Source organism: Victivallis lenta (genome assembly GCF_009695545.1).
GTDB classification, from domain to species: Bacteria; Verrucomicrobiota; Lentisphaeria; order Victivallales; family Victivallaceae; genus Victivallis; species Victivallis lenta.
Genome location: NZ_VUNS01000001.1, coordinates 346,030 through 403,700 on the forward strand (window position 1 = coordinate 346,030; position 57,671 = coordinate 403,700).

Here is a 57,671-nt window from a genome sequence, read left to right on the forward strand (position 1 = left end):
CTGGCGGCACTGCAGAATATTGAATCCGCTGCTGTAAAAGAAACCTGAAATCTCGGCCAGCAGCCCTTTCCGGTCCGCGGTCTGAATCAGAAAAACGACTTCCCGCATGGCAAACGGCTCCTTCGGATAAAAATATTGATAAAAAAACATTCACCCTAAAAATAGCACGTCCGGGGCGATTTTTCCAGCAAAATCCCCGGGAATCCGGAATTATGGGTTGAAACTGCCGCCGGAGCCGCTTACAGTAATGGATATGCCAACTGAAATCAAGGAGCACAGGCGATGGATACAGAATTGTTTGCGGCGAATCCCGAGCTTGGCCGGACCTCTCCGGACTATGTGATCTACGTTCCGAAGGGGACGGATGAACGGATTCCGGATACCGGCAACGAGCACTTTCTCGTCTTCCGCCGAAAGGACGGCACCTTCGCCGCAGTCTGGACCCAATCCGGCCACGAAGGACAGTACAACCAGCACATCGTGTTCGCGGAATCCGACGCCTCGGCCCGGAGCTGGAGCGCGCCGCGCATCATCGCCGGAGAGAAGTTCGACCCGGAAACCGGCAGAGACATGTGCAGCTGGGGATATCCGCTGGTCAGCCGGTCGGGACGCATCTACGTGCTGTACAGCAAGCATATCGGCGTCAACGACGTATTCACGCATACGACCGGCAGACTGGCCGGCATTTACAGCGACGACAACGGGAAAAGCTGGTCGGCCGAAGCATACCCGGACTTTCCGCGCTCCGAATACGACAGCCCCGATCCGGCGATGCCGGGAAACTGCATCACCTGGCAGAAGCCGCTGCGGTTCGGCGACGGCCGTTATCTGGCCGGAATCACGCGCTGGATCAGCCCGGCGCGCGCAACTCCGTCGGACGGGAACTGGATTCACGCGCCGAGCGTGGTCGATTTCCTGCGGTTCGAGAATCTCGACGACGACCCGGAAATTCCGGACCTGAAGCTGACGCTGCTGACCGCCGGGAAATCGCTGCGCTTCCCGATTCCGGACGATCCGCGCGGAAATTCGCTGATTCAGGAGCCGACGCTGAACGAGCTGCCGGACGGCCGCCTCTTCGCCGTCATGCGGACCGTGGCCGGAACGGCGGCCTGGAGCGTCAGCGCGGACGGCGGCGAAAGCTGGAGCGAACCGGAGACGCTGCGCTACGGCGACGGCCTTCCACCTGTCGAACAGCCGCTGAGCCCGTGCCCGTGCTACACGCTGTCGGAAGGGGAATACGTGCTTTTCTATCACAATCACAACGGACACTACGGGCCGTGGACCGCGCATGCGACCGAAACGCGCCGGCCGATCTGCATGGCATACGGCAAATTCGATCCCGAAGGCAGGCAGCCGGTCCGTTTTTCAGCTCCGCTTTCGTGGATCGACAGCGACAACATCGAACTGAACCACCGCTGCGACCTGGCGATGTATTCGAGCTTCGAGTACGTCGACGGCAGGCTGGTGCTGTTTTTTCCGGACCGCAAGCATTTTCTGGTCGGCAAGGTCATCGACCGGGCACGGCTGGCAAATGCGGTGTTTCCGAAAAAACGCGCCTGATTCCCGCGGCACAGGCGAACGGCAGGAGCGATGTTTCCCTTAGAGCTTATTCCTAAAATAAGCCAAATCGGCATGATGCCGATTCTTTATTTAGGAGTAAGCTCTTATTTCGGTTCACTTACATGCGGGAGCGCGAGCTCAATCGCGGGGCACCCCGGCCGGTCAGGAAAATCGGGTTGGTCCGCGGCAGCTCGAACGGGTCAGCAGCATTTCCGCCGGCAGACGTCAGCGCTCGCGCCGAAGCGCTTCGAGCACGGCACGCAGCCGCCCGTTCTCCGGATCAAGCCGGATGCCCGCCGGATCGTCGGAGTGTTCGAGCGACCAGCCGTCCCACTCCCGGAAGGCGTGGTAACTCCAATCCCATCCGTACTCTTCGAAGAGTTCGAGCGAGTCGCGAAGATACCGGTCGGCGCCGGGAGCCCAGCGGATTGCGCTGAATTCGCCGACATAAATGCGTGCGCCCGTTTTCAGCTGGAACTCCCGCGTACCGGCGAGCATCCGGCGCAAATACCGTTTGTCCCAATTGCGGTTCGCATCGGGATAGCGCAGGAACGTCCCGGCTCTCCGGTCCAGCTGATGGGTGAATTCGTTCGGCCGGTAGAAGTGGATGGTGTAGACGATGTTCTTCTCGGGATAAACCGGCAGAAATTCAAGGCCGCCGTGGGAACCGTAATGTCCGGTGACGATAACCTGCGTATCCGGGTCAATCTCGCGGACCGCCCGGACCAGTCGCCCCTGATACTCCGCAAACATCTCCAGCCCCGGTTCGGAACTGGCGGTATTCGGTTCATTCAGCAAATCGTATCCCCAGAGCATGGGCTTTCCTTTGCAGTGGCGGGCCAGGCCGCGCCAGATTTCAACGACGGTATCGCGTCCGTCGGCGGTTTGCAGGATGGAACTTGCCAGATGGAGGTCCACGACAATCCATATTCCATATTTTTCACCCATTTCGAAGAGGCGGTCGAGCACGGAATACTGTTCCCGGACCCAGGCGGCATAGGAAGCCGGATCGCCCTTGCCCTGCGGCTGGTTGAGCTGCCAGCGCAGCAGGTTGACCTTCCAATCGGCCAGTGTCCGAAATGCGTCCTCATCCATCCTGTCGATGCTGAAGGGCGACATCACTCCCCGGCCGCGCGGCGGCAGGACGGCATCGTAGCGGGCTTTGGGAACCGGAGAAAGCGTCAATATGGAAACCGGCGCCTCTTCCGTGAAAAAACGTACGTTCCGGAACTCCGCATACCCGGAAGAGGTTTCCAGCCCGAGCGTCAGTTTGCAATCCTTCGCGTCGGCCGGATAAGCGTACCGCCAGTAGGCGCGCCGCCGGTCATGCCTTCCCCACCGCTCCGCCTGCGGAAAGCCGTCCCACTGCGGATAGACTCTCCTGCCTTCTCCGTTCAGGAAGGAGGCCATGAATTTGACGCCGTTCCAGGGAGCACCGACAGGATACGTGACGTTTCGATATGCGATTTCAGCCTCAAAAGTGACATACTTGCCCGCCAGCTTCCCGGCCGGCAGCGGAACGGTGACGGCGCCGCTCCTGCCGGCCGGAGCGTCCAGAACCAGCGTCCAGACACCGTCTGCGCCTTTTTTCAAAGAAGCGCAGGGACTTTTCCGGACCGCCTCGCGGATTTCAGGACGGGTGAAATCGCACTCCCAGACGGGTGCGGCCGCGGCCGGGAGCAGGCAGGCTCCGGCAAGGAGAAAAAGCAACAGTCTGTAATACATGTTCGACGTTCCTTACGGCATGGTATTGATCAGGCAGGCTTCGTCGGCGCGGGTCCAGGAAACATGTTCATTGCGGGTGGCGCTGCCGACATGCCCGTCCCAGTAAGCGACATTGCACCGGTTGGCATGGCGCGGCTCGGCACTGTGGTCGAAACTGGTGCTTTCGGGCAGCCCCCAGACCCACATGCCTGCCCAGGAGAATTGCGCATAAGCCGACGAGAAGCCGTCGACCATCATCACCCGGCGGGAATGACGGGTCATGAGTTTGGCAAAATTCCCGTCCGGCCCGCCGTTGGGGAGTCCCCGGAAATGGTTCAGTGAATAAATTGAGCGCCTCGCCTCGCTGTTCAGGCCGATGGTTGGACAGAGAGTGACGCCGCTCCCGGTCCATCCCGTGCCGGATTCTTTTTGCGCAAGATAGCCGCCGCGCACAAGCGTCCACCACCAGGCGCGGTTTTCATTTGCGTCTCCCCCATATGACCAGAGAGTGTTGATCGCCGCCCAGCCGGTGTCGTCCACATAAAGCTGCTGGCATTGGGCAAGCTGTTTCAGGTTGGCGGAACAGGTGGAGCTCCGCGCCTTTTCACGCGCCTGATTCAGCGCAGGCAGCAGCATTGACGCCAGGATGGCGATGATCGCGATCACAACTAAAAGTTCAATCAGTGTAAAACGCTTCTGTTTCATTTTTTCTCCCTGTACCTGTGTCATGTGGAATCGGATGCCTCGAATGAATTTCAGACAAAGTGTTTCTGTTTCGCTTCCTCCTGGATGTGTGTTATGTAAAACCGGATGCCGCGGGAGCGATGGGATTCAAGGCGGCGGCAGGAATACCGGGGCGTCCTCCGGGGTCCTGATGCGGCATACATCGCAGGGAATCCGGCAAAACCGGGGCTGCGGCTCCTCCCCGCGCAGACGGGAAATCAACTGCCCTGCCAGCGCCTCTGCATGCGCCTCTTCCGGATGGGTGAACAGGATGCCGCGAAAATCCGGACCCGGCAGGGAGTGCCGGTTGACGATCAGCCTGCAGCGCCCGGGCGGAATCCGGTTGTCATTAAGCGTCTTCCACGCCCGAACGGAGCTGTAGCCGTGGGCGTAAACCGCGTCCGGCACGTCGCCGGCGGCGACATCCCGCCCGAACTGTTCGAGCCCCGGCTGTTCGGGGAAACGGTAGTAGAGCCGGAATTCCGGTTCCGCGCCGGCTTCACGGTAAGCGCGGACAATCCCGTCCTTCACCAGATCGGTGACTTCGTGGCTCAACAGAATCGCAATTGAACGGCATCCTTCGTCCAAAAGCATCCGGCCGATCCGGCATCCGGTTTCTTCGAAGTCGTATCCGGCCCCCGGAATTCCGGGCAGCTCCTGTTCGCCCGTCACCACCGGAATACCCGCTTCCGCAAGGCGCTCACACGGTTCCGCCGCCCACTCAGGCGGTGAGATCCAGACTCCTCCGGAAAGGCCCGTCCGCAGGAAGCTCTCTGAAATTTCACCGGCATTGAACGGCCCGGAGACATAACTGACATTGCATTGGCGCTGCGTCAGTTCCAGCCCGGTCCGCGCCAGCATGCTCCAGGCATAATGTTCATAGAAAAACCGCTGCCCGTCGCCGCAGAGCAGACCGATCAGAGGAGAAGCGTGTTCCGTTTCGGGAAAAATGTATTCGATCGCAGGATTGGTGAAGGTGCCGACCCCGCGCTTGCCGATGATGATTCCGTCTTCGGTCAACGCCTTAAGCTCCAGCGTCACCGTGCTGCGGGCCACGCCGAACATCTTTGCAAGTTCCACGGAGGTTGGAATCCGGAACGCCTTGCCCGGATTGCGATAACGCAGGCTGACGATATAATGGCGGATTCTGACTCCCTCCCGCGCAGCGGTACCATCGGGCTGCAGTGACATCGTGATCCCTTTATTTTACAATCAGACATTATCGGACATTTGACTATATTATACCAGACTCCGTCTCAAAAAGCAAGAAGCATTCCGGAAAAATTTACTGTTTTGTTCGATTTGCAGGAATTTTCAATAAAAACACGGTTTCCCCAAGTTTCGTTCTTGACTTTTCCGTGCTTCCGGCCCATGATAATTCCGTACAAGTAATTCATACAGGTACGTCATCATTATGGAACAGAAAATTCCGGTTTTCAAAGAGACCGCCGGTACTCTTTCTGCGCAGATCAGGGAACGCAACTTCGCGCCTGGTACGGCGCAGCCGTCGGAGAACGAGCTTTGCCGCCGATACAGCATCAGTTGTTTCCCGGTACAAAAAGCGCTGAGCCTTCTGGAAGCCGACGACCTGATCGTGCGCCAGCCCGGCATCAGGTCAATCGTGCGTGAATATTCCGGCGGACGCCCGCGCTGTATCCGGAGAAGTCCGGCATCTGCCGCTCCCCGTCCGTCCGCAGCGAACTGCGTTTCCCGTTCCGGGACACGGCAGAGATGACACCCCGGTCAAAGTTCCCGCCCCCTCCCGCCGTCTCCGGCGGAAAAACCGGGCGGCGGAGCCGTCGAAGCGCGGACGATGAGCCGCCCCGGAACGACGATCTGCCGCAGCTTGCCGCACCCCTCGAGTTCAAGCTCGAGCCGCCCGGCGGCCGCGGCGGCGAGACCGCGGTAGTCGTAAGCCAGCGCGGTCAGCGGAGGAGTCAGGTGGGCGGTCATCTCGGCCGACTCGTAGGCGACGAGCGAAATATCCTCCGGAATCCGTTTCCCGCAGTTCCGGATCGCGTCGATGACCTTCGGAGCGCCGTCGATGAAAATCGCGATGAAACCGGTAAAACCCTCCCCGACAAGTTCACGAATCCGCAGCTCGAGCCTCTCCCAGTCCGGCGCATGGCAGTAACGCACACTGTCGCGGATTCCATACTCCGAAGCCACGCGCAGAAACTCGTCGTAACCGCGGTTCGTCTCCTGTTCCGATGCGTTCTCCCCGATCAGCCGCAGCCGGGCGATCTTCCGATGTCCGAGGGAGATCAGGTGCTCCATGGCAAGGCGCGACTCGCCGTTCGAATCCGGGAACACCGAGCAGACCCGGTCCAGCATCCAGCCGTAGCTGTTGATGACCACCAGCGGAATGCGGTGCCGCTCGTGCCAGGTGCGGGAGAGTTCGCTGGCCGCAAGCCCGATCGCCCCGTCGAACAACCGGTCGTCCAGGAATTCCAGATGCTCGTGCGGCACGATCACCATGCGCCACCCCTTCTGCCGCGCCACGGCCAGCAGCTCGTTCACGAGGCTCGAAGAAAACTCGTCCATGCGCCCGGCCAGCACGGCGACCGTCCGGCGGTGGACCGCCGTGCAGTTCCGGTAGTTCTTCTCGCGCGCGAGTTCGAGAATCCGCCGCCGCAGCTCCGGCGCGACGTCCGGCTTCCCGGCCAGCGCCCGCGACACCTGCGAAACCGAAACTCCGGCCGCCGCGGCCAGGTCTTTCATCAAGGTCCGTCTCATCCTGCGTTCCCTCCATTCGGCATACCATACACCGGGAACGGCGGCGCCGCAAACCCGTTTGCGGTTATTTGCGGTGCAAAATCCGCTTTCGCGCCTTGTTTCCGGGACCGGGCCGAGGTATAATGAAGCCGTGACGGGAAACGCATTCCGTGTCAGCACCAGAAAACATTCAGGGAGAAAAAGACATGTTCCACACGAAAGTACCGGGCAAAAGCTTCATGAACCGCGAAGAGTACCGCGACAAGGTGCTCGGCTGCTGGACCGGCAAGAACATCGGCGGCACCCTCGGCGCTCCGATGGAGGGAAAACGCGACATCTTCGACGTGACGTTCTACACGCAGGACCTGAAGGGGCATCCCGCCCCGAACGACGACCTCGACCTTCAGCTCGTCTGGCTGCGCGCCATCGAGGACAACGGCCTCTACCGGGTTGACGAGCGCATTCTCGGCGAATACTGGCTCCGCTTCATCACCGGACCGTGGAACGAATACGGCATCGGCAAGTTCAACATGATCAACGGTCTTTTCCCGCCGCTCTCGGGGCTCTGCAACAACGGCCAGTGGAAGAACAGCAACGGCGCGTGGATCCGCTCCGAAATCTGGGCGTGCCTGTTTCCGGGCGAACCGGACGAGGTCGCGCCGTTCGCCTGGTGCGACGCCTGCGTCGATCACGCCGGCGACGGCATCTACGCCGAAATCTTCACCGCAGCGCTCGAAGCGGCCGCCTTCGTCGAAAGCGACATCGGCAAACTGATCGAGATCGCGCTCGCGCGGATTCCGGCCGACTGCCGCGTCGCCCGCAGCGTCAGGATCGCGGTGGACGAATTCGCCGCCGGTCACGACTGGAAAACCGCCCGCAGCCGGATCGTCGAAGACAGCGCGGACCTCGGCTGGTTCCAGGCCCCGGCCAACGTCGCCTTCACCGTGGTCGGACTGCTCTGGGGCCGGGGAGATTTCGGCAGATCGATCTGCACCGCGGTCAACTGCGGCGACGATACCGACTGCACCGGCGCGACCTGCGGCGCGGTGCTCGGCATCCTCCTCGGCCGTTCCGGCATCCCGAAGGAATGGATCGAACCGATCGGGGAAGGAATCAAGACGGTGGCGGTGAACCCGTTCCAGCTCGACGTCCCCGAAACGCTCGGCGATCTGACCGACCGCGTCATCTGCTGCAAGATCGAGGCCGACTTCGAGAATCCGACCCTCATGCGGCTGACCGATGGAGAGACGGCCGTTGACGGCGAATTGCAGAAACGCCTCGCCGACGGCGGCGAAACCGCGAAGCGCGTGCTCGCCAGGTCATCCGGAGAACTCTCGTTCCCGCTGCCGTACGGCAAATTCAAAGTCGAGTACGAAAAGAGCCCGGTCATGCAGCCGGGAGAGAGCCAGAAGCTCCGGCTGACCTTCTACGGCTGCCCGTTCGACTGCCGCGCTTTCACGGCGGAGTGGCAGCTGCCGGAGGGGTGGACGATGTCGCCGGGTCCGCAGCAGGTTCTCATGACCCGCAACGGCGCCGGCCATTCGATCGAAGTCGAACTGACCGCCGGCGAATTCGCCGACGTCATGACCTATCTCCCGGTCGAACTGCGGATGTCGGACCGGAACTTCCCGAGCTGGATCGCCGTGCCGTTCCAGCAGACCGGGGCGGTGAAAAGCGAGTGGCCCGACGCGGTCGACCAGCCCGCCTGGGACGCCCTGAACCGCCGCGCCGCGCGCCGCGCCGTCATGCTCGGGCGCGACTGACTCCCGCGAAACACGCCGGACCGGAATCCCTCCGGCCCGGCGGACAACGATCGCAAGCGGATCCTGTTCGAAGCGTTCCGGAAAAACGAAAGGCTCTGACTCAGGCCAGCGCGAGCAGCGCAATCCCGGCAGCCGTCAGAAACACACCGCTCCACTGACCGGGCGACAGGCCCGTCGTGAAGCAGGCCGCCATCGCCAGCTGGATCAGCAGGAACGAACCGCCCGTGCAGACCGCCGCCGCCAGATTCGGGTGAAGCTCGCGGTAAATGCGCATCAAAAACAGGATGCTCGTTATGCCGATCAGGTTTCCGCCCGCAAACCCGAACCAGTAACGGCCGCCGCCGGCGCTGCCCCATTTGAAGAGCAGCGCCGCCGCGACCTGAAACAGCAGAAACAGGGTGATGCTAACGGCGATCCGCATCTTTCCTCCGGTAGAAGACGAGGCGGCTTGAACGTTTTTCCGGAAGCGACAGTGTGATTCCGTCTTCCATCAATTGTTTTCCGGCAGCGGTGAAGGGTTCGAAGCCGCCGTCCGCATCCTCGACGCAATATTCCGCGGCGGGTTCAAGTCCGCGCAGCCGGACGTCGGCGGAGCGGTAGAAGCTTCGCTCCCCCCGGAACGCCTCGAGGATGCCGCGCCCGAGATCGGGCCGGTCGAACTGCATGAGCGTCCACGCCCCGATTCCGGCATGAAATGCGTCGAGGCAGTAATAATCTCCGGAGAAGCACTCCTTCGCGCGCAGGTATTCGGCGAGCCGTTCCTTCAGCCACGCATGCGGCCACGCCGGGTCCGGCGGCCGGCAAGCATACATGAAGTAATGCACCACAAGCCCCGGCCCCATCGAAGCGCGGAAGTTATAGGTGTCGCCGCCCGCCTGATTCTGCACGCCGAAGCTGAAAGCGGGCAGATAGTGAGAAAGCCCGGCCACATGGGTCAGCTGCCACTCCGGGTCGAAGCCGTCCGCGCACTGCATATCGCTGGCCCAGAGCGGAATGCTGTAACGCAGCGCCTCGAATTCAAGCCTCCGCCCGCCGGAGGCGCAGTTATCGATCACCAGCTGCGGAAACTTCTTTCGCAGCGACCGCCAGAGCCGCCGGAGCCCGGCAACGTAACGAATCTCGTTCGCGCCGCGGCGGTCCGGAGCGTCATTCTCGCGCCACGGGCCGAGCGGTGAAATGTTGAAGTCGATCCTAAGCCAGTCGAGCGCATTCTCCTCTATCAACTCCGACAGCGTATCGAAACACCACTGCCACGCCTCCGGGCGGCCGAGATTCAAAAGCAGGTTCTCGCCGGTCTCCGAAGAGGCCAGAAAATACTCCGGATGCTCACGGTAAATCCGGGTGTTCTTCACGGCCCGTTCCGGCTCGATCCAGAGCATCTGCTTCATTCCGGCGGCATGGCTCGCGGCGGAGATGTTCCGCAGCTTCTCCGGCAGGATCGCCGGATTGAACTTCCAGTCGCCGGTCGTACTGCTCTAGGTCGAATCGAATTCATCGGGACTGTACGATCCGGGCGGCCCGTACCAGCCCGCATCGATCCAGTGCAGTTCGAACGGCATTTTCCGCGCCGCGATATTCGCAATCCGGGTCAGGTGCTCCGCTTCGGTCATGCCGCCCCAGTTCGAGCTGCTGAGCGGCACCTCCACGATTTTCCCTCCGATGCGCGGCTGAATCTTTTCGCGCAGGAACCGGCGCCAGAGATTCACGCCGCGTTCCGTGCCGCCGGACTCGTTCCAGACCAGCGCGACCGACGGCAGCTCGATCCGTTCGCCGGGCTCAAGCACCATATCGATCTCTTCGATTCCGGCCCGGATATCCACAACGGCGGCCGAAGGCTGCGGCACGAGCTCCGCACTCCACTGACCGGACCAGCCGATGGCGATGCGCAGATTGCAAACGCCGTCGGTCAGGTCGAAACAGGGCAGCCAGTCAACCGACGGGCGGCCTCCAACCGCTCCGAAACGGATCGTTTTCTCCGCCCCGTCAAGGGACTCCTCCACGGGCGTAAACGAATCGCGGAAGGCTTCCCTGAAACCGCAGTCAGGCAGCTGAAAACTGCCGTGCCGCCGCAGCAGCCGCAGCGTTTCCGGCATGCCGACGGACAATTGCAGCGAATCGACCCCGGAGAGGCGCCGGGAACGGTCCGCCGCCGGATTCTCAAAGGCGACCCGGTACTCCAGCACCGGCAGCTCATGGAACAGTTTCATGGTCACCGTGAGCCGCAGCCCGGAATCCGCACCGCCCGACACTGCGGAGAAAAGCGTATGGTCGCCGCGCTCTTCACTGCGGCGTTCAATCCCGTACCGGCGGTAAAACTCCGCAGCGTCGAGCCCGCCGAAGCGGAAGCCGACCGGAAGCGATCCCGCGCCGAAACCGAATTCGCGTGTGCCGAGCCGCATCACGCAGCCGGAAACCGTCTCGACTTCCGGCGCGCACCAGTCGACATTCGCAAGGTCGATTCCCGCCGGCGACTCGACGATGAGCTCAAACTCCGCTGCCCCGTTCAGCTCCGCTTCAAACGCGACTCCGCCGTCGGCATAACGGACGGCGGGTGAAATGGAGACGCATTTCCCGCCGATTTCGACCGAAAAGAACGCCGGAGCGATCCGAGCGCGCCCGGAATCCGTGGCGGCGTTCCGTTCGATCCCGACGACCGCGCGGAAGCGGCGCAGCGGTTCCGTCGAAGCGATCCGTATCCGGCTCGGCGAGTGGGTTCCGAAGCCGTACGCATACTCCGTCTCCCCGACCTTCAGCGGACCGGTGCGGACCAGATTCACACCGCGCGCCAGCGTGCCCCACCCCTGTTCGATCAATTCGCAGCGGCAGGGTGTGCCGCAGCCTTCCGCCAGTTTCCGCAAAAATCCGATGTCCATACTTTTTCCCATGACAGCCTCCGTGTTGCTGCCATTAATGATACCGCACATTTGCATTTTCCGGAATGCAGGATATTGTTATCTTTATGTAAAAAATCACTTTTTTTCAACTGAAACCGGGAGAAATTCATGGAACAAATCGAAAATGTGCCTCTGGATTTCGAGTTTCTGGACGGCGGCGTCACACCGGTGAACCGCGGTAACGACACCGGCCGGCGGCGCTTTCCGTTTCACGTGCTGGTCTGCAACGACGGCATGTCGAGCCGGGCGGAACGCGAAACCCGCGTCACCGCAGTAAGCGACGGCGAGGGTTACCTGATCCGCAAAAACGAACTGCACCGGCTGCGGACCCGTGAAGGAGAACACCCTGTTTCCGTCTGGTGTCACTTTCGGATCACGCTGCTGCACGGGATGGATTTTCTCGATTTCTTCGAACTGCCGGAAAAGTTCACGCCGCCGGAAAGCACACGCATCCGGGAGGCGTGCCGCAATCTCTTGGCCGGGCCTCCGGCTTCCGCGCTCCGGCAGATGCTGTTCCGCAAGAGCGCGGGGCTGCGGCTCGTGGAAGCGGTTACCGCGGCCTGCCGGGAACGCGAGGATACGCCGGAGAGGCTCGGACAACTCCGGCGGCTCGTTCCGGCGCTCGACTTCATGAGCCGCAACCTTGCCGGGAAGTGTCGGCTTGAAGAGGCCGCCGCTCGCGCGAACCTGTCGGAATCGCGCTTTACCGTGTTGTTCAAGCAGACCATGACCAGTTCGCCGGGCGCCTACTGGCAGTCGCTGAGATTGCGCCGGGCGCACGAACTGCTGAGCGCGGGTTCGACGCCGGCGGAAACCGCCGCCGCCCTCGGTTTCTGCGACGTCTTCCACTTCAGCCGCAGTTTCAAACGCCACTTCGGAGTGACTCCGGCGGAATACCTGCGCCGCCGCCGCGAACGCCTCTCGCCGTTTTAATACGGAAAACAGGGAGCACGGGCGACCGGGTTCAGGGCCTTCGGCCCCCGCGAGGTTCCAAGGGGCGCGAAGCCCCCCTGGCGGAGTTTGAGGCTGCGCCTCAAGCCGATCCGGGCGAAGCTCCAGCCCAGAAGACCGCAACGCAACAAGCGCTGCACGGCCGACATACGGAAGGGGAGCGCAAGCGACCGGGTTCAGGGCCCTCGGCCCTGGCGAGGTTCCAAGGGGCGCGAAGCCCCCTGGCGGAGTTTGAGGCTGCGCCCCAAGCCGATCCGGGCGAAGCTCCAGCTCAGAAGACCGCAACGCAGTTGCGGCGCTTCGCACGGCCTGAGCGACGCGGCAAAAGCCGCGGAGCGACCAAAAGGTCTATCGCACCGTCACCCCGGCAAGCATGGATTGACCGGAGCCGCCGACATGGTTGAAATGCGAAGCAACATTGATTGGTGAGTTTGCACGCCCCTTCCGGGGCGCGGTCTTTATGCGCATTCGCGCAACAGACCGTGCGGGCTCCCCGTCCGAATCTCCGATTCGGTTTGTGAGCTGGTCGTTCCGCCCGCAGCTTGTCTCCGACGGCCAAGGCGCTTCACCCTTGGAACCCGACCGGCAAGGTGCCGGTGCCGTCGGCGGCTTCGCCGCCTTTATGCGGCCTTCCATCTACCCTTCCCCGTCGGCCGGCTTCTGGTGGCGGCTGCGGAACTCGGTCGGGCTCATCTTGCAGATCCGCCGGAAAGCCAGGCTCAGGTTCTTGCCCGACTCGAAACCGGATTCGGCCGCGAAGCTTCCCCGGCTCAGCAGTCCGCATGGTGTCCGGCACAATCATGACAGCCTCCTCCCGCGTTGATCCGTTCGACAGCGTTTCCTCCGTCAATATACCCCGTCCGAAACGCTTCGGCAACCGGAACCGTCAAAAAAACGGCTGAAATTCGCAGATAAACGCCATTTTTTGATCAGACTGTTCAGCAGTTCCGCCAGAAACGGTTCACAGCAGCCAGAGCGACCCGGATTTCCGGCAGATACGGGTGCCAGAGCTTCTCGTATTCGAGCGTGACCAGAGCGGTGTAATCGACCTCTTCAAGCAGTTCGAGCAGTTCCGGAACCGCCAGATCCCCCTCGCCCGGAACGGTGGCGACGAGCTTGCCGTCCGAATCGAGTCTGCTGTCCTTCACGTGGATATCGACCACATGCCCGGCCAGCAGCTCCCAGCTGTCCCGGAAAGTTTCGCCGGCAAAACGGCAGGTGTGATGCGCATCCCAGATGACCGGCAGCTCCCCGTCGACCCGGTCGAGCAGCCGGCGGCAGCGCGCTGCGGACGAATAGCCGTCGTGCGTCTCCAGCGCAAGCTTCGCCTTCAGGTTCTGCCCGCGAAACCAGGCGAGGTTTTCGAGCGCGACCGTGAGCTTTTCGGAATCGAGTTCCTCGGCAAAATCGAATCCGCCGAACACCCGCAGATACGGAACCCCTGCCTCGTCGGCCAGGCGGCCAAGCGCCGCCAGCTCCTCGTAATTGTTCCTGCGGGACGAAATGCCGAACGAACTGCCGAAAACGCGAATCCGCCCTTCCCCGGCCAGACGCTTCAGCTGCGCGCGCTTCTCCGGTTCCTCAAACACCTTCGGCAGATCGATCGAACCGTCGACCGAACGAAGCTCCAGCATCCGGAAATCATACTCGTCAGCCAGTGCAACCGCTTCGCCCAACGAACACTCCGGGCACCCGAGCGTCGAAAATCCCCACTTGAAATCACGCATTTCCGCTTCTCCTTCCCGCCAGACAAAACCTCAAAGAACTAAGAACTTATCAACTGACAAGCTCTCAATCGAACAGCAAACAGCGCCGCACAACCGCCGCCATTTTCCCGTGACCGTAATTCGACAGATGCAATCCGTCCACCGTTGACCCGCCCCCCGACAGCACCGCGGCGAAACGGCGGCGCGGAATCAGCGTCACTCCATATTTCGCCGCCAGCTCCCGCTGTGCCCGCAGATACGAGCTTCGGAACGGCGGCAGCGGCAGTTCGAACATCAGAACCGGCACATCGAACGACGCCGCAACGCCGAGCAGCCCGTCGAGCTTCCGCCGGAATTCGGCTCCCGGCACGCCGCCGAGCAGGTCGTTGCCGCCGAGCTCAATCACCAGTACATCACCGGGACAGAACCGGAACTGTTCGAGGGTCCGGCGCGACGTCGAGACCCGGCTGCCCGGCACGGCGCGATTCTCGATCCGCCCCGGGTGCTCCTCATCGAGCAGCACGCTCCAGACCCGCTCGCCCGCAAAACCGATCCCCGAGCTGATCGAGTCGGCCAGAATCCGGACGCGCCCCCGGACCGCAACCGGCTCTCCGTCCAGCCAGTACGGGAGTTCAAACACCGCCGCAGCCAGAATAACGGCCCCGAACACCCCTTGCACAATCCGGCGCTTTCCGTACCGGAACTGCAGCGCCGCCATCGTACCGGCCGTGGCCAGGAGCAGAAGCCACCAGAGCCAGCCGGGAACCGGTGTGGATGACAATGCGATCTGGAGAATGCCGAGCACGGCCGCCGTCTGCGCCAGATGGAGCCGCCACCCCTTCCCCGCTCCGATCCCCGACAGACAGGAGACCAGCAAAGTGATCACGCCGCCCCAGAAGATCCAGCCGGAACCGATGTAAATCAACAGCGGATGCATCGAACGCACCTCCTTCGTCAGCGCTGTTCCCAGACCACCCGGAGAAGCACAAGCCAGACTGCAAGAAACAGAAATGCCGAAAAAATTCCGACCACGATTTTCGTCCGCTTCGCCGTCCGCACCGCCCGGCTGAAAAAGGCATACCAGTCGAGAATACCGGTCAGATAGAGAACCATCACACAGACAACCAGCATCTGCAGCGGCCGGCTCACCCCTTCGAGCGCGATCGCCGCACCTGCCGGAATACAGCCGATCAGAAACAGAAGCAGAGGTATGAGAAAGCGCTTCACGGCTTCTCCGGCTCCGGGCGGGTGATGATCACGGCGACGCCGCTGAACGCGGACTCCGCCCGCCGGGCCAGCTCCTCCCCGCCGAGGAAAACCGCCGTCGAAAGCCAGTCGGCCAGCAGAGCCGACGGCGCGATCACCGTAACCGACCCGCCGTCCTGCGTCGGCAGCCCGGTCACCGGATTCATGATGTGTCCGTACCGCCTGCCGCCGATCGTGACGAACCGCTCGTAATCCCCGCTGGTCGAAAGCGATACATCGCAGAGCTCGAGAACATCGTCAAGCAGCTCGCTCCGCTTCTGCGGATTCCGGATGCCGACCCGGTAGGCCTCCTGTCCCGGCGGCGGCTTCGGCAGCAGCCGCAGATTTCCGCCGAGGTCGATCACACCGCGCCGAATGCCGGCCTTCCCGGCCTCCTCCGCCGCCCGGTCGACCGCGTAGCCCTTCGCAATTCCGCCGAGATCGAAGCTCATGCCCGGAACCGTGAATTTCACACTGCGGGCGGCGTCGTCAAAGGAGGCTTTGTCGAGACCGACCTTCGCCTGCGCCTCGGCAATCTCCTGCCGCGACGGCAGCGTATCGCCGCGTTTGCGGTAAAATCCCCAGAGATCCATAAGCGGCTTCGCCGTGATATCGAAGGCGCCGTCCGAAAACAGATACGCCTTCCGCGCCTCGAGCAGCAGATACCAGAGCTCGGGGGAACAGACGAACGGCTCCTCCGCCGCCTTCGCATTCAGGCGCGAGAGCTCGCTGCCGGAGTCGTACAGATTGCAGAGCTCCACCACCCGGTCGAACGCGGCGCCGGCCCGGTCCGCCGCTTCGCGGGCGGCCTCGGGCGGGCCGTAGAAGGTGAACTTCGCAACCGTACCCATTACCGGAAACGTCCGCTCGAACTTCGCATTCCGCTCCGCCGTCCGGTCCGCCAGCCGCACGACCAGCAGAACGAGCACCGTAAGCAGCACCAGGCCAAGCGCGATTCCGTAACGGGTGCGGTTCGTCATAACGTCACGCCCTCTCCACCGAGATACGGCAGCTTTCGCCGTTCACATCGGCTTCCGCGCCGTTTTCCGCCGGACCGGTTTCGAAGGCGACCGCCAGCGTTTCTTCACAGATGTACGCCCGGTTCGCCTCGAGAGCCGCTTCCCGCTTCTCCGGCACCAAGCAGACGACCCGGATCCGGTCGGTCACATCGAATCCCTTCTCCTTGCGGAGATTCTGGATTTTGCTGACAAGTTCGCGCGCAAAGCCTTCCCCCTCAAGCTCCGGCGTCAGCTCGGTCGCCAGCGCGATCGTGATGCCGTTCTCGCTCGCGGCGACCAGGCCCGGCTTCTCTTCGCGCTGAACGACGAGATCCTCCGCCGTGATTTCGGCTTCGGTGCCGTCCGCCAGCACAAGCTTGTACGGCTTCCCGGCGAGGACGTCGCCGATTTCGCGGCCGGTCAACGCCTGGATCTTCGCGGCGGCCTCCTTCATGTTTTTGCCGAGGCGGCTGCCGAGCACCTTGAAGTTCGCCTTGGCGGAGCGCCTGACCAGCGCCTCTTCGTCGTCGCTGAACTCGACGCTCTTCACGTTCAGCTCCTCGGCGACGATCCAGGCGGTCTCCTCGAGCATTTTGCGCGACGCGGCATCCGGGGAGGCCAGCACCGCCTTCGCAAGCGGCTGGCGCACCTTCAGGTTGTTCGCGGTGCGCAGGAAGCGGCCGGACGACACCGCCGTCATGGTCAGCTCCATCTGCTTTTCGAGATATTCGTCACGGCAGTCGTTCGGCTCCGGATAGTCGCAGAGGTGAACCGACTCCGGCATCTCCTTCGTCCGGAGCGTACGGTAGATCGCCTCGGTCGTGAACGGGATGAACGGCGCGGCGGTCTTCGCAAAGGTCAGCAGCACATAGTGCAGCGTCCGGTACGCCTCGCGCTTGTCGGCGTCGTCGCTCGATTTCCAGAACCGGCGGCGGCTGCGGCGGATATACCAGTTGGTCAGGTCGTCGATGAACCGGCTGAACCGGTTCGCGGCCTTCTGCAGGTTGTACGCATCGAGCTCGCCGCGGATCTCCTCGACCATCTGCGAGGCCGACGACAGAATCCAGCGGTCCAGCACGTTCGACGCCTTCGCGGGCGGCTGCACCTCCCCGGCGGGCGGTTCGTAGCCGTCCACATTCGCATAGGTCGTGAAAAACGACAGCGCGTTCCACATCGGGATCATCACGCCGCGCAGGATCTCCTTCACGCCCGCCTCCGAAAACTTCAGGTCCTCGGCGCGCACGACCTGGCTGCCGAGCATGAAGAGCCGCAGCGCATCCGCGCCGTAGGTATTCACCACAACCATCGGGTCCGGATAGTTCTTGAGGCGCTTCGACATCTTCTGGCCGTTTTCAGCCAGGATCAGCCCGTTCACCAGAACGTTCTTGAACGGCGGCCGGTCGAACAGCGCCGACGCGAGCACGACCAGCGTGTAGAACCAGCCGCGGGTCTGGTCGAGCCCCTCCGCGATGAAGTCGGCCGGAAAGTGCTCCTCGAACTGCTTCTTGTTTTCGAACGGATAGTGCATGCGCGCATACGGCATCGAACCGGATTCAAACCAGCAGTCGAACACCTCTTCGACCCGCTTCAGCGGGGATTTTCCGGTCGGCGACGGGATTTCGAGCTTATCGATGAAATGCTTGTGCAGATCCTCGATTTTCCGCCCGGTCAGCTTCTCAAGCTCCGCGACGCTGCCCGGCACGATGACCTCGCCTTCCGGATTGCGCCAGATCGGCAGCGGCGTCCCCCAGAAGCGGTTGCGGCTGATCGCCCAGTCGCGGGCATTCTCGAGCCACTTGCCGAACCGCCCGTCACGCAGATGCGCCGGGACCCAGTTGATCGACTGGTTGTTTTTGACCATCCTGTCGCGCAGCTGCTCGGCCCGGACGAACCAGGTCGAAATCGTGCGGTAGATCAGCGGGCCGTCATCGCGCCAGCAGTGCGGATAGCTGTGCCGGATCTGGTCGCGGCGGACGAGCTTACCCTCATCCTTCAGCCGCTGGATGATCTCCTTGTCGGTCTCCTTGACCGCGCGGCCGGCGTAGTCCGGAATTTCGTCCGTGAAGCGGCACTCCGCATCGATCGGGCAGACCTCCGGAAGCCCCGCCGCCTTGCAGAGCGCATTGTCGTCCTCGCCGAAGCCCGGCGCGCAGTGCACGATGCCGGTGCCGTCGCTGATACTGACGAAATCACCGCAGAGCACCTGAAACGCCCCCTGCGCGTCCAGCTCCGCGAAATAGTTGAAAAGCGGCTCGTAGCGCCGCCCGGCCAGGTCGGCGCCTTTGCCGCGCCAGACGATCTCCGGCGTCTCCCTGTAATACGCGCCGAGACGGTTTTCGGCCAGATAGAAAAACTCGTCGCCGTCCTTGACCTTCACATAATCGACCTCCGGACCGACCGCGAGCGCAAGGTTCGACGGCAGCGTCCACGGCGTCGTGGTCCACGCGAGGATGTAGCTGTTCTCCTCATCGCGCAGCTTGAAGCGGATCGTGATCGCCGGGTCGACGACCTCCTTGTACCCCTGATTCGTCTCGAAGTTCGACAGCGGCGTCGCGCAGCGCGGACAGTACGGCAGGATCTTGTAGCCTTCATACACCAGCCCCTTGTCCCACAAAGCCTTGAACACCCACCAGACCGACTCCATGAAATTGCGGTCCATGGTGCGGTAGCCGCGGCGGAAATCGACCCAGCGGCCCATGCGGGTCACGACCGTCTCCCACTCCGACGTGTAGCGCAGCACGATCGAACGGCACGCCTCGTTGAATTTGTCGACGCCGTACGCCTCGATGTCGCGCTTGCTCTGCAGCTTCAACACCTTTTCCATCTCGTTCTCGACCGGCAGCCCGTGGCAGTCCCAGCCGAACGAACGCTCGACGTAGTTGCCGCGCATGGTCTGGTAGCGCGGAACCACGTCCTTGATCGTGCCGGCCAGCAGATGTCCGTAATGCGGCAGGCCGGTCGCAAACGGCGGACCGTCGTAAAAGACGTATTCGGGGCCGCCCTTGCGCTGCTTCAGCGATTTCTCGAAGATGCCGGACTCCTTCCAGAACTCGAGTACCTCGCATTCCAGCGCCGGAAAATTGACCTGATTTGAGATGTTTTTGAACGCCATTGGTTTCACCCGTCTATTTTATATGATTCAAAACAATTTTTAATATGCGCCGGCGACGGCTTCGCGGAGCACCAGCTGCCGATCACCAGCGCGAGAAACGAAAGCGGCAGCGAATACACGAGGGTATCCACATACGGCCACGGAAATTCCGAAACAAGCTCATTCCTGCCGAACAGCGCCCGGCAGATTCCGAGCGCCGCCGACTCCTTGCTGTGCAGGAACACCAGCCCGAAGAGACTCACGCCGACGCCGACCGAAATCGACAGCCAGACGCCGAACCGGGTCGCTCCCCGCCAGTAGATCGCGGCGCAGTAGGAGGGCAGAAAAGCCGCCGCGCAGACGCCGAAGAAGATCGCAGTGCCGCGCGCAATGATTCCGGGCGGCAGAATGATCCCGAGGACCACACTGACCGCGATCCCGAATATCACCCCCAATCGGGTGATGAGCACGCTGTCGCGCTTCACACTTGAAAGGTTGCGGAACAAATCGTGTCCGATCGCCGAACCGGTCACGTGGAACAGCGAACTCAGCGTCGACATCGCCGCCGACAGCAGCGTCAGCGAAAAAATGTAGAGGATCACCGGCGGCAGCGCCTGACGGATGAAAAGCGGAATAATGAGATCCGGATTCCCCCCGGCCGCCTCGATCGCGAGCTTGCCGGAGATGCCTTCCGCAATCCCCTTGTCGGCATGGTAGAAAAACACGTTCGACAGCGCGCCGACCATGTAGGCCGCACCCGCCGTGCAGAGAATGAAAACCGAACCGATCACGACCGCCCGATTCAGCTCGCGCGTACTCTTGACCGTCATGAAGCGGACCGCGAGCTGCGGCTGCGCCAGGGCGCCGATGCCGACGCCGAGCATGAGGCTCGAAACCAGCGTCCACCACCAGACCGAATTGAATTTCGGCATGGCGGTCCATCCCTGGTGGCCGAGCGCCGCCTCCTTCGGCAAACGCTCCGCGACCAGCGGCGCCATATCGGTCAGAGCCTGGTGCGCGCTTGCGACGCCGCCGAGCTTCCAGTAGCACATGACCAGCAGCGAAAGCATGCCGGCGATCATGACCGTCCCCATCATCGCATCGACGTACATGACTCCTTTGAGCCCGCCGAAAACGACATAGACCGCGACCACGAGCGCGAAAACCGCCAGCGCCCAGCCGTAGTCGATCATCATGACCTCCTGAAGGAACCGCGCGCCGCCGATCAGCACCACGCTCGAATAGAGCGGCATGAACAGAAAGATGATCGCGGCGAGAAACACCTTCAGATAATTCGACTCGAAGCGGTTGCCCATGAATTCCGGGAAAGTGTGCGCATCGAGCGCGAGGCCGATCCGGCGCGTGCGCGGCCCGAAGAAGATGAAAGCGACCACGATGCCGATCGCGATGTTCATGAATACGAGCCACATGAGCCCCATGCCGAACTGCCCCGCGATGCCGCCGAAGCCGACCAGCGCCGACGTGCTGATGAAAGCCGCGCCGTAACTCATCGCCATGACGAACGGATTGACCGAACGCCCGGCCAGCAGATAGTCCTTGTTCGAAGCGGTCCGGCGGAAACCGCGGTAGCCGAGACAGCCGATGATGCCGAGATACACGGCGATAAGGGTGCCGAGCACCCAGGTATTCATGCCGCTGCCGGAGTCGGCGGCGGCCAGCAGCAGCGGCGGCGTCATTGCCGCCCCTCCGCTTTCATGCGGCGCCGGGCCCGGCTGCGGCGCCGGCAGCGCATCTGCGCCTCTTCCTTCCTCGGGTCGGAACCGCGGTTCCAGTTCACCGTTCCGTAAACCACGCCGAAAAGCGTGATTCCGACGCACCCCGCCAGAGCGGCGACAATCTGAAAATCCCCTAATCCGAACATATCCGTTCCACCGAAGAATTTATATTAGAAAGAACAAGCGGACGAGTTTTCGCACTCGCCCGCTCTCATATCGACAATACGGCTCCGGGAGCCGGGAATTACGCCTTGTCGAAGTTGCCGGTGCGGATGCAGCGCACGCACATCTTGACGGTCTTGACCGTTCCGCCGGCATTGATTTTGACGTTCTGGAGGTTCGCTTCGAAGGTACGCTTCACGTTCTTGACCACGTGCATACCGATGCCGCCGGCTTTCTTGGCCAGACCCTTGCGGGTAATGCAGCCGCCGTTGGCCTTGGTCTTCCCGCACATTTCGCAGACTTTGCTCATTTTGTTCCTCATTTCCCCGGCGCATCCGAACAACGGCCGGCCGGCTTCTATCGTTAAACCAAACTTATTTCAATAAAAATGGTGGGTTGACCGGGACTCGAACCCGGGACCACCGCCTTAAAAGGGCGATGCTCTACCGACTGAGCTATCAACCCACCGGAAAATAACCGATGGCAACAGCTTCTTAAGATACCGCGTCTTTCTGTTTTTTCAAATGTTTTTTCGGATTTTTTCCAAAAAATTTGCCCGTGCCGCACTCCGGCTGAACTTTTCCGCTGCTCCGGCTTGATTTCCGCCGGAACCGGTGTATAGTGAATACCAGAAGGCAGGTCATACTCGGAATAGTATCAGCATCGGGCTCTCTTTTGAGCTTATTGTACACGGTAAACACGAGTGAATACAACCTGCCTTCTTTTTCATCGTCTTTCCGGATCTCCCGCTTGCGCCGGCCATCCATTCCGCCCTTGATTTTCCCGGAAAACCGTATATAGTGAATACCAGAAGGCGGGTCATACTCGGAATAGTATCAGCATCGGGCTCTCTTTTGAGCTTATCGCACACTGCAAATCGAGTGAATACAACCCGCCTTCTTTTTATTCCGGAGATTTCGAAACGGCATTCCCGACGGCGGCGCTTCCGGCAACAGCCGCAGGGGAGCCCGCGCCGGAGCAGCCGTTCACTTCACGCCGGAGATCTCGCTCACGTACAGCACGGACTCCTGATCCGGCGTACGGCCGCTGTACAGCCTGCCGCGGAAAACGCCGGATTCTCCGGGCTGAATGCCGCTTTTGCCGATCCAGGCGGACGGAACGACGGCAACCAGCCGAACCGGACTTCCGCCCTTCTCCGGGTCGAGACGGAACGCCAGCGTGTCGCTCATCACCACCTCGAACTCATCCGGCGCCGTCGCGGGAGAGCCGTACACGGCGGAGATTTCGACCTCCTTGCCGTCGAAGTTCCCGGCAAGCTGTTCGAACCCCACCCGCGAAACCCGGTCCGGCATGAACGGCGAAGTGACCACCAGCCCGATCCAGACCACGCCGCCGGCCAGCAGCGCCGAGAGCGCGCCGACCTTCAGCCAGGCGAAGAAGCCCATCTGATGCGGCGCTTTCTTCTCCAGCATGCCGAGCGCCACGATGTTCGCGGTGCTGCCGATCATCGTGATATTGCCGCCGATGCAGGCGCCGAAAAGCAGCGCCCACCAGAGCGGGAACGCCTTGACCGAAACCGAAAGCTGCTCGATGACCGGGCAGAACGCCGCAACGAAAATCACATTGTCCACAAACGCCGAGCCGATCGCGCTGGTCGCGAGGATGAACGGAATCAGCAGCATCGGGCTGCCGCCGCAGACGCTCGTGAAGTAATCGGCCATGACCCGGTCGACATGCGTATGTTCGAGCGTCCCGGCAATCGCAAAGAGCAGCATGAAAAAGAGCAGCGTCCACCAGTCCACTTCGCGTTCGACGTAATGCCGCGCGCGGTCCGGCCGCAAAATCATGACCAGCCCGGCGCAGACCAGCGGAGCCACCAGCAGCACGCTGTTCCGCCCGAGTCCGAGCAGCGTTTCGAGCTGATGGTGCGATGCGATCGCCAGAATCGTGAAAATCAGCAGCGCGAGTCCGCGCCTGTACGGAACGTCCACCACCGGAGCCAGAGAAAGGTTCCGGCTCAGCCGCTCCTGCAAATTGACGTCGAACTGCCGCAGCTCCTTCCGGTAGAAATAGAGCAGAAACAGCACCGTCACCCCCAGCGCGACGAGCATGAGCGGGAACGACCAGAGCATGAAGTCCCCGAAGGTCAGCCCGCCCTTCGTGCCGATATAAATTCCGACCGGATTGCCCATCATGGTCCCGGCCGAGCCGACGTTCGTGGCCAGCACCGCAATCAGGATATACGGCGTAGGATTCAGCTTCAGCCGGTCGCAGACCTGAAAAATCAGCGTGGAAATGAAGATGATCGACGTCACCTCGTCCACCGCGCACGCCAGCAGCGCCGAGGCGACCGCGGTCACCGCAATGAATTTCCTGCCGGAAATATTCGGCATCGAAACGATCAGCTGCACGACCCAGGTGAAAAAGCCGAGGTCGCGCAGCGCGCCGACCACGATCATCATGCCGACCAGGAACAGGATGACCTCAAGCGCCGAGGACTGCACGAACTGGGCGATCGAAAGCGAATTCGTACAGATCAGCACCGCAAGCCCGAGAAAGGCGATCGCCAGGCGGAAGCCCCAGAAGAAAAGCGTGCCCATGATGATCGCGAGAAACACGCCGACCGCCGTCGCCTGATGCGCCTCCAATACCGTCGCGCCGCCGGCGGCTCCCACGCCGATGCTCACCAGAAGAAGTATGGCGAAACGGCTCATCATCGTTTTCGGCGACAGGGCGGCGGAACTCTCTTCTCCATGCATGGGGACCATCCTTTCCGTATTCATTGGCGGGAAAACTCCGGTTCAACGGTAATATAACCGCAATTCGTCCAAACGCAAATCTCCGCGCCGCTTCTCACTCCGGGAGATAACCGTGCACTTCCAGCAGCGTGCCGACGAAGGCGAAGAGGTTCACGAAAGCGTGCATCAGCATCGAGGCGGCCAGATTGCGCCGCCAGAGATAGACGAGCTGGAAGGCGACCCCCATCAGGAACAGGCTCGGCGCTCCGAGCAGAAACAGGTGCGCGGCGGAGAAAAGGGCGGCGCCTCCCGCAACCGCCGCCCAGGCGCCGAGCGGCCGGAGCAGCCCGAAGAGCAGCCGGCGGAAAAAGATCTCCTCGCAGACCGGAACCACGATGATGACGCAGACCCCCATCCCGACGAGCACCGGCAAAGAGGCGTCCGCCACGGCGACCAGCAGATCCTGCTTTTCCTGAAAATCGATGTCGAGCGATTCGAGCAGCATCTGCCAGAGAGCGGCGGCAACGGAACTGACCGGCAGAAGCGCCGCAAGCCCGATCAGCGCAGCACGGAAATCCCGCCATTTCGGCGGGCGGAGTCCGAGCTTGCCGCAAAGCCGCCCGGGCGGCGGCCAGACGCCGGCGATCAGCAGCAGCGCCGGCAATTCCACACACTGTCCGGCCATGGTCAGCATCATGACGGCCGGCTGCCCGAGCTTCAGGACGCCCCCGATCACGGCGCCGACGGTGGCGCCGAGCATCGCCGCTCCGAAGCTGCCGAACAGGGCGAACAGCAGCAGCGGCCAGGGAAGTTCCGACCGCCAGGGAATTCTCGTGAAACGGCGTCCGATACCGGTCAAACTCAGCTCTCCTGTTTCAGGATGATTTCCCGCTCCGTATCCGAAAGATGGCGGATTTCGATCCGCAGCGCGGAGTCGGGCAGAATATCCGCGATCCGTTCCGGCCACTCCACGAGCGCCGTCGATTCGGGATCGTCGAGAAACTCGTCCACGCCGAACGCCAGCGCCGACGCGGAGTTTTCGATCCGGTAAAGGTCGAGGTGGTAGAGCATCCCCCGCCGCCCCGGCAGCGGATACTCCTGCACAATCGTGTAGGTCGGGCTCGACACCGGCTCGGTGATGCCCAGCCCGCGCGCGAAGCCGCGCGAAAAGACCGTTTTGCCCGCTCCGAGATCGCCGTCGAGCGCCAGCACGCTGCCGGGCGGGAGCTCCCGCGCCAGCGCCGCGGCGAACGCTTCGGTCTCCTGTTCGGAGCGGCTGATGATTTTCCGTTCAATGTTCATAACCGCACTTTCCATTCCGTAACAACGACCGGCCGGAACAGTCGCAGACATCGGGCTCGCCCGGCTCCGCGACCCCGATCCGGGTCAATTTTGTCAGCTTCCACACCTGCTTCAGCTCCTCCTCGCGGCCGGGCGGAACGGTGAACAGCAGCTCATAATCCTCCCCGTCGGACAAAGCCGACTCCCGCTCCGCACCGGCGCGGAGCGGAACCGCAGCCGGGTCGATGCACAGCCGCAGCCGGGACGCTTTCGCCAGACGCTCCGCATCGAGCAGCAGCCCGTCCGAAATATCCAGCATCGCCGACGCGAAGCCGTTCTCCGCCAGGAACCGCCCCTCCGCGAGACGCGGCTCGAAATCGAGATGGTGACCGCTGGCGAGCGAATTGCCGATCTCTCCGGTCACATACAGCAGGTCGCCCGGCTTCGCTCCGCTGCGCAGCGTGAACGCCGCGGCATCGGCCTCGCCGAGAATCGTCAGCGACGCGACCTCCCCCTCCGCCGGCAGCGACGCGAGGTCCCCGCCGATGACCGACACGCCGAAGCGCTTTCCGGCCTCCGCCGCGCCGCGGCAGAAGGCGAGCACCCACTCCGGGCTGCGGCCGCCCGCCGCCACGCAGAGCAGCGCCCACTTCGGCACGCCGCCCATCGCGGCGATGTCGGAGAGATTCCGGCACATGAGCTTCCGCCCGGCCGCCTCCGGTGAGGTCGTCTCCCGGTAATAGTGAACGCCGCCGACCAGCTGATCGGCGGCGGCGAGCAGAATGCGCCTGCCGCCGCACGCCACGGCCGCGCAGTCGTCCCCCGGACCGGCCACGACATCTTCGGCCTGCGGCAGGGACGGCAGGAGCTGTTTCAGGATGTTCAATTCGTCGAGCATGGAATTCAATATACCCCTTCAAAAAAGAGAAGTCAACTTGAAAAGGGCTCCTTTCCCGGGTATATTAATCAAACGGAGAAAATTTGCTTGATCCACCAGAAAGTCGGGGTTGCCATGTGCGGAATTGCCGGAATCATCAATCACCACGCCGATCCGGCAGCAGGTGAAATCATCGCCGCAATGAACGAGTGCCAGATCCACCGGGGCCCGGACGGAGCGGGAACTTATCTCGACAACGATGTGGCCCTCGGTCACCGCCGCCTTTCGATCATCGACCTCGAAAAAGGCGGCCAGCCGATCTCGAACGAGGACGGCAGCGTCATCGCCGTCTTCAACGGCGAAATCTACAACTACCGCAAGCTGCGCGAAGAGCTGCTCGGGCGCGGCCACAAATTCCGCTCGGAAAGCGACACAGAGGTGATCGTCCATCTCTACGAGGAGCTCGGCGGCGAATGCGTCCAGATGCTCGAAGGGATGTTCGCCTTCGCCGTATACAGCCGCAAGAGCCGCCGTGTGCTGCTCGGGCGCGACCGCATGGGGCAGAAGCCGCTGCTCTATTTCATGGCCGGCGGCACGCTGGTCTTCGCCAGCGAATTCCCGGCGCTCAAGTGCCACCCGGCCATGCCGTCCGAACTCGACGCAAACGCGGTCAGCGACTATCTTTCGTTTCAATACGTGCCGGGGCCGGGCACCATTTACCGGAACGTCCACAAGCTTGCGCCGGGGCACCAGCTCGAATTCCGGCTCAACGACGGGACGACCTCGATCCGCAGCTACTGGAGGCTCGATTACTCGCTCAAGCTGACCGAGCCGTTCGACGAGGCCGCCCGCGAACTCCGGCGGCTCGTCGAAAAGTCGGTCGAGCGGCGGCTCGCGGCCGATGTGCCGGTCGGAACCTTCCTCTCCGGCGGCCTCGATTCGACCATCGTCACCGCCGTCGCCGCCGAAAAGACGCATCCCGGCAAACTCAACGCCTACACGATCGGTTTCAGCGACGCGACCTATGACGAACGTCCCTATGCGACCAGAGCCGCCGAAGCGATCAACCGCCGGATCGGCGGCGGCCTCGTCCAGCGCGAAGCGGTCGTCGATGCGGAGGACTTCTCCCTCGTCGAAAAGATGGCGGCCCACTGCGGAGAGCCGTACGCCGACGCCTCGATCCTGCCGACCGCGCTGCTGTCGAAATTCGCGGCGTCGGAAATCAAGGTCGCGCTTTCCGGCGACGGCGCCGACGAAATCTTCTGCGGCTACGAGCGTTACCTGGCGGTCCGTTACGCATCGCGGCTCGCGCTGCTGCCGGAGACGCTTTCCGCGCCGCTTTTCAAACTGCTGGCTTCGTTCGTGCCGGACGGCGGCGAACGGACCCGCTCCGGCCGCCTGCGCCGGTTCCTGCGGGCGGCGGCGGCTCCGGCCGACCGCCGGTATTACACGCTGCTGAACCGCTGCGACGCTTCGCTCAAGAGCTCCCTGTTCGGCGAACGGCTGCGCGACGCGGCGAAGCGGGATTCCGCCGAACTTTTCGAATCTCTGCAGTGGTCGCTGACCGGCGCGGACCGGATCGAGCGCCTGTCGGAACTCGATCTGCACACCTACCTGCCCGGCGACATCCTGCCGAAAGTGGATATCGCGTCGATGGCTTCGTCACTTGAAGTGCGTTCCCCGTTCCTCGACCGCGAGGTGCTTGAATTCGCGGCGCGGCTGCCGCTGTCGTACAAACTGCACGGCTCCAGGCGCAAGCACATTCTCGCGGAAGCCTTCCGGGACCTGGTGCCGCATGAAATTTCCGCGCGCCCCAAAAAGGGGTTCGGTGTGCCGGTCGCCTCGTATCTGCGCAAAGAGTGGCACAACCTGGCCGAACAGGCGCTGTTCGAAGGACAGCTCGTCCGCAGCGGCTGCTTCCAGGCCCCGGCCATCCGGAAAATCTGGAGCGAGCACCAGTCCGGAAGGCGCGATCACAGTTACCAGCTGTGGAGCCTCTTGCTCTTTTCCCTGTTTCTGGACCGTAACCGATAGAGGAGGTTTGTCATGAAGAAAGAAAAAGTCGTCATCATCGGCAGCGGGCCGGCCGGCTACACGGCCGCCATCTACACCGCCCGCGCCAACCTGAAGCCGCTCGTCATCGCCGGGACGCTTCCGGGCGGGCTGCTGACCCAGACCACCCACGTCGAGAATTTTCCGGGATTTCCGGACGGCGTGACCGGGTTCGATCTCGTCATGGGCATGCAGCAGCAGGCCGAACGTTTCGGGGCCCGGATCGAATACGACGAGGTCCAGGAGCTCTCCCTGACCGACGGAGGCTGCCAGACCGTCCGCCTCGCCTCCGGCGACACCATCGAAGCCGAAGCCCTCATTCTGGCCACAGGCGCAAGTCCGCGCTATCTCGGCATTCCGTCCGAAGAGCGGCTCCGGAACAAGGGGGTCTCCGCCTGCGCGACCTGCGACGGCGCATTTTACCAGAACGTTCCGGTCGCCGTCCTCGGCGGCGGCGATTCCGCCATGGAAGAGGCGCTCTTCCTGACCCGTTTTGCCAGCAAGGTCTATGTGGTGCACCGCCGCGACGAGCTGCGCGCCTCGCGCATCATGGCGGAGCGCGCCATGAACGACCCGAAGATCGAGTTCGTCTGGTCCGGCGTCGTCGAAGAGGTTCTGGGCGAAAGCAAGGTCGAAGGGCTGCGGGTCAGGAACGTCAAGACCGGCGAGACATTCGTCATCGACTGCCGGGCCGTCTTCGTCGCCCTCGGCCACGTGCCGAACACCGCGCTCTTCAAGCAGTTCATCGACACCGATGAAACCGGCTACGTGATCCTGAACGACCGTTCTTCGAAGACGAAGCTCGGCGGAGTCTTCGTCGCCGGCGACTGCGCCGACCGCAACTACCGGCAGGCGATCACCGCCGCCGGCATGGGCTGCCAGGCCGGCATTGACGCCGAGCGCTATCTCGAGTGCCGGCACGAATAACCCGGCAGCGGCGTCGGCTCCGGATATTGTGCCCAAACGCGAAAAGCAGCGGCAGGACCCTGAAGCAGAAAGAAGGAAGTTCCCCGCCCCTGGAAACCGAAGTGCCCCGGGGTTCGGGGTCATTCGGCTCTGAACTCCGGAATTCTCAAGGGCGCGGACCTCTGAACAAAATGTGAAACGGCGCTTCGCGTTTCGACTGTTCCACGCCCGGTTTCATAACCGAATTCCGTAAGAGCTGCATCGCGTCCCGGAGGACAGGGTACGTCCCCTCTTGAATAAAAAAATGCAGACGGTAACGGAAAGTTACCGGGCGATGTTTTTAATTTATTTATACTCAACAGATTCCTCTGATTTCAGCGATCTTCATGCAATTTCCGGTTCAACTGAGTGATGCATTGACATCATCCACAAAAAAATGAATTTTTTTCGATTTGCTCTTGACATCCGGCTTCGAATCGATCATAATTAAACTGTAAACCGTTTTTAGTTTAACAGAAAAAATTCGGAGGCGGGAGAACAATGGCCGGAGTCAAAACGGGGCTGGTGAAACAGGCGCTGGTCCGCTACATTCGGGAAAGGGAGCTGCGACGGGGGGACCGGCTGCCGCCGCAGGGAACGCTGCGCAAAAGCCTCGGCTTCGGGACGGCGACGATCGCGGCCGCGATCCATGAGCTGAAGGAGGATCAGGTGCTCGAGGTGCGTGACAAGATCGGCGTTTTCGTTGTGAATCCGGAAGCGGACGGACACACCGGCCGGGTCATCGGGCTGGCCGTCAACGCGCTTGAAGTCAGCGCGTTCCGCAGCTGCCTGTCGAATCTTCTGCTGATCCAGCTGGCGGAACGCGGCTGGCAGGTGCGGCCGTTCTTCTGCATGAATCCGGACCTGAGCGGCAAACTCGACCTGGCCTCTTTCCCGGGTTTGCGGCGAACGGTCGAACAGGGAGGAATCGAAGCGCTGATCTCACTCGGGGATTTCTCGGATGAATCGATGCGTTATTTTCAGTCGAAACAGCTGCCGACGCTGTTCATCGGCAGTCTCGAACGCAGCGGCGAACGGGTTTATATCGACATGGAGTCCTACATGCACGAGGCGCTCGCAAAGCTGAAGGAACGCGGCTGCCGCCGTCCGGCCGCGCTGATTTCGAAGGGACTCGAGCCGTTGCGGAAGCGCTTCTTCACGGACCTGAACGGATTTCCGCAGACGGAACATCCGGAGATGCTCTTCCTGAGCGGCAATTTCGTGCCGGACGGCGCAGAGGCGGCCCGGCGGCTGCTCGCCGAAGTTCCGGAACTCCGTCCCGACGGCGTGGTGATCTTCGACGATACGCTGGCCAGCAGCTTTACGGCGGAGCTCTACCGCTCCGGCTCCGGCTACCGGCCGCGCCTCGCCATTCTGCGCAACCTGCAAAACCCGATGGACTTCGCAACCGTCGACCCGGTCATTTTCACGGTCGACCTGAACGAACTCGCCGCCGCCGCCGCCCGGCTGCTCTGGAAGCGCTTCCACGGAGACACAACTCCGATGCTCCATCCCTACGTTCCGGTCCACACCAACCCCATGGAGGTTTTCTCATGAAACGTTTCCGCTTCACTCTGATCGAGGTGCCGATGAATATGTCACAACATAACCGTAATTCCGCATAATACCGGGTATGTGAAGTTTCCGTATGCGGCTTGCCATGATATAACTCCTTTTCGTTGAATGAATTTATTCGGCCTCTGGCGGCAGAATTGTTCTGTTTGCTCTTCCTGGTTTCGTCCGTCTTCATTGCCGTGGGATTCGCGGGGGAAATACATTTCCCCCGCACCCCCATTTCTTACTCTGTGCCGGGCTTTCATTTCCCGTGGGTTGCGCCCTTCCCGCCCGCGGCGGAGGACTTTGTCCTCCTTACTTGTCCGCCTGCGGCGGCCAACTCTTCACCGCCCGCTTCGCGGGCTGCGGCAGAGGGCCTTCGCTCCGCTGCGTTCACCTTCGTCGCACCTGCTCCTCGCTGCCCGCTTCGGCTGCCGCCGAACCGTGCAGTCCGTTCACATCCGCTGCGCGGCGCATACCGCGCTTTTTTGCCGGGCGGCAATGCTGTTTTGTTTCACATACCCGGTATTATGCGCAAATCGTTCACTCTGATCGAACTTCTAGTGGTTATTGCCATCATCGCGATCCTGGCCAGCATGCTGCTGCCCGCGCTGAACCAGGCGCGGGAGCGCGGCAGGAACACGACCTGCAAAAGCAATCTCAAGCAACTGGGCCTGGCCTTTGCCATGTATGCCGGCGACAACAACGACTGGTGCGTGATGGGCAACGCGCAGAACAACCGCTGGGGCGTGCGGACCTGGCCGAAGCGGCTCATCGAAGGCAATTACATCTCCGGCATCCGCAACACCTTCTGCCCGAGCGACAAACTGACCGCCTCCCGGGAACAGGCCAGGAAAAACGTGCTGGCCGGCGATCTCGGGGATTACGACCACAGCGTCAAAAATTCCGTCAGCTACGGGCTGAACATTTATTCCCTCGGCGACTACCCGGGCTCGCCGAACCTGCCGCCGCAGAAATTGACGTCGCTGTACAATTTCCGGGAACGTTCGCCCGATCTCATCATGTTCATCGACGCCGACCGCTGGATCGCGGGCTTCGGCGGAGACGTGGTCGAAACCGGCGGCTACGGCATCATTCCGCGCCACGCCAACCGGGCCAACCTTGTCGCCCTGGGCGGACATGTGACGGAGCTGACGTCAACCAAGAACTTCAGTGACGACGATCTCGTCCTCAACGCCATCCGCGGAGCCTGGCGGAGCGACGGCAACACGCTGCGGCGCTATGCCGACCCGTACATCAAAGGTACCGCCGGTTTGAAAAAATGTTACTGGTAAAGGGAAAAGTCATGAAATGGAAGCTGATGATACTGCCGGCGCTCCTTCTGCCGGTACTGGCGGCGGCGGCTCCGAAACTGGTCGAAAACGGGCGTTCCGACTATGCGATCGTCCTGCCGCAATCGGCGATTCTGCCGGAAGAGACAGCCGCAAAGGAACTGCAGTCGATGCTGAAACGCATCTCCGGCGCAGAACTGCCGATCGTCCGGGACGAAACCTACGCGGGCAAAGCGATCCTGCTCGGCCGGAGCGACCGGACCGCGCAGCTGCTCGGCGTCGATTTCCGGGAACTCCGTCCCGACGAAATCCTGCTGAAGCAGTGCGGCGACGACCTTGTCCTCTCCGGAGACCGGCCGCGCGGCACCCTCTATGCGGTATATGAATTCCTCGAAGAACTCGGCGTGCGCCGCTGGACCTTCCGGGATGAAGAGATCCCGCACCTTGCGACGATCGGGCTGCCGCCCCGCGACTGCCGGTATGCGCCGCCGTTCGAAGGGCGCGACCGGCTCGGCGGCACCAACGGAACCTATGGGGCCTGGATGCGGGTCAACGGCCACTACCTGAACGTGCCGGAGTCGCACGGCGGCGTGATCAGGCTGATCGGCTGGTGCCATACCTTCGGCGAAATGATTCCGCCGAGGGAGTTTGCGAAAAGCCACCCCGAATATTTCGCGGAGGTGGACGGGAAACGCGGCGTATGGGACGACCGGAACGGCTTTCCGCAGCTCTGCCTCTCGAACCCGGAAGTGCGCCGGATTCTGCGGGAAAAGACGCTGGAACGGCTCCGGAGCGAAAAGAATTCGAGAATCATCTCCGTCTCCCAGAACGATTCGTGGGGAGCAATGGCGGAGAACTACTGCCGCTGCGAAAAATGCGCCGCGCTCGACCAGGCGGAGGGAAGCCCGATGGCGTCGGTTCTGAGCGTCGTCAACGAAGTGGCCGATGCGGTGAAGAAGGAGTTTCCCGGCGTGCTGGTCGAAACCATCGCCTATCACTATACCCGCCGGCCGCCGGCGACGCTCCGGCCGCGCGAAAACGTCATCATCCGATTCTGCACGAGGAACAATTTCCTCTATCCGTGGGATTCCGGGGAGAACGCGGCCGGCAGGGACGAATTTCTCGCCTGGAGCCGGATTGCGCCGAAGCTGTACGTCTGGAATTACACCGCGAATTTCGGAAACACGATGATGCCGCACCCGTCGCTGCGCAACTATGCCGCCGATCTCCGGTTCATGGCGGCAAACAATGTGATCGCCGTGCTTGAGCAGGGCTACGGCCGCGGTCTGACCGGCGACCTGCTTCCGCTGCACAATTACCTGTTGTGCAAACTGATGTGGAATCCGCAGCTGGACCAGGAAAAACTGACCGACGAATTTCTCACCGGATATTACGGCGCCGCGGCTCCGGCTGTCCGGGAATACATGGATGCGAGCTGGGAGCTGTTCCGCCGGCGCGCTCTGAAGCTCGGCGGCAGCATGATCGAAAAAGAGGCGCTTCCGCTGGCGGACCTCTTGGAACTCAAGAGGATTTTCGACCGTGCGGAACAGCTCGTGCAGTCCGATCCGGCCCGGCTGCTGCGGGTCAGGACCGCCGCCATGGTGGTCGACCTGCCGATTCTCCATTCGGCGGAGGCGGCATATGAAAACCGGGAGACCCCGGCCGGCCGCGAGCTGCGTTCCCGGCTCGACCTCCCGGCTCTGGTCCGGAAAACCGCGGAAACCTACCGGAAGCTGGACTGCCGGGATTTCTACCGAGAAAACGGCCGGCTGTCGATCGATTCATATATCGACACCGCCGCCAAACGGGTGACCGGCGACTGGAGCGGCGGCCGCCCGGCTCCCGACATCTGCCGGGATGTCCGTCCGGAGGATTGGCGGCGTTTCGGCCCGGAGTCGTTCGTCTCCTGGGAATGCACGCGGAAACAGGAAGACGGCGCAACCGTCCTGGAGTTCCCCACCCGGAAAAACAACTGGCTGGTCCACTGGAATTACCGTCCGGAATTCGGACTCGACGGTGAATGGCGGGTTTTCGTCGCCCTGCGGACCGAAACCGCCGTGCGGAACGGCAATGCCCTTATGATCGGAAGCAGCGGCTTCGGGCAGCGCCCGGTACGCATCGACGAATGCCGCGGGAAGCAGTTCCGCTGGATCGACTTCGGAGTCCGGAACTTCAAGGGCGGCGGCAGGCTGGTCTTCGCGCCCAGCGGAATCGACCAGAAACTCGAAATCCGCGAAATCGTCCTGGTGCGGGAGAACCGTTCGAAATGAAACGCCTGTTTGCCGGAATCGCCGTCCTGCTGGCGCTTGCGTCGGCAGCCACCGTCATGAGCCTGCGCAGCCGCTCCGGCCGGCCGGAGATCGTCTGGACGGCGGGATTGTCGCAGGACCGGGTCGAGCAGGCCGCCCTGTTCCATGAATGGCTGCGGAACGAAGGATATGTCGACGAAAACGGCGAGCTCCTGTTCACGCTGCGGCTCGAGGCGGCCGACAACCAGAGCACGCTGATCCAGGCGGTCTCCGGCGTGGCCGGCGACCTGATCGACCATGTGCCGGTCAGCCGCTTCGCTCCGATGGGCGTGCTGGAGGACATCACGGAATTCGCGGCGGAGAACGGGCTCGACCCGGCCCGGAACTATCCGGGCGCCGCCTCGCTGCTGACCAGCGGAGGGCGACAGTACGCTTTCCCGTGCAACCTCGCGGCGCGCGGACTGCTGGTCAATCTCGACACCTTCGTCGAATACGGCGTCGAACCGCCGCCGGAAGAGTGGACGCCGGAGGAGTTCGAACGGATCGGCCTCGAATTCACCCGCCGCGCCAACGCCGGAAAAGCACGGCAGGAAGTTTTCTTCGCCGGGCCGATGCCGGGAATGATCCTGCCCCTCGCCCGCAGTCTCGGCGGCGACGTATTCAACGAGACGATGACCGCCTCCGCGCTCGCCTCGCCGGCCTTCGAGAAGGCGCTTTCGCTCTACTGCCGCTGGAGCGGCGAACTGAAGCTGATCCCGGATGCGTCCGACATCGCCTCCGAGAGCGCCGACAGCTCGAGCGCGAACGGCGAAGCGACGCCGCAGCTTATGCGCGGCCGCTACGGCATGATCCTGACCGGCCGCTATGTGAACATGGACCTGCGGCGTTCCCCGCGCGGAACTTTCCGCTACGGTTTCGTGCAATTTCCGGAATACGGGTTCAAAAACACCGAACTGACCGTGCGCTGCACGTCAATCTACAAGGGTTCGAAGCACAAGGAGTTCGCGAAGATTTTCCTGAAATTCCTCGCCGGCCGGGATTATAACGAACTGCTGATCCGCAGTTCGGACGGCCTGCCGCCGAATCCGGCCTGGGCGAAGGAGAATCCGGCGTTCCACACCCCGCCGGAACGGCCGTTCGAGGGGAAGCTCCATACCAATGAGCTCAAATGGGCGCTCGCCATCGGCATCCCGGAAAGCCGGAGCCCGTTCTATCCGCTGAACGACAATAAAATCAATTATGCGCGCCAGAAGGTCGAAAACAAGCTCGCCTCCGTCCCGGAAGCGCTGCGCCTCGCCGCCGATGCGATCGACCACTCCATCCGCGCCGCAGTCGAAGGAACGCCTTCGCTGCGGGAGCCGTACCGGCAGGCATGCGAACTCCAGAAGAAAATCGACGCCAGAAAAGCCGCCGGGGAAAAAATACCGGCGGCATGGATATCGAATCCGTTCTTCCTGAGTTACTACCGGTCAAAGGGAATGCTCGCCGAGTAATTCCCTTCGTTCTTTGCCTTGCGTCCTCGGGCGCCCCGGCACACCCGCGGGCTCCCTCCGCTCCGGAAAGCGAAACCGCCGGGGAGTCAAACAGGAGCCGGGCCGGCATCTCCTTCAGACGAATGCGTGTTCGATGCGGATTGAAACTTTGACCCTCTCGCCATATTTTTCGAGCTCCCGCTGAAACATTTCGCGCAGCTCGGCGGGTTTGGCCGGACAGTCGCGCGGCACAAGCAAATCGAACCGGAGAAGCAGCGAACCGGCGGCATGGCTCATCCGGAAATCGTAGACCTGAAACCGTGCGTCGAAGCCGTGCGCCGTGCCGACCGCGGCGATGCGCCACTTCTTGTACTCCGGGTCATCCTTCTCGAACGGGTCGCAGTGCAGAACCAGGCGCACCGGCAGCGAAAGCGCGACTTCGCGCTCGGTGTTCTCGAGCGAGTCGTGAATGGACACCGGGTCCGCGTCGGAATTCACCTCGGCGTGGGCCGTCGCAAAATAGCGGCCGGGACCGTAATTGTGCATCATGAGGTCGTGAATGCCGCAGATGTCCGGATTCTCAAGCACCTTGTCGACCAGCTTCTCCACAAGCGCACGGTCGGGAGCTTCGCCGAGCAGCGGATTGATCGTGTCGCGGACCACCTTGACGCCGCCGACCACGACCATCGCGGCGACGACGACTCCCGCGATGCCGTCCACCGGAAAGGTCGTCAGCGTGCTTGTATACAGGGAGATCAGCACCACCAGCGTGGTCAGGATGTCGCTCAGGCTGTCGAAGGCCGTCGCGCGCAGCACCGCCGAATCGATCCGCTTCGCGATGTTCCGGTAAAAGAAGAGCATCCAGAGCTTCACAGGGATCGAACAGGCGGCGAAAATAAACAGAACCGGAGACAGATGAACCTCGGCCGGTTCGACGATCCGTTCGACGGAACTCTTGAAGAAGTTGAGCCCGACCGCAATGATGATGACCGCGACCACCAGGCCGGCCACATACTCCATGCGGCCGTGCCCGAACGGGTGCTGGTCGTCGGCGGGCTTGGCCGCGAGGCGCGCCCCGAAGAGCGCGATCACCGAAGAACCCGCGTCGGACAGGTTGTTGACGGCATCCGCCATCACCGCGATGCTGCCGGTCAGCAGACCGACCGACAGCTTCACGGCGAACAACAGAAGGTTGCACACGATCCCGACCGCACCGCCGAGAACACCGTAGGCCTCCCTGACACGCTGGTCGGACGTGCGCCCGGGGTGCTTTACGAACAGACGAATCAGCAGTCCGGTCAAAGCCGCACCCCTTTCCTCACCAGGCTCAGTCGACGATGACCGCGACCTTGATGCCCTGCATGTTCACGTTGACTTCGAGCGCTTCCTGGATGCGGTCGAGCGGAATGTGGTGCGTCACAAGCTTCTCCATCGGCAGGCCGATTCCGGCCGCACGGCGCAGGAACGCGAACGCGGTCGGGTAATCCTGCGGCGAGTAGACCCACGAACCGACCGCCGTAACCTCCTTGTTGCAGAGGTCGTAATGCGGGTCGATCGTGCAGGTTCCGCTCGGCAGGAAGAAGCCGACTTCGCAGAGGCCGCCGCCGCGGCGGACCATCTTCCACGCGTTCGCGGCAGCCGCCGGAACGCCCGTGCACTGAAAGACGAAACCGGCGCCGAGGCCGTCGCTCTCCTTGCGGATTTCAGCGAGCATGTCGTCGAACGAAGCGTATTTCGTGAAATTGAAGGTTGCGGTCGCCCCCATCTCCTTCGCGAGCTCGAGGCGGTTGTCATTGCCGTCGACCGCGATGATCTTGTCGATGCCGAGCGTGCGGAGCACGGCGAGAACCATAAGCCCGATCGGGCCGCAGCCCTGCACGAGAACCTTCGTATTGAAATTCAGCAGCCCGGTCGTCTTGGCACGCTCGACTGCGTGGACGGCGACGGCGGCCGGCTCGATCAGCATGCGCTGGTCGAGCGAAAGACCGGTCACGTTGAAGAAGGTCGAATTCGGGCGGATCTTCAGATATTCGGCATAATAGCCGTTCAGGTGCGTGTCGTCATCCGGGAAAAGGCCGTAGACGCCGCAGTTTTCGCAGAGGTTCGTGCGGGCCGGGGTATTCCGGCAGGCATCGCAGTGGCCGCACGGAATCACGCAGGTCACGATCTTGTCGCCGAGCTTGACCGGGACGCCGGCGGAGTCCTTCGTGATATTTTTGCCGAGCTTGACGATCTCGCCGGAACCTTCATGGCCGAGGACGACCGGGCAGAGGTTGAACGGGTCGCGCTTGTACTCATGCCCGTCGGTACCGCAGACGCCGCACCCTTCGACCTTGATCAGCATTTCATCATCGCCGATCGGCGGAATCGGGAACTCCCGCATTTCGAATTTGCCCGGAGCGACCAGAACGGCAGCTTTGGCAGTTTCTTTCATTTGCTTCACCTCTTTTTTCGATACTTCACACGTTACAAGGCCCAGCGGGCCATCTGTATAAGATAGCGTTTTCCGCCGTTTTTTTCCAGTCGGAAACAGAGGAATTCCGAAAAAAACGGAAAGCCGGAATCCGAAAATGAAAAACAGGCGCCGCCGCGGTTGAAAACGGCGGAGCCTGCAATGCGGCGGCGTCCGGAACTACTTCACTTCATAAAGCTTCGCGCCGCTGATCTCGAATACCGTGCCGGGGGCGGCAAAACCGAGGAACAGGCACGGCATGCGGTACGGTTTCGTGATCTCCTCCTTCGGCGTGAACTGAAGCGAAACCTGCGCCGGTTCGCCCGCCTTGAGGCCCAGTTCCCGATTGACCAGCGAAGAGTACGGCGCGCCGTTCAGCATGATGAAGGTCTGAATATTCACCGCCTTGTTCGCCTTGACCGTCAGGTCGGCCCGGTAGGTTGTCCCGGCCTTCAGCGGCGTCGTGCTGACCGTCCAGAACTGAATGTTCGACGGATTCGTGGCCGGCGTCACATTCCGGACGACCTCGACCGTGAACACGCCGTCTTTGAACGAATTCTTCACGCCCTGGTCCTTGGCCGCATAGACGTAGCGGTCTTTGTCCAAATTCAGCTCGAACTCCTTTACGAGGACATCCTCGGCCGCCGCACCGACGGCAAACGCCATCGCCAACATCGCCAGCATCTTCTTCATTCCGTTTCTCCTTCTGTTCGGGGCGGAACCTCTCCGTCCGCGTTGTTCTGAAATATAACCGTTCCCCGGACGAAAGTCAAGCGCATCAGAATGGGGGGCAGAATATACCGAACGCAGGATAAATATTCATGCAAACAGGAGAATCCGCCATTCCAAACCCGGAAAATCCCTCTATATTATATTAAAACGAAAGGATCGACAACATGCCGAAAATCACCTCTTCCCGTTACATCGAAGCCATGACCCCGTGGCTGGACAAACTGCCCGAATACCTGCGGCAGTGCGAGTTTGATCCGTCCCTCTCCTGCTACGGCACCGGCGAAAGCGCCCACTGGCCGACCCAGAGCAACTGCAATGTCTTCGCGGCGCTGGCCGTGCTCTCCGAAGCGCCGGAACTGCCGGAGAAGCAGCGTCTCGAACTGCGCGGCACCGCGCTCTCCCTTCTGCGCTATGCGATGGCGACTCATGTGACCGGCCGCATCCCGGCAACCGACGGCAAATCGTGGGGACACCACTGGATCAGCGTGCTCGGACTCGAACGCATGAGCCACGGCGTCAATGCGATCCGCGAACACCTGACGGAGGGGGATTGCACCGCCCTGCGGAACCTCATGATCTCCGAATCGGACTGGCTGCTCGACGAATATCCGGTCGAGGCCGACATGCTCGGCAACTCCGGCAGGAACAAGCCCGAATCGAACATCTGGAACGGCGGCATCCTGCTGCGCACCGCGCTCGATTATCCGGACGCCCCGCGCGCCGCGGAATACCGCGAAAAAGCGACGAAATTCCTGCTGAACGGCCTGTCGCATCCGCTCGACGCGGCGGACGAAACCCGCTACAACGGCAGGCCGGCCCGCGAATATCATGTCGGCTTCAACTTCACGCCGAACTGGTCGCTCGATCACCACTGGTACCTGAACGTCGGCTACATGGTGATCTGCCTGTCGAACCTCGCCATGCTGCATTTCTACTGCCGGGAACGCGGCTTTGAGCCGCCGCCGGAGCTCTACCGCCACGCGGACGACCTCTGGCGGCTGGTCAAGGCGTGCACGTTCCGCGACGGGAGGCTGCTGCGGATCGGCGGCGACACCCGCGCCCGTTACACCTACTGCCAGAACTACGCAATCCCGATGTGGCTCTTTGCGGCCGACGCGCTCGGCGATCGGGATGCGGCGGAATTTGAAAAAGGGTGGCTCGACATCGTCCGCCGCGAAGCTGCCGCGAACGGCGACGGCGGCTTTTACAGCCGCCGCCTCGCGCAGATCGCGGGCGTCAGCTACTACTACTTCACCCGGCTCGAATCCGACGCGGTGCTCTGCCTCTCCTACGGCGCCTACTGGCGGCGGAAGTTCGCGCTGCCGGACGATTCTCCGGAATTCCCGGTCAACCCGCCCTTCTCCTGGCAGGACGAATACCACGGCGCGACTTTTCTGCGCGACGGAAACGCAGCGCGTTCGTTCGTCTGGCACGCCGCGCAGGGGCCGGCGGGCGTCTGCGTCCCGGCCGACCGCAGCGACATGGCGGAGTGGCAGAACAACCTGCGCGGAGAGATCCGCTCAAGCTGCACGCCGCAATCGACCCACGGCCGCAGCAGCCACACGCTGTTCCCGGGCGGTTTCCTGAACAGCGGCGTCTCGGAGTGGGAGGAGCGCAATCCGCAGGGGGAAGGCGAAGGCGTCTACGCCTATGCGCGCCACCGGACCGCCTGCGCCGCGCTGCCGGACGGAAAAACCATGCTGTTTCTCGAGTACGCCGTCATGACCAAGGAGGCGACCATCGACGAAATCAAGGGAATGAGCCTCAAAATGCCGAACGACCTCTTCAACGGAGGAAAGCGCGTCTACCGTGCGCCGGGAAACGTCGAAATCGAACTGCCCGGGAACCCGGGAAGCACGGATTCCCGCACCGTCTCCTCCGACCGTCTCTCGATCGACGGCGCGCTGAACGTCTACAGCCTGTACGGCAGCGACACGCTGACCATCCGCCGCCCCGCGTCGCGCGAGATCGTGATTCACCGCAAAAACGGTCCGTGGATGTATTCGCTCTACGCCGATGAAATCTGCAACACTTATCGAAGCGGCTGCGGCCGGGTCCGACCCGGAACCGTCGTCCTCGACGGCGGTTACGCCGTCGCGGCGGGCGGGGAACTCGAAACGCCGGTTTTCCGGCGTCTCCCGCAGAACGGCCTGCTCCGCATGGTCGAGTTCCGGAACGAATCCGGCCGCTGGCTCTTCGCGGCGAACTTCGGGGAAGAGGCCGCCGCCCCGCAGCTCCCCGCCGGAGCAGCGCTCCTCGCCGGTTCGCTCAAGCCCGGCCGCGCGGCCCTCTGGCAACTCTGAAGCCGCCGGACCGGGAGCGGCGCTCCGCAAACGGGCCTCTCCCGGTCTCCCGGCCGATTCTCCCCGTGAAAGCCCGGCTTTAGCAATTTTTTGCTATTTTTTTATTTTCCTTCTTGCCTTTGCCGCCGATTTGTAATATAATATTATTAGCAAATAATTGCTAAAACATATAATCAGCCCGGAGGGATGCTTCTTGAGACAGCTTTTCACATGCGGGATCCTGCTCTGCGCCGCACAGCTCGCCCTGAATGCCGCCGCCGTGCCGGAGGGGTATTACCCCTTCCCGCTCAAGTGGGACGACAATCAGTTCGGCACGGCGACCGACGTATCGTTCCTCAACCACAAGCCGGCGGGTGCCCACGGGCGCGTCATCGTCAAAGACGGCCGTTTCCGCACTTCCGGCAACAACGAACCGATCCGCTTTCTCGGCATCGGCATCGGCGGCGACGGTGTTTTCGAGCTTGACCGCGATGCGGCGGAAAAGGTTGCGGCACGGCTGGCTAAAAACGGCGTCAACATCGTCCGCTTTCACAACCTCGACGGCAGCGACCGCGACCGCGACACGCTGATCGACTTCAGCCGGCCCGGTTCCTGCCACTTCAATCCGGAACATCTCGACCGGCTCGACTACTTCATCGCCCAGCTCAAAAAGCAGGGAATCTATCTTGTGATGGGGCTCAAAGTCAACCGCACGCTGCTGCCGGCCGACGGCGCGCCCGCCGGGACCAGGCTCGGCAAACGGACCGACCGCTTTGCGAAAGCCTGGATCGATTCGCAGAAACAATGGGCGCGCCGGCTCCTCACGCATGTCAATCCCTACACAGGCACCACGCTGGCCGACGATCCGGCCGTGGTCAGCGTCGAACTCAACAACGAAAGCTCGCTGCTTTTCGAAAACCTGAACTGGATCGCCGGACTCCACCCCGAACTGCTCCGGGAACTGACCGGACTCTGGAACGACTGGCTGCTTGAAAAATACGGTTCGGACCGGACGCTGGAGGCCGCATGGAGCAAAGGCGCCGCATCTGCCGGCAACTCGCTGCTCCGCTCCGCAAGCCGATGGCATTTCGAGCATCAGGAGAACCTGAAAGAGATCTGCCCGAACTCCGCCGCCGGCAGCGGCGCCTCCGTCGAAACCGTCGTTCTCAGCCGCAATGATCAGGACTGGAAAACCCAGCTCCAACTGCCGGGGCTCACTCTGGAGGACGGCTGCGATTATACCCTTGAATTCGAGGCTTCCGCCGACAGACCGGGCAACGTCCGGGTGGTCTCTTCGCTGGACAAAAGCGACTGGCGGAACTGCGGACTGGACGAAGCGTTCCACATCGGCCCGGAACCGCGCAAGTTCCGTTTCTGCTTCACGGCCGGGAATACGGAACGCGGCCACGTGCGCATCTCGTTCGGCGTCGGCCATGCGCCCGGCCGCGTGCGCTTCAGCGGCATTACGCTCGTTCCCGGAGCGAGATTCGACGGTCTCCACGGCAAATCGCTCGCCGCGAAATCGGTTTCTCTGCCGCTTTCCGGCAACGCCGCCCAGCTCCGCGACCGGTTCGAATTCATGGTCGATCTCGACCGCCGTTACGCCGACATCATGCTCGATTTCCTGCGGAATGAGCTCAAGCTGCAATCCCTGGCGGTCGATACGCAGATCGACTGGGGCGGCCTCTCCGGCCTGAAACGTGAGGAGCGCATGGACTACGTCGATGTCCACGCCTACTGGGGACACCCCGAATTTACCGGCGGCTCGTGGGAGTTCAAACCCGGCAAATGGAAAATCCATAATGCGCCGCAGTCCCCCCGGCTCATCACCGGCGAATGGTGCGCGCTCGAGCAGTTCAGCCGTTACAAACAGACCGGGAAGCCGCTCTCCGTCTCCGAACACGACTACCCCTACCCCAACGACTATGCCGTCGAAATGATGCCGCTCCTGGTCAGCATCGCGCTCCGGCAGGAGTGGGACATGCTCCATTTATTCATTCACGGAACCTTCAAAAGCCGCGGCAATTCCGAAGGAATCAGCCATATGTTCGACCAGACCAACCATCCGGGCAAAATCGGCTTTTTCCCGGCGGCGGCGCTGATCTTCCGGCAGGGGATGTTCGAGCCGGCCGGACGCAGAATCGAGATGCGGCTGCCGCGGAAGCCGTGGCTTCACTTCAACAACCGCTTCGACCGCGCCTGGGCCGTCTCCGGCGTCCGGCGCAATCTGCTCGACAGCCGCTGTTCGATCTCGCCGATGCCGCTCGACACCGATGAGGGAGCGGTCGCAGTCACCGTGGAGGCCGCCGAAAACGCGCCGCAGCCGATGCGCGCCTGGCAGGAGGGCGAACGCACCTTCTTCACCGCCCTCGCCGACCGCTGCGCCGTCATTACCGGCCATTTCGGCGGACATCCGGTGGAGCTCGGCGGCTTCAGGATCGACGCCGGAACCTTCCCGGGAAATTTCGGAGCGGCCGTCCTGGTCGCCCGGGACGGCAAAGCGCTGGCGGAGTCCTCCGAACTCCTGCTGACCATCGCCGGACGTTTTGAAAACAGCGGCGTGATCTGGAACGACGAGCGCAGCTCGACCCTGAACGAAACAAACACCTGGGGGCGGCCGCCGGTACTCGCCGCCGCATTGAACGCCGCCGTCGAACTGCCTGCCGACGCTCCGCGCAAAGTCTATGCGCTCGACAGCACCGGCAGGCGCACCGCCGAACTCCCGGCGGAATTCCGGGACGGCAAGCTCCGCTTCCGAATCCTGCCCGAACACAGAGCCATGCATTACGAGGTGAAAAAACCATGACGCGCACCAGTGCCAAAGGAATGCTTCAGAGCATCGCCGAACAGGCAGGCTGCTCCCCCTCCACCGTCAGCCGGGTCCTGAACGGCTGCAAAAAGGGATTTTCCGTGAAACGCGAACTGGAGGAACGGATTCTGGCAATCGCAAATTCGCTCGACTACCATCCCAACCCCTTCCTGCGGGTCATGCGCGCCAACGATTCGAAGATCATTGCGATCTTCGACCCGGCGACCAACTCCTCCGAGACGCTCCACAAAGCCAAGGCGGCCTTCATCGGATGCATCCGGCAGGCGGGCTATCTCGATACCGGCAAATACGTTTCGCTCTACAATCAGGAGTCGTACACCCTGCCTTTCCCGGTGGCGGCGGCGCTGCTTTTCGACATCAGCGACACTTCGTTCCTGGCGTTTCTGGAACGCCGGGAGATCCCCTACGTCGTCATCAACGGCATCTCGCGCGAAGGCGGAGCCGCCATCCGGCACGACGAAGCCCAGAATGTCCGGACGGCAATCGACTATCTGGCTGCGACAGGCCACCGCCGGATCGTCTACTATTACGGCTGCCGGCAGGAGGCACCGAGCCACCGCCATTTTTCAGCGGAACAACGTCCGGAATTCTTCCGTGAAAACCTTCGCCGCCTGAAACTGGAACTCCCGCCGGACGAATGGGCATTGCTCAAACCTGCGGCATTCCTGAAAACGGTGCGCGAAGAATTTTCCGCCGACGCGGTCGTCTGCTACGATCATGCCCGGACGCTTGCGATCCTGCGGGCGGCGGCGGAGCAGGAGGTCAGAATTCCGCAGGAGCTGAGCCTCCTTTCCCTCGACGACGAATACCCGCTCGACCAGCTTCCGGTGCCGGTGGCCGCGATTTCCGCCTCCTCCCGGAAAATGGGCGAGACCGCCGCCGAACTGCTGCTGAAGCTTCTCGACAACCGCCTGCCGCCGGAAGAACGCTGCGTAAAAGCAGCCGGCAGGCTCATGCGCCGAAAATCCGTAATCTGCCGTAATTGAAAGGAGGCTGCCTTACCATGAAATGCCGGAGATTCACCCTCATCGAACTGTTGGTGGTCATAGCGATCATCGTCATTCTGGCCGCCATGCTGCTCCCTGTGCTGAACCAGACGCGCGACCGGGCGCGCCAGATCAGCTGCCTGGGCGTCATCAAGCAGTATTCGCAGGCGACGATTCTCTATGCCGGCGACAACAACGACTATCCGGTGCCGCTTTACAACCTCTCCTGGGGCAATCTCTGGACCAACTACGTCGCGTTTTATCAAGCAGGCGGAATCAGTTACGATGTGACCCGGGTGCCGCATGAATACGGCTACGGCTATGTGGCGCGCGGCATGGTCTGCCCCGGAGCGATGTTCTCGCTGGAGAGCAGCCTGCCCTATGTACTGCTGAACGCCTCCTACGGCCGCAACGACCACGCTCCGTCCAACGGGAGTTATTACACGGTCAAGCTCGGAAAAATCAAGCGTCCCGCCGACAAGCTCGACTTCATGGACGCCACGGTTCACGGCGTCGCCTATCATTCGGCGCACCACGCCCGGTACCTGTCGCTGCTGGCGGTGAACGGCAAGGAGAGCTTCTGGGATACGGAACGGCGCGGCGTCGCCTACCGCCACCCGAACCAATCCGCGAACCTCAGCTTCTTCGACGGCCACGCCGCCAATCTGAACTGGCGCGAAATCCGGGATGAGGACGGCGGCTTCGGCGACGCGGCATTCCAGAAACACTGGCGGCTCGACGACTGATCCCGCCTCCCCCGCTCCCGGATGCGTCAACGCGAAAGATAGGCGGCGAGCGCTTCGACGCTGCCGATTCTGAGCTTGAATTCGCGGCAGAACGCCAGAAGCTCCGGAACCCGCGCCATCGTGCCGTCCGCGCTCAGGATTTCGCAGAGCACGCCGCCCGGCGGCAGCCCGGCCAGCCGGGCCAGGTCCACCGCCGCTTCGGTGTGTCCCGGGCGCTCAAGCACACCGCCCGGCCGCGCGATCAGCGGAAACACATGGCCCGGCGTGTAGAAGTCGTCAAGCGTGGCCGCCGGGTCCATGAGCCGGGCGACGGTTTCCGCCCGGTCGAAGGCCGAAACGCCGGTCGTGGTTCCCCGGACCGCATCGACGCTCTGCGTGAAGCAGGTGCAGCGCGGATCGTGGTTCCCGTCCGGCTGCGCCAGGCCGAGGCGCGCCGCGATTTCAGGCGCCAGCGGAACGCAGAAAAGTCCGCGGCCGTGCGTGACCATGAAGTTCACCACCCCGGCATCGGCATGCGAAGCGGCCGCGATCAGGTCGCCTTCGTTCTCCCGGTTCTCGTCATCGGTGATGACGACGATTTCGCCGCGGCCGTAAGCCGCGATCACCTCTTCGATCGGATCGAATCCCATCTCTCTTTCTCCTGTGGTTACCTGTTCCGGGCAGGAGGGGCCGATCGACAAAAAGCCCCCGGCGAACGATTCACCGGGGGCGGAACGACAACTTTGCGGAGCTGCCGCCCCGCTTCTCCTGTCCTCTCTCATCCAGACTTTACTGTCGGCACCGGAATTCCACCGGTTCGGCTTCCGTTTTGCGGAAGGTCGCGGGCTGTACCGCCGGTGGGGAATTGCACCCCGCCCCGAAGACGCTGCATATACTATACCGCCGGACCGGACCGTTGTCAAATCGCGGCGGAAACCATTTGAACTTCCGTCCGGCTGCATTCGCGCAGCCACCCGACGCAGAGCGGGCTCGCGCCGTTCTTCTTCCGCAGTCCCGGCGGCTTCAACACCGGCAAAGCCGCCGTCACCGGCAGGTGAATCCGGAACGGCATGACGGGAAACGCACTACTTCGCCGCATCCGACGGAACTTCGCCCCCGGCAGTCTCCGGACCGGCCTCCGGGGAGATCGCGGGCTCTTCCTGCTCGGGGAATCTCTCCGCGAGCAGGAAATAGCTGCCTTCGTCGTGCGCGAGATACTCTTCCAGCACGGCAGCCACCTTCTCCGCCGGTTCGTTCCGCAGAGCGCGAATCAAGGCTTCGCAGTTCTTCTTCGCCACCTGGTTCGCGTGGAACAAACTTCCCATCGCGCTGATCTGCACGAAGAGGATGATCAGCAGCGCGAAGTAGTTGAAACCGAGCAGCAGTTTCGTCCAGGGCGGCTGTTTCAGCCGGACGATGATCCAGACCGGAACAACCAGAAACACCATCATCAGAATCAGCAGATTCGCCAGAATAAGAATCGGAGAATTCATCGAGCCGCCTCCTTCACCGCCTCATACCAGAGCCGGTAGCGCGAACGCACGGTGGCGGCCTCGAACTCGTCGCCGGCCTCAAGTTTCTCCAATGCGTCGGCCAGCTCCTGCGGGTCCGCGCCCTCTGCCAGCGCGGCGCGGGTCGCCTCGACCGCCTGCGCCTCGGCCAGCCGCGCATAGTTGCGCTCGAGCTTGAAGTAAACCATCGACCAGGCGCCGAGCGACACGATGAAAAGCGTGCTTGCGATCCAGAGAAAATAGACATGTTTCCAGCGGCGGAAAAGCAGCGGCCAGCCCGGCAGCAGCACCAGTCCGAGCAGCACCAGAGGAAAAATCAACATCTTCATGGCAGGAAAAAATCTCCTTTCGCCGAGCCGCCGCGATAGAAAGGCGGTTCGGCAATCCGGCCCGGCAGCCGGGCATCGGTCACTTCACACCACAATTCAGACCCCGGAGGCTGCATGCACGCAAGATCGAGGCGGCACAGCGCAGCGGCGGTTTCGAGCGACGGGCAGAAACTGCCGCCGGTCACGACGCCGACCACCTCCTCCGCCGCATTCAGCACAAGCGTCCCCTCACGGGCGGCGCGCCGGGTTTCGAGCAGCAGCCCGGCCAGCACATGGCGCTGCTTCCGGTTCAGCAGCGCCTGCCGCCCCGGAAAGCTGCGCGCATCGTCGAGCCGGACAAGATCGCCGAGCCCGGAGTCGAGCGGCGAAAACTCCGCCGTCAGCTCGCGCCCGCAGGCCGGATACCCCATCTCGAGCCGCAGCGAATCGAGCGCGCCGAAACCGGCCGGCATGACCGGCTCCGTTTCGAGCAGCAGATCCCAGAGCTGATCCGCATATTCGAGATTGAACAGCAGCCGGAATCCCTCCTCGCCGGTCGCTCCGGCGCAGGCGGCGATCGCCCGGAATCCGTCGATTTCGACCGTGCCGCAGCAGCTGTATTCCGGCAGGGGACCGGCCGCGAACGATTCGAGCACCTTCCGCGCCTCCGGCCCCTCGAGCCCGAGGCAGGCCAGAAGCGGCGTCAGCTCCTGAACTTCGGCCTCCCTTCCGGCGATATGGGCGGAAATCCGCTCCAGGTCGCCGGCTGCGCTGCCGGTATCGGTAACCAGCAGAAAATCGTCCTCGGCCATCCGGAGCATCAGCACGAGAGAAAGAACGCCGCCTGTTTCGGAAAGCATGAAATTCCGGCGGCAGCGCCCGATTCCGAGATCAGCGGCCGGGCGCGCAAACAACGTGTCGAGCGCCGGCGCGGCCTCCTTTCCCGCCACGCGCAGCTTCCCGTAGGAGCAGAGGTCGAAAACCGAACAGGCCGAGCGCGTATGGCGATGCTCGGCGATGATGCCTTCCGGATAATAGAGCGCCGTATTCCAGCCCGCGCGCGGCGTCATTTTCGCGCCGAGCTCGATCTCATACCCGGTCAGCGGAGTTGTTTTCAGCGCCCCCATGTTCAGAGCTCCGAATCGAGCAGCGCCGTCGCGGCATGCAGCTCGGCGACAGCCGTTTCGATACCTGCGCGGTGGCGGAACACGCTGGTTCCGGCCACGATCATATTCGCGCCGTGGGCGGCAACCGTCTTCACCGTCTCCGCATCGATGCCGCCGTCCGCCTCGAGCTGGACATGGAGCCCGCGACGCAGAATTTCGCGCTTGATCGCGGCGCACTTCGCCATCTGGTCCGCCATGAAACTCTGGCCGCCGAAACCGGGTTCGACGGTCATGACCAGCACGAGGTCGATCCGGTCGAGCCACGGAAAAATCTCCTCAGCCGGCGTCGCGGGCTTCAGCGAAATCCCGACCGTGCAGCCGGCTTCGCGGATCGCGGCGATGACGTCGCCGGTCGGCTCCGGGCACTCGAGATGAAAAGTCAGGTGATCGCTGCCGGCATCGGCGAACGCCTTCGCATAGCGCATCGGCTCGGAGATCATCAGATGCGTATCGAACAGCATGCCGCTCGCTTTGCGGATGCTTTTGATGACCGGGGGACCGAACGAGATGTTCGGCACGAAGTGACCGTCCATCACATCGAGATGGATGACGTCGGCGCCGGCGGAAGCAGCGCGTGTGATCTCCTCGTCGAGACGCCCGAAATCGGAAGCCAGAACCGACGGCGACACGAGAATCCGATCGGTCGGCAGTTTGCGCAGGTCGTTGATCATAATATTCTCTTTCTTTTCTTCTTCATTCAAGAGGAGGCAACTCCCCCCGCTCCCCGGAGCGTAATGCACCCCTTGCGGAATCCGGTTGCGGGACCGCGCCCTCACGAATTCCGTCAGGGCCGGACGGCCTTGCCCCCGGAATGCCCCGGCCTCCGGACCGAGGAACTTCATTCAGAGAATATAACCGCTCGCCTCCCGCTTTTCAATTGCATCCGGCAGAAAACAAAAAAAACGCGGAAGCGGGGGGAAACCGCCGTATTCCTCCCCCGCTCCCGCACCCGTTTTCAGTTTCCGGTAAACTCCCCGGTGCTGATGGAGCCGCCGAGAACCGGATAAGGAGGAACCTTTTCGACGATCCGGCAGTCGGCCTGAACCGCCGGAAAATTCCCGTCGCGGTCCGTCACGACGATTTTGCCGCGCCACTCCTTCCGGAAGGAGGCGGGAGCCGTGAGCTCCATCCGCAGCAGCCGGCGCGACAGGGGCGGAACCTCATAGGCGAGCTCGGTCCTGTCCGCTTTCCACCCCTCCGGCAGCTCGACCGAAAGCGTGCCCCTGCGGGGAGTTCCGGTCGGGTTGGCCAGCGTGATGACCGCCTCCTGCGGCTTCCCGGCCGGGAAGCAGTAGAGCTCCGAACGGATCAGGATCTTGTGGCTGCGGAAATAACTCTTCGTCTTGTACAGCTCCGTCAGCTTCTCCGACGCGGTACGCGCTCCGGCGTTCGCCAGATCGGCGGCGGCGCGGTTGAGCCAGATATCCCGCGCAACGGCGTCGCCGTCGGAGTCGTACTGCATCGCGAACTGCACCTCTTTCTGGGCGCGCGAAGTCAGCCGCTCCGAGTCGAGCAGGACGCCGTTGTCGCCGGTGCGCGCCCGGATGGCCTCCCACTGCCCGGCAACCGCCCGGCGCAGCTCCTTTACCGTCGCGGGGGCGGAGACCTCCTCCTTCTCCCGGCGCGCAAGGCAGATTTCCAGATTGGTCAGCACATCGAGAACGAGATTCGTATCGTACAGCACATCGCTCTCCAGAGAACCGCGAAAGGCCGAAATGCGTTTCACCTCGGCCCGGACGGCGTCGATCAGGCCGCCCTTCTCCGCTTTGCGGAGCCGTTCCGCCGCGATCCTCGCCCACTCCCCGTTCTTCCGGGCGTGCTTTGCGAGGAAATCGAGCTGCGCGGCGGCGAGACGAACCACTGCTTCAGGCGCCGGGTCCCGGACGAAAACCGGATTGTCGAGCGACAGAACCGGCTGCTTCGCATCGAGCTCACGGCCGAACACATCGCGGACAACCGAATTGCGGGAGAGCGGCAGATCGATTTCTGCCGGCTCCGCGCTCTTCGAGAACAGCACGGCGACCGGTGTGCCGCCGTTCGCAAAGAGATAGGCCGTGACATCGCCGTTCTCCTCAAACCCGAGCGGGAGCGCGTCTCCGAGCTCCCGGATCATCGCCGCCATCGCCACGAGATTTTTATGCGGCCTGCCGTCGGAGTAGAGCGGCGCCCACAGGCTGCCGTTGTAGATGAAGGTCTTGCCGTTGCCCCAGACCCGGTGAGAAAGCAGCGACTCCATGAGCCGGTGGAACGGCTGGCCCGACGCGGCCGTCTCGGTCGACCACATCTCGAAATCCCGGCCGTAATTCCACATATTGGCGCGGTAGTTCTCAAGGCGGCCGTAATCCATCATGCCGTAGCTGTGATAGGACATGAGGTCGGCCCAGCGCAGATAGCCGAGCTCGAACATATCGCGCCCGAACTCCCTGAACGCGTACGGACTCTCCTTCAGCGCGGCCCCGGTGTCGGTCGGGTAAACCATGGCTTCCGGATCGGCCTTCTTCAGCGTCTCGTATGACTCGCGGAAAAGCTGCATCGCCTCGCCCGGCGTGCCGTGCAGCCCGCGCAGACGGTAGTAGCTCCACGCCTCGTTCCAGATTTCGTAAACCCGGAACGGAGAAGCCTTCGCAACCTTTCCGGCGAGCGGCTCCAGATAGAGCCGGCACCAGGCGCCGATGTCCGACGGCGGATAATACGAATAGATGCTGTCACGCCCCGAACTGACCGGTTCGCCGGGCAGCACGGTCGAATATTTCCGCGGAGCGCCGAGCAGCACCGCACACTCGCGGATCCGGTTCGCACGGACCTCGGCAAGTCGCTCGTCAAGCTCGCTCCAGTCGGCATTGCCCTGCTCGTCCATATTGTTGTTCCAGCGGCCGTAGACATCGTGATTCCGCCACCAGTAGAGCCCGACGTAATCGATCAGGGCCGGATGCATGTGATAATAGTGGGCGGCGAACGGCGAAGCGGTCTTGTAGGCCGGATTCGACGGCGGGAAATAGAAGAAGGGCTCGGTCTGCGAAAGAACCGTCGTGCCGTCCTCATCGGTCAGCACGATCTCGTACTCGTAAGCGCCGAACGTCTTCGGAACCGGCAGCCGGAAGGTTTGAGCGCCCTTGAGTTCGACCGTCCGGTTCTCCTGCACCGATTCGGCGGCGGGGCGGCCCGCTTCGGCCTTCAGCCCGAGCCGGAGATTCAGCCGGACCGGCGACTTCTCATGGCAGTAGAGGGTGACGCTTCTCGCCTCACCCTCTTCCAGAAAGCCGTTGCCTCGGGTCGGGCTCATCGACAGCTCGAGCGCATGCGGCGCACATTCGGCGGAAAACTCGTAAAGCCGCACCATCGAATCCGGAATCTGTTTGCGGAAGACGACCCGGAGCGCCGAAACCTCCCGCTCCGGAAACACCAGCCGCGGCGCCACCGCCCGGTTGCCGCGCACCTCGCGCAGCGTGACCCACTTGCCGTCAACCCTGCCTTCGATATCGAAATCGAGCGAAACATGGGTGTCGGTCCAGAAAACCAGCGTCACAGCATTGACCTTGCGCGGTGCGTCGTACTCCGCCATGATCCAGTGCTCGCCGGATTCGGCACTGCTGACCCAGCGGCTCAGTTTGTCGGTACGGTCGCCGTCGGCCGCCTTGTCCGCCGTATACTTGTAGAAGACGGAATCGGCGGAGAGCTTCGTACCGGGCAGGCGGTTCAGATTTTCCGCCTCCTTCCCTCCATCCGCGGCGGACAGGACAAACGAGGCGCACATACAACCCAGCAGAACCATTTGTTTCATCATCGGCAGAATCTCCCTGTTCATTCCCGAAAGTGCATGAGAAGTTATCAGCAATTATACAGAACTTCAGGGCAAAGATCAAGCCGTTTCGCCGATTTTCGATGAAACAAAATGTTCCAGACGGAGTTACTCTCCCTCCGGCCTGTGAATGTCGACGACCTTCCCGCCGAAAAGATCGACGATCTCATGGACGGTCGGATCGTTCAACGCCTCTTCCAGCGCCCTGGGATTGTCGTTCGCAATGCTGCGGCGCTTTTTGCGGCCGGGTTTCGTTTCGGGCGCGAGATGCTCGTCATCGCTCTTCGGGAGAACCGGGGCGGAAACCGGAACCAGCACCGTTTCGCCCGTGTTCGGGTCGAATACCGGCTGCATCTCCGCCGCAGGCATCAGGGAGGCCTCCAGCTCCGCATAGTCCGGCTCCGGCGCTTCCGCAACCGGCGGCGACGCGGGGGCGGGCTCCGGCTTCGGCATCTCCACAACCGCCGGCTTTGCTTCCGGCGCGGCTTCCGGTTTCGGCGCTTCCGCAACCGGCGGCGACGCGGGGGCGGGCTCCGGCTTCGGCATCTCCACAACCGCCGGCTTTGCTTCCGGCGCGGCTTCCGGTTTCGGCACTTCCGCGACCGGGGCCGCCGGGGCAGGTTCCGGCTTCGGCATCTCCTTTACTTCCGGTTTCGACACTTCCGCGACCAGGGCCGCCGGGGCGGGCTCCGGCTTCGGCATTTCCGCGGCCGGTTTCAACGGTTCGATGACCACGACCTCCGGAGCCGCGGGCTTGACCTCGCCCGGCAGCTGATCGAGAAACTTCAGTTCACCCGCCGTGCGCAGCTGGTTCAGTCGTGCCAGAAGGTCGTTGATCCGCACCGCATGCGCTTCACGCATCGCCTTGAGCAGAATCGTTTCGAGATAGACCTGCTTATTCAGCGCATCGTGCAGTACGCGCCCGACCGGAGCAATCGTCTCAAGCAGAATCTGGATCGTATCGGGCCGCACCAGCTTCGCCAACTTGCGGAAACGCTCGATCGATTCGGCCGACTCGTTCAGCAGATCGCCCGGGTCCGGCAGAATCGCGCAGAGCTGAACCGCCCGCAGCGCATCGAGCAGATCGTCGAAAAGCGTCTCAAGGTTTTTGCCCTTCTTCGCCAGGCGGCCGATCACCTTGACGACTTCTGCCGGCTGGTTCCGCAGCATGCCGAGCAGAATCGTATCGAGATCGGCGCGGTCGGTCAGGCCGAACAGCGAAAGGACCTGCTCGCCCGTGATCGCCGTGCTGTCTCCCTGCGCGAAAAATGCGATCATCTGGTCCAGCAGCGACTGCGCGTCGCGCATGCCGCCTTCGGCGGCGCGGGCGATCGCATTGACCGCCTCGTCGTTGATCGCGACTCCCTCGCGGTCCGCGATCAGCCGCAGCCGTTCCGCAATCTGCCGGGTCGGAATCGGCAGCAGGTCGAAGCGCTGGCAGCGCGAAATGATCGTCTTCAGGACCTTGTGAACCTCGGTCGTCGCAAAGATGAACTTCACATGCGCCGGAGGTTCCTCGACCGTCTTCAGAAGTGCGTTCCACGCCTGCGCGGTCAGCATATGAACTTCGTCGATGATGTAAATCTTATAGCGCCCGGCCACCGGCTGGTGCATGACGTCTTCGGCCAGCTCGCGCATATCCGCCGCCGAATTGCGGCTGGCGGCGTCGATCTCGATCACGTCGAGGCTACTTTCCTCCATAACGGCGCGGCACGAGACGCACTTGCAGCACGGCTCGCCGTCCTGCGGGTCGAGACAGTTCATCGCCTTGGCGAAAATCCGGGCGAGCGTGGTTTTTCCGACGCCGCGCGGACCGACGAACAGATAGGCATGGGCGGTCCGCTGCTGACGGATCGCGTTCCGGAGCGTGCGCACGACATGCTCCTGCCCGACCACGTCGGAGAAACACTGCGGCCGCCACTTCCGGGCGATTACCTGGTATTCACTCATAACTGAAACTCCCCGAATAGATCGCCGGTCGCCTCGGCCGCGGTCAGCGGCGCCGTGACGGAATCGACGATTTCGTTCTGAATCCGGAATATCTTCTTCAGGCCGTGCTCGGCCAGATCGATCAGTTCATTCAGCTGCGCCCGGGAGAACGGGGCGCCCTCAGCGGTCCCCTGCACCTCGACGAGCTTGCCGGACTCGGTCATCACGACATTCATGTCGACCTCCGCTTTCGAATCCTCTTCGTAGCAGAGATCGAGCATCGGCACGCCGCCGACGATGCCGACACTGACGGCGGCGACATTTTCGCGGAGCGGACAGCCCGCGAAATGCTTCCTGCCCCAGTCGCTGCGGCAGGCCAGTGCAAGCGCGACGGCCGAACCGGTGATGCTCGCGGTGCGGGTGCCGCCGTCGGCGTCGATCACGTCGCAGTCCACGCTGGCGGTGTTCTCGCCGAGCTCATTCAGGTCGACCACGGCGCGGAGCGAACGGCCGATCAGCCGCTGGATCTCCATCGTGCGCCCGCCCTGCTTGCCGGAGGAGGCTTCGCGCCGCATCCGCTCGTGGGTCGAAGCCGGCAGCATGCCGTATTCGCAGGTGACCCACCCGCCCGGCACCTTCTGCGCCTTCATCCAGGGAGGAACCTTCGCCTCGACGCTGACGGCGCAGATAACCTTGGTCCCGCCGCATTCGATCAGCACGGAAGCAAGCGGGTGAGCCAGATAATTCGGTCGGATAACAAGATTGCGAAGCTCATCCGGAGCACGGCCGTCGATGCGTGTCATAAGAAAAAAAGTCTCCCAGCAGTCAAATAAGTGAATCAATCAAGCGTGACGGTAAATATATTGCCACCCGGCCGTTTTTACAAACTCCCGGCGTGAAAACGGACAAAAAAACCCTCCCGGTTTTCCGGAAGGGCGGGAGGGCGCGCCGGAGTTATTTCAGGAAGCCCGAGCCGAGCGTTCCGCTGTTCTGCTTCACATACCGCCACTGCAGCGACTCGACGTGCCCGTCGAAAAACGAGTGATTCGCGGAGTCGCCGTGCCGGTAGGCGATGGTGCCCTTTCCGTCGCCGATCCCCTCGCCTCCGTTAAAATAGCCGTTGGCGGCGGCCGGGTCCGGCGTCCAGGTCAGGCTGTCGAGCGCGTCCTTCCAGAAGGAAGCTGTCGTCGGACGCCTGATCTGCGTCAGCTTGAAGACCCGCTTGCCCGGATCGGTCGCGCCCGGATGGTCGGCGGCCCACAGGTCGTTGTACGAATATCCGTAGCTCCGTTTCGGGAAACCGTGGCCGTTCAGAAGCTTGCCCCTGGCAAAGTCGGAGACGCCGAGCACAGCGTCCGATTTCGGGCACATGAGCCCGAGCGGATAGAGTCCGTCGGTGTTTCCCGAAGCCACTTCCTCGACTTTGCCGATGCCGAGCAGCGACCGGAAAGCGTCGTTCCGGTAATAGCTGCCGAATCCCAGCGCACCGTCGCACGGAACCCACCAGTCCTGATAATTCGAGGCGTAAAGCGCGGCGGCGCTGCCGTACTGCTTGAGCACATTCGTGCAGGTGATCCGCTTTGCCGAGTCCCGCGCCTGATTCAATGCGGGCAGCAGCATCGAAGCGAGAATCGCGATGATCGCGATCACAACCAGAAGCTCAATCAGGGTAAAACGTGCTTTCTTCATCATTTTCAGTCCTTTATGCTGATGATTTCCCGCAGAATCGACTTAACATGATAACCGAGTCTATCTCAGTATAATTTTCGAAACGGCAAAAATCAAGCGGAGAAAGCGAGAATCGGAAATCTTTTCAAAAAAGAGTCGCCGGGTCAGATGATCCGTGGCTTGTCAAAAGCATGTATTGAGCTGCTTGGTTCCCCACCTGACTCGGTATACCCATTTGACAACGCACGAGGTCCAACCCGGCGACAAAAATCGTATCGTGTTTTATAGTATATCCCGCTTTCAGAAAATTTCAAGCAGGAGTTCAAGTTCTTTTTTCAAATTCTTGCGTTCGACAACCCGGTCGACCAGCCCCTTCTCGAGCAGGAATTCGGCCGTCTGGAATCCCTCCGGCAGCTTTGAATTGGTCGTCTCCTGAATCACGCGCGGACCGGCGAAACCGATCATCGCGCCCGGCTCGGCCAGAATCACATCGCCGACCGCCGCGAAACTCGCGGTCACGCCGCCGTAAGTCGGATTGGTCAGCACCGCGAAATACGGCAGCCCCGCCTCGCTGTGCCGCGAAAGCGCGCCGCAGGTTTTCGGCATCTGCATCAGACTCAGAATCCCCTCCTGCATGCGGGCGCCGCCCGAGGCGGTCACCAGCACGACCGGCGCCTTTGCGGCCGTGGCGGCCTCGACCAGCCGCGCGATCTTCTCGCCGACCACCGAACCCATCGAGGCGCCCATGAAACGGAAATCCATCACGCCGAGCATGAAGGGGTGTCCGCCGAGCGTCGCCGATCCGCAGACGATCGCATCCTTCAAGCCGGTTTTCTTCTCGCTTTCGACCAGCCGGTCGCCGTAGGACTTGCTGTCGACGAACTGCAGCGGGTCGACGCTGCGCAGATCCGCATCCATCTCCGTGAAGCTGTCCGCATCGGTCAGGGACTTGATCCGGGCCGGGGCGTTCATCGGCAGATGGCAGTTGCAATACCAGCAGACCTGAAGATTGTCCTCCAGCCGGTCGGTGTAGAGCGTCTGACCGCAACTTCTGCATTTGACCCACGAACCGTCAGGAATAATCATTTTACGTTCTCCGTTGGTGGGCATCCGCAAGGTGGAATACTTTCCGCTGCTGAATAATGACATAAAAGTTTATAACTCCAGTTAACCACAACTCGTTACGGGCCGGTTCAAACGTCCGCCACCATAGAAAATCAACGCCATATCATATTTAATATACCGCACTTCCGGGAAATTTCAATTACCGTTCCGCAATATTCGCCGCCTTCTCCCCGAAGTATGACAAAAAAACATCCTTCCGGGAGCGGCCGGCGAACGGCGCGGCCCGGAAGGGGCGTTTCGCTTCGGAGAAAAGAACTCAGTTGACCTTCAGGACGCCGCCGGTGTCGGCGCTGGTCGCCAGCGAGGCGTACTTGGCAAGATAACCGGTCTTGATTTTCGGCTCGCGCGGCTTCCAGCTCTTCCGGCGTTCAGCGATGACCGCTTCCGGCACGTCGAGGCGGACCGTCCGGTTCGGGATGTCGATCTCGATCATGTCGCCGGGCTCGACGAGGCCGATGAGCCCCCCCGCCGCCGCTTCGGGACTCACAT

The 57,671-nt window shown here is 62.3% G+C and carries 50 protein-coding genes, 1 tRNA gene, 1 other RNA gene and 1 riboswitch (2 of these 53 only partly in view); of the genes, 14 read left to right on the top strand and 38 right to left on the bottom strand.

All coding sequences use genetic code 11. The features are described 5' to 3' along the window. A protein-coding gene (gene purU / locus FYJ85_RS01370; RefSeq protein WP_106055703.1) for a formyltetrahydrofolate deformylase crosses the window boundary here: on the bottom strand, window positions 1–108 show its 5' end (the start). It extends 741 nt beyond the left edge of the window; 108 of the gene's 849 nt are visible here — the first part of the coding sequence; it begins with the start codon at window positions 106–108; its stop codon lies off the left edge, out of view. Between the two features lie 174 nt (window positions 109–282). Between purU and FYJ85_RS01375 the strand changes: the two genes are divergently transcribed. Then, entirely contained in the window at window positions 283–1,560 is a 1,278-nt protein-coding gene (locus tag FYJ85_RS01375; RefSeq protein ID WP_154416753.1) for a sialidase family protein, read from the top strand. A 225-nt stretch (window positions 1,561–1,785) separates the two neighbouring features. Here FYJ85_RS01375 and FYJ85_RS01380 read toward each other — a convergent pair whose 3' ends face one another. The 3 genes from FYJ85_RS01380 to FYJ85_RS01390 all read right to left on the bottom strand — a co-directional run bounded on the left by FYJ85_RS01380 (window position 1,786) and on the right by FYJ85_RS01390 (window position 5,178). Beyond that, window positions 1,786–3,285 (bottom strand): glycoside hydrolase family 5 protein, encoded by a 1,500-nt coding sequence (locus FYJ85_RS01380; RefSeq protein WP_154416754.1) that lies wholly within the window; start codon window positions 3,283–3,285, stop codon window positions 1,786–1,788. A 12-nt stretch (window positions 3,286–3,297) separates the two neighbouring features. Further along, window positions 3,298–3,969, bottom strand: a complete 672-nt coding sequence (locus FYJ85_RS01385; protein ID WP_154416825.1) for a prepilin-type N-terminal cleavage/methylation domain-containing protein — start codon at window positions 3,967–3,969, stop codon at window positions 3,298–3,300. 126 nt (window positions 3,970–4,095) lie between these two features. Then, window positions 4,096–5,178: a helix-turn-helix domain-containing protein gene (locus tag FYJ85_RS01390; RefSeq protein WP_106053221.1), complete on the bottom strand. Its 1,083-nt coding sequence runs from the start codon at window positions 5,176–5,178 to the stop codon at window positions 4,096–4,098. Between the two features lie 223 nt (window positions 5,179–5,401). Here FYJ85_RS01390 and FYJ85_RS01395 point away from each other — a divergent pair, with 223 nt between their 5' ends. Beyond that, a complete protein-coding gene (locus tag FYJ85_RS01395) occupies window positions 5,402–5,722 on the top strand; it encodes a GntR family transcriptional regulator (RefSeq protein ID WP_106053222.1) in 321 nt (106 codons plus the stop codon). An 8-nt stretch (window positions 5,723–5,730) separates the two neighbouring features. Here FYJ85_RS01395 and FYJ85_RS01400 read toward each other — a convergent pair whose 3' ends face one another. Continuing rightward, window positions 5,731–6,723 (bottom strand): LacI family DNA-binding transcriptional regulator, encoded by a 993-nt coding sequence (locus FYJ85_RS01400; protein ID WP_106053223.1) that lies wholly within the window; start codon window positions 6,721–6,723, stop codon window positions 5,731–5,733. Window positions 6,724–6,908: 185 nt separating this feature from the next. Between FYJ85_RS01400 and FYJ85_RS01405 the strand changes: the two genes are divergently transcribed. Beyond that, window positions 6,909–8,465: an ADP-ribosylglycohydrolase family protein gene (locus tag FYJ85_RS01405; RefSeq protein WP_154416755.1), complete on the top strand. Its 1,557-nt coding sequence runs from the start codon at window positions 6,909–6,911 to the stop codon at window positions 8,463–8,465. 100 nt (window positions 8,466–8,565) lie between these two features. On the opposite strand, the gene FYJ85_RS01410 is transcribed toward FYJ85_RS01405, so the two are convergent. The 3 genes from FYJ85_RS01410 to FYJ85_RS01425 are packed head-to-tail and all read right to left on the bottom strand — an operon-like array spanning window position 8,566 to window position 11,350. After that, window positions 8,566–8,886, bottom strand: a complete 321-nt coding sequence (locus FYJ85_RS01410) for a hypothetical protein (protein WP_154416756.1) — start codon at window positions 8,884–8,886, stop codon at window positions 8,566–8,568. After that, window positions 8,870–9,904: an alpha-galactosidase gene (locus tag FYJ85_RS01415; protein WP_338116690.1), complete on the bottom strand. Its 1,035-nt coding sequence runs from the start codon at window positions 9,902–9,904 to the stop codon at window positions 8,870–8,872. The genes FYJ85_RS01410 and FYJ85_RS01415 overlap by 17 nt, the downstream gene beginning before the upstream one ends. Before the next feature lie 36 nt (window positions 9,905–9,940). Then, a complete protein-coding gene (locus tag FYJ85_RS01425; RefSeq protein WP_206212915.1) occupies window positions 9,941–11,350 on the bottom strand; it encodes an NPCBM/NEW2 domain-containing protein in 1,410 nt (469 codons plus the stop codon). A 117-nt stretch (window positions 11,351–11,467) separates the two neighbouring features. On the opposite strand from FYJ85_RS01425, the gene FYJ85_RS01430 reads away from it, so the two are divergent. Next, the gene (locus FYJ85_RS01430) at window positions 11,468–12,292 is read left to right on the top strand and encodes an AraC family transcriptional regulator (protein ID WP_154416760.1); all 825 of its coding nucleotides are present in this window, start codon (window positions 11,468–11,470) and stop codon (window positions 12,290–12,292) included. A 654-nt stretch (window positions 12,293–12,946) separates the two neighbouring features. Here the strand turns inward: FYJ85_RS01430 and FYJ85_RS01435 are convergent. The 14 genes from FYJ85_RS01435 to thiL form a co-directional block, all read right to left on the bottom strand. Next, window positions 12,947–13,108, bottom strand: a complete 162-nt coding sequence (locus tag FYJ85_RS01435; protein ID WP_154416761.1) for a hypothetical protein — start codon at window positions 13,106–13,108, stop codon at window positions 12,947–12,949. A gap of 140 nt (window positions 13,109–13,248) precedes the next feature. After that, complete coding sequence (locus FYJ85_RS01440) at window positions 13,249–14,037, bottom strand: sugar phosphate isomerase/epimerase family protein (protein ID WP_106053228.1); 789 nt, start codon at window positions 14,035–14,037, stop codon at window positions 13,249–13,251. Between the two features lie 64 nt (window positions 14,038–14,101). Continuing rightward, on the bottom strand, window positions 14,102–14,953 hold the full coding sequence (locus tag FYJ85_RS01445; RefSeq protein WP_154416762.1) for an SGNH/GDSL hydrolase family protein: 852 nt from the start codon (window positions 14,951–14,953) through the stop codon (window positions 14,102–14,104). Between the two features lie 17 nt (window positions 14,954–14,970). After that, window positions 14,971–15,243: a hypothetical protein gene (locus FYJ85_RS01450; RefSeq protein ID WP_106053230.1), complete on the bottom strand. Its 273-nt coding sequence runs from the start codon at window positions 15,241–15,243 to the stop codon at window positions 14,971–14,973. After that, window positions 15,240–16,241, bottom strand: a complete 1,002-nt coding sequence (locus tag FYJ85_RS01455; protein WP_154416763.1) for an FAD:protein FMN transferase — start codon at window positions 16,239–16,241, stop codon at window positions 15,240–15,242. Before FYJ85_RS01455 ends, FYJ85_RS01450 begins: the two co-directional genes overlap by 4 nt. A gap of 4 nt (window positions 16,242–16,245) precedes the next feature. Further along, window positions 16,246–19,371: an isoleucine--tRNA ligase gene (gene ileS, locus FYJ85_RS01460; RefSeq protein ID WP_154416764.1), complete on the bottom strand. Its 3,126-nt coding sequence runs from the start codon at window positions 19,369–19,371 to the stop codon at window positions 16,246–16,248. Between the two features lie 5 nt (window positions 19,372–19,376). Next, window positions 19,377–21,047, bottom strand: a complete 1,671-nt coding sequence (locus FYJ85_RS01465) for a sodium:solute symporter family protein (protein WP_206212916.1) — start codon at window positions 21,045–21,047, stop codon at window positions 19,377–19,379. Continuing rightward, window positions 21,044–21,232 carry a symporter small accessory protein gene (locus FYJ85_RS01470; RefSeq protein WP_106053233.1) on the bottom strand — a complete coding sequence of 63 codons (189 nt, stop codon included), beginning with the start codon at window positions 21,230–21,232 and terminating at the stop codon, window positions 21,044–21,046. Before FYJ85_RS01470 ends, FYJ85_RS01465 begins: the two co-directional genes overlap by 4 nt. Before the next feature lie 98 nt (window positions 21,233–21,330). After that, window positions 21,331–21,558 carry a large ribosomal subunit protein bL28 gene (locus FYJ85_RS01475; protein ID WP_106053234.1) on the bottom strand — a complete coding sequence of 76 codons (228 nt, stop codon included), beginning with the start codon at window positions 21,556–21,558 and terminating at the stop codon, window positions 21,331–21,333. A 79-nt stretch (window positions 21,559–21,637) separates the two neighbouring features. Continuing rightward, a tRNA-Lys gene (locus tag FYJ85_RS01480) sits at window positions 21,638–21,713 on the bottom strand. Window positions 21,714–22,234: 521 nt separating this feature from the next. Then, on the bottom strand, window positions 22,235–23,992 hold the full coding sequence (locus FYJ85_RS01485; RefSeq protein ID WP_106053236.1) for an ArsB/NhaD family transporter: 1,758 nt from the start codon (window positions 23,990–23,992) through the stop codon (window positions 22,235–22,237). A 70-nt stretch (window positions 23,993–24,062) separates the two neighbouring features. Next, complete coding sequence (locus tag FYJ85_RS01490) at window positions 24,063–24,806, bottom strand: CPBP family intramembrane glutamic endopeptidase (protein ID WP_154416765.1); 744 nt, start codon at window positions 24,804–24,806, stop codon at window positions 24,063–24,065. A 2-nt stretch (window positions 24,807–24,808) separates the two neighbouring features. Further along, window positions 24,809–25,249, bottom strand: a complete 441-nt coding sequence (gene tsaE / locus FYJ85_RS01495; protein WP_106053238.1) for a tRNA (adenosine(37)-N6)-threonylcarbamoyltransferase complex ATPase subunit type 1 TsaE — start codon at window positions 25,247–25,249, stop codon at window positions 24,809–24,811. Further along, window positions 25,239–26,126, bottom strand: a complete 888-nt coding sequence (thiL, locus tag FYJ85_RS01500; protein WP_154416766.1) for a thiamine-phosphate kinase — start codon at window positions 26,124–26,126, stop codon at window positions 25,239–25,241. Before thiL ends, tsaE begins: the two co-directional genes overlap by 11 nt. Before the next feature lie 87 nt (window positions 26,127–26,213). On the opposite strand from thiL, the gene asnB reads away from it, so the two are divergent. The 6 genes from asnB to FYJ85_RS01530 all read left to right on the top strand — a co-directional run bounded on the left by asnB (window position 26,214) and on the right by FYJ85_RS01530 (window position 35,690). After that, on the top strand, window positions 26,214–28,139 hold the full coding sequence (asnB, locus tag FYJ85_RS01505) for an asparagine synthase (glutamine-hydrolyzing) (protein WP_154416767.1): 1,926 nt from the start codon (window positions 26,214–26,216) through the stop codon (window positions 28,137–28,139). 12 nt (window positions 28,140–28,151) lie between these two features. Then, a complete protein-coding gene (gene trxB, locus FYJ85_RS01510) occupies window positions 28,152–29,084 on the top strand; it encodes a thioredoxin-disulfide reductase (protein ID WP_106053241.1) in 933 nt (310 codons plus the stop codon). Between the two features lie 519 nt (window positions 29,085–29,603). Then, window positions 29,604–30,659, top strand: coding sequence for a GntR family transcriptional regulator (locus tag FYJ85_RS01515; RefSeq protein WP_154416768.1), 1,056 nt, complete (start codon window positions 29,604–29,606; stop codon window positions 30,657–30,659). A 527-nt stretch (window positions 30,660–31,186) separates the two neighbouring features. Further along, entirely contained in the window at window positions 31,187–31,951 is a 765-nt protein-coding gene (locus FYJ85_RS01520) for a type II secretion system protein (RefSeq protein ID WP_154416769.1), read from the top strand. Window positions 31,952–31,962: 11 nt separating this feature from the next. Then, window positions 31,963–34,218 (top strand): DUF4838 domain-containing protein, encoded by a 2,256-nt coding sequence (locus tag FYJ85_RS01525; protein ID WP_206212917.1) that lies wholly within the window; start codon window positions 31,963–31,965, stop codon window positions 34,216–34,218. Further along, the gene (locus FYJ85_RS01530) at window positions 34,215–35,690 is read left to right on the top strand and encodes an extracellular solute-binding protein (RefSeq protein ID WP_206212918.1); all 1,476 of its coding nucleotides are present in this window, start codon (window positions 34,215–34,217) and stop codon (window positions 35,688–35,690) included. Before FYJ85_RS01525 ends, FYJ85_RS01530 begins: the two co-directional genes overlap by 4 nt. 114 nt (window positions 35,691–35,804) lie before the next feature. Here FYJ85_RS01530 and FYJ85_RS01535 read toward each other — a convergent pair whose 3' ends face one another. The 3 genes from FYJ85_RS01535 to FYJ85_RS01545 form a co-directional block, all read right to left on the bottom strand. Beyond that, a complete protein-coding gene (locus tag FYJ85_RS01535; RefSeq protein WP_106053245.1) occupies window positions 35,805–36,971 on the bottom strand; it encodes a cation diffusion facilitator family transporter in 1,167 nt (388 codons plus the stop codon). Window positions 36,972–36,996: 25 nt separating this feature from the next. Further along, window positions 36,997–38,103: a zinc-dependent alcohol dehydrogenase gene (locus FYJ85_RS01540; RefSeq protein WP_106053246.1), complete on the bottom strand. Its 1,107-nt coding sequence runs from the start codon at window positions 38,101–38,103 to the stop codon at window positions 36,997–36,999. A 198-nt stretch (window positions 38,104–38,301) separates the two neighbouring features. Then, window positions 38,302–38,814 carry a carbohydrate binding domain-containing protein gene (locus tag FYJ85_RS01545; RefSeq protein WP_106053247.1) on the bottom strand — a complete coding sequence of 171 codons (513 nt, stop codon included), beginning with the start codon at window positions 38,812–38,814 and terminating at the stop codon, window positions 38,302–38,304. A gap of 203 nt (window positions 38,815–39,017) precedes the next feature. Between FYJ85_RS01545 and FYJ85_RS01550 the strand changes: the two genes are divergently transcribed. The 4 genes from FYJ85_RS01550 (at window position 39,018) to FYJ85_RS01565 (ending at window position 45,697) form a co-directional block, all read left to right on the top strand. Continuing rightward, window positions 39,018–41,156: a hypothetical protein gene (locus FYJ85_RS01550; protein ID WP_154416772.1), complete on the top strand. Its 2,139-nt coding sequence runs from the start codon at window positions 39,018–39,020 to the stop codon at window positions 41,154–41,156. Window positions 41,157–41,349: 193 nt separating this feature from the next. After that, window positions 41,350–43,941, top strand: a complete 2,592-nt coding sequence (locus tag FYJ85_RS01555; protein WP_154416773.1) for a hypothetical protein — start codon at window positions 41,350–41,352, stop codon at window positions 43,939–43,941. Beyond that, window positions 43,938–44,951 (top strand): LacI family DNA-binding transcriptional regulator, encoded by a 1,014-nt coding sequence (locus FYJ85_RS01560; protein ID WP_154416774.1) that lies wholly within the window; start codon window positions 43,938–43,940, stop codon window positions 44,949–44,951. The genes FYJ85_RS01555 and FYJ85_RS01560 overlap by 4 nt, the downstream gene beginning before the upstream one ends. 17 nt (window positions 44,952–44,968) lie before the next feature. Then, the gene (locus FYJ85_RS01565; protein WP_154416775.1) at window positions 44,969–45,697 is read left to right on the top strand and encodes a type II secretion system protein; all 729 of its coding nucleotides are present in this window, start codon (window positions 44,969–44,971) and stop codon (window positions 45,695–45,697) included. Window positions 45,698–45,723: 26 nt separating this feature from the next. On the opposite strand, the gene ribB is transcribed toward FYJ85_RS01565, so the two are convergent. The 13 genes from ribB to ilvD all read right to left on the bottom strand — a co-directional run. Next, the gene (gene ribB / locus FYJ85_RS01570; protein WP_106053251.1) at window positions 45,724–46,326 is read right to left on the bottom strand and encodes a 3,4-dihydroxy-2-butanone-4-phosphate synthase; all 603 of its coding nucleotides are present in this window, start codon (window positions 46,324–46,326) and stop codon (window positions 45,724–45,726) included. Between the two features lie 116 nt (window positions 46,327–46,442). Continuing rightward, a riboswitch (FMN riboswitch) is annotated at window positions 46,443–46,565 on the bottom strand. 30 nt (window positions 46,566–46,595) lie between these two features. Continuing rightward, window positions 46,596–46,775, bottom strand: a complete 180-nt coding sequence (locus tag FYJ85_RS01575) for a hypothetical protein (RefSeq protein WP_154416776.1) — start codon at window positions 46,773–46,775, stop codon at window positions 46,596–46,598. Beyond that, window positions 46,762–47,169, bottom strand: coding sequence for a hypothetical protein (locus FYJ85_RS01580; protein ID WP_106053252.1), 408 nt, complete (start codon window positions 47,167–47,169; stop codon window positions 46,762–46,764). The genes FYJ85_RS01575 and FYJ85_RS01580 overlap by 14 nt, the downstream gene beginning before the upstream one ends. Continuing rightward, a complete protein-coding gene (locus FYJ85_RS01585) occupies window positions 47,166–47,516 on the bottom strand; it encodes a hypothetical protein (protein WP_106053253.1) in 351 nt (116 codons plus the stop codon). The genes FYJ85_RS01580 and FYJ85_RS01585 overlap by 4 nt, the downstream gene beginning before the upstream one ends. Beyond that, window positions 47,513–48,622, bottom strand: a complete 1,110-nt coding sequence (locus tag FYJ85_RS01590; protein ID WP_154416777.1) for an aminomethyl transferase family protein — start codon at window positions 48,620–48,622, stop codon at window positions 47,513–47,515. The genes FYJ85_RS01585 and FYJ85_RS01590 overlap by 4 nt, the downstream gene beginning before the upstream one ends. Window positions 48,623–48,624: 2 nt before the next feature. Further along, window positions 48,625–49,332, bottom strand: a complete 708-nt coding sequence (rpe, locus tag FYJ85_RS01595) for a ribulose-phosphate 3-epimerase (RefSeq protein WP_106055707.1) — start codon at window positions 49,330–49,332, stop codon at window positions 48,625–48,627. Window positions 49,333–49,616: 284 nt separating this feature from the next. Further along, window positions 49,617–52,445, bottom strand: a complete 2,829-nt coding sequence (locus FYJ85_RS01600) for a discoidin domain-containing protein (RefSeq protein ID WP_106053255.1) — start codon at window positions 52,443–52,445, stop codon at window positions 49,617–49,619. Window positions 52,446–52,568: 123 nt separating this feature from the next. Beyond that, window positions 52,569–54,410, bottom strand: coding sequence for a DNA polymerase III subunit gamma/tau (dnaX, locus tag FYJ85_RS01605; RefSeq protein WP_154416778.1), 1,842 nt, complete (start codon window positions 54,408–54,410; stop codon window positions 52,569–52,571). Then, the gene (gene rph / locus FYJ85_RS01610) at window positions 54,407–55,192 is read right to left on the bottom strand and encodes a ribonuclease PH (RefSeq protein ID WP_106053257.1); all 786 of its coding nucleotides are present in this window, start codon (window positions 55,190–55,192) and stop codon (window positions 54,407–54,409) included. Before rph ends, dnaX begins: the two co-directional genes overlap by 4 nt. Before the next feature lie 151 nt (window positions 55,193–55,343). Further along, the gene (locus FYJ85_RS01615; protein WP_106053258.1) at window positions 55,344–56,081 is read right to left on the bottom strand and encodes a type II secretion system protein; all 738 of its coding nucleotides are present in this window, start codon (window positions 56,079–56,081) and stop codon (window positions 55,344–55,346) included. Window positions 56,082–56,216: 135 nt separating this feature from the next. Next, window positions 56,217–56,315: signal recognition particle sRNA small type (ffs, locus tag FYJ85_RS01620), an RNA gene on the bottom strand. A 42-nt stretch (window positions 56,316–56,357) separates the two neighbouring features. Further along, on the bottom strand, window positions 56,358–57,206 hold the full coding sequence (gene accD, locus FYJ85_RS01625; RefSeq protein WP_106053259.1) for an acetyl-CoA carboxylase, carboxyltransferase subunit beta: 849 nt from the start codon (window positions 57,204–57,206) through the stop codon (window positions 56,358–56,360). Between the two features lie 232 nt (window positions 57,207–57,438). Then, a protein-coding gene (ilvD, locus tag FYJ85_RS01630) for a dihydroxy-acid dehydratase (protein ID WP_154416779.1) crosses the window boundary here: on the bottom strand, window positions 57,439–57,671 show its 3' end. The gene runs 1,453 nt beyond the window's last position; only the last 233 of its 1,686 coding nucleotides appear in the window; its start codon lies beyond the right edge, outside the window; it ends in the stop codon at window positions 57,439–57,441.

Coding starts and splice junctions, on each gene's coding strand:
- FYJ85_RS01445 (WP_154416762.1), bottom strand. CDS start 14,953: ATGCATCCGCTGTTGATTTACATCGGTTCCGGCTGGATCTTCTGGGGC.
- FYJ85_RS01545 (WP_106053247.1), bottom strand. CDS start 38,814: ATGAAGAAGATGCTGGCGATGTTGGCGATGGCGTTTGCCGTCGGTGCG.
- accD (WP_106053259.1), bottom strand. CDS start 57,206: ATGTCATTATTCAGCAGCGGAAAGTATTCCACCTTGCGGATGCCCACC.
- FYJ85_RS01430 (WP_154416760.1), top strand. CDS start 11,468: ATGGAACAAATCGAAAATGTGCCTCTGGATTTCGAGTTTCTGGACGGC.
- FYJ85_RS01405 (WP_154416755.1), top strand. CDS start 6,909: ATGTTCCACACGAAAGTACCGGGCAAAAGCTTCATGAACCGCGAAGAG.
- FYJ85_RS01560 (WP_154416774.1), top strand. CDS start 43,938: ATGACGCGCACCAGTGCCAAAGGAATGCTTCAGAGCATCGCCGAACAG.
- FYJ85_RS01475 (WP_106053234.1), bottom strand. CDS start 21,558: ATGAGCAAAGTCTGCGAAATGTGCGGGAAGACCAAGGCCAACGGCGGC.
- FYJ85_RS01515 (WP_154416768.1), top strand. CDS start 29,604: ATGGCCGGAGTCAAAACGGGGCTGGTGAAACAGGCGCTGGTCCGCTAC.
- FYJ85_RS01565 (WP_154416775.1), top strand. CDS start 44,969: ATGAAATGCCGGAGATTCACCCTCATCGAACTGTTGGTGGTCATAGCG.
- FYJ85_RS01590 (WP_154416777.1), bottom strand. CDS start 48,622: ATGGGGGCGCTGAAAACAACTCCGCTGACCGGGTATGAGATCGAGCTC.
- FYJ85_RS01550 (WP_154416772.1), top strand. CDS start 39,018: ATGCCGAAAATCACCTCTTCCCGTTACATCGAAGCCATGACCCCGTGG.
- rpe (WP_106055707.1), bottom strand. CDS start 49,332: ATGATCAACGACCTGCGCAAACTGCCGACCGATCGGATTCTCGTGTCG.
- FYJ85_RS01530 (WP_206212918.1), top strand. CDS start 34,215: ATGAAACGCCTGTTTGCCGGAATCGCCGTCCTGCTGGCGCTTGCGTCG.
- FYJ85_RS01380 (WP_154416754.1), bottom strand. CDS start 3,285: ATGTATTACAGACTGTTGCTTTTTCTCCTTGCCGGAGCCTGCCTGCTC.
- FYJ85_RS01410 (WP_154416756.1), bottom strand. CDS start 8,886: ATGCGGATCGCCGTTAGCATCACCCTGTTTCTGCTGTTTCAGGTCGCG.
- FYJ85_RS01465 (WP_206212916.1), bottom strand. CDS start 21,047: ATGACGCCGCCGCTGCTGCTGGCCGCCGCCGACTCCGGCAGCGGCATG.
- FYJ85_RS01615 (WP_106053258.1), bottom strand. CDS start 56,081: ATGATGAAGAAAGCACGTTTTACCCTGATTGAGCTTCTGGTTGTGATC.
- FYJ85_RS01540 (WP_106053246.1), bottom strand. CDS start 38,103: ATGAAAGAAACTGCCAAAGCTGCCGTTCTGGTCGCTCCGGGCAAATTC.
- FYJ85_RS01585 (WP_106053253.1), bottom strand. CDS start 47,516: ATGAAGATGTTGATTTTTCCTCTGGTGCTGCTCGGACTGGTGCTGCTG.
- FYJ85_RS01485 (WP_106053236.1), bottom strand. CDS start 23,992: ATGAATACGGAAAGGATGGTCCCCATGCATGGAGAAGAGAGTTCCGCC.
- FYJ85_RS01395 (WP_106053222.1), top strand. CDS start 5,402: ATGGAACAGAAAATTCCGGTTTTCAAAGAGACCGCCGGTACTCTTTCT.
- rph (WP_106053257.1), bottom strand. CDS start 55,192: ATGACACGCATCGACGGCCGTGCTCCGGATGAGCTTCGCAATCTTGTT.
- FYJ85_RS01470 (WP_106053233.1), bottom strand. CDS start 21,232: ATGTTCGGATTAGGGGATTTTCAGATTGTCGCCGCTCTGGCGGGGTGC.
- ileS (WP_154416764.1), bottom strand. CDS start 19,371: ATGGCGTTCAAAAACATCTCAAATCAGGTCAATTTTCCGGCGCTGGAA.
- FYJ85_RS01385 (WP_154416825.1), bottom strand. CDS start 3,969: ATGAAACAGAAGCGTTTTACACTGATTGAACTTTTAGTTGTGATCGCG.
- FYJ85_RS01390 (WP_106053221.1), bottom strand. CDS start 5,178: ATGTCACTGCAGCCCGATGGTACCGCTGCGCGGGAGGGAGTCAGAATC.
- FYJ85_RS01375 (WP_154416753.1), top strand. CDS start 283: ATGGATACAGAATTGTTTGCGGCGAATCCCGAGCTTGGCCGGACCTCT.
- ribB (WP_106053251.1), bottom strand. CDS start 46,326: ATGGGATTCGATCCGATCGAAGAGGTGATCGCGGCTTACGGCCGCGGC.
- trxB (WP_106053241.1), top strand. CDS start 28,152: ATGAAGAAAGAAAAAGTCGTCATCATCGGCAGCGGGCCGGCCGGCTAC.
- FYJ85_RS01440 (WP_106053228.1), bottom strand. CDS start 14,037: ATGCGTGATTTCAAGTGGGGATTTTCGACGCTCGGGTGCCCGGAGTGT.
- thiL (WP_154416766.1), bottom strand. CDS start 26,126: ATGCTCGACGAATTGAACATCCTGAAACAGCTCCTGCCGTCCCTGCCG.
- FYJ85_RS01575 (WP_154416776.1), bottom strand. CDS start 46,775: ATGCGGCGAAGTAGTGCGTTTCCCGTCATGCCGTTCCGGATTCACCTG.
- FYJ85_RS01520 (WP_154416769.1), top strand. CDS start 31,187: ATGCGCAAATCGTTCACTCTGATCGAACTTCTAGTGGTTATTGCCATC.
- dnaX (WP_154416778.1), bottom strand. CDS start 54,410: ATGAGTGAATACCAGGTAATCGCCCGGAAGTGGCGGCCGCAGTGTTTC.
- FYJ85_RS01455 (WP_154416763.1), bottom strand. CDS start 16,241: ATGACGAACCGCACCCGTTACGGAATCGCGCTTGGCCTGGTGCTGCTT.
- FYJ85_RS01600 (WP_106053255.1), bottom strand. CDS start 52,445: ATGATGAAACAAATGGTTCTGCTGGGTTGTATGTGCGCCTCGTTTGTC.
- FYJ85_RS01400 (WP_106053223.1), bottom strand. CDS start 6,723: ATGAGACGGACCTTGATGAAAGACCTGGCCGCGGCGGCCGGAGTTTCG.
- FYJ85_RS01425 (WP_206212915.1), bottom strand. CDS start 11,350: ATGGGAAAAAGTATGGACATCGGATTTTTGCGGAAACTGGCGGAAGGC.
- FYJ85_RS01580 (WP_106053252.1), bottom strand. CDS start 47,169: ATGAATTCTCCGATTCTTATTCTGGCGAATCTGCTGATTCTGATGATG.
- FYJ85_RS01525 (WP_206212917.1), top strand. CDS start 31,963: ATGAAATGGAAGCTGATGATACTGCCGGCGCTCCTTCTGCCGGTACTG.
- tsaE (WP_106053238.1), bottom strand. CDS start 25,249: ATGAACATTGAACGGAAAATCATCAGCCGCTCCGAACAGGAGACCGAA.